Source organism: Wohlfahrtiimonas sp. G9077 (assembly GCF_002252155.1).
Taxonomy (GTDB): Bacteria; Pseudomonadota; Gammaproteobacteria; order Cardiobacteriales; family Wohlfahrtiimonadaceae; genus Wohlfahrtiimonas.
The window spans coordinates 1-57,671 of the sequence record NZ_NEFD01000009.1; the positions used below are offsets into that span (position 1 = coordinate 1).

57 protein-coding genes, 4 tRNA genes and 1 pseudogene (1 of these 62 running past the window's edge) are annotated in these 57,671 nt (G+C 43.4%); 52 read left to right on the plus strand and 10 right to left on the minus strand.

The features are described from left to right. The 4 genes and pseudogenes from B9T20_RS10090 to B9T20_RS09655 all read left to right on the plus strand — a co-directional run. Positions 1–88 (plus strand): integrase core domain-containing protein (locus B9T20_RS10090; RefSeq protein WP_148138449.1); only part of this gene is annotated, 88 nt, incomplete at its 5' end. Between the two features lie 40 nt (positions 89–128). Further along, positions 129–248: pseudogene (locus B9T20_RS10330) on the plus strand (hemolysin secretion D, plasmid domain protein); the annotation flags it as partial. Positions 249–279: 31 nt separating this feature from the next. Next, entirely contained in the window at positions 280–1,167 is an 888-nt protein-coding gene (locus B9T20_RS09650) for a hypothetical protein (RefSeq protein ID WP_094490852.1), read from the plus strand. Positions 1,168–1,281: 114 nt separating this feature from the next. Continuing rightward, positions 1,282–2,447, plus strand: a protein-coding gene (locus tag B9T20_RS09655) for an IS3 family transposase (RefSeq protein WP_094490853.1) whose coding sequence is annotated in 2 segments (ribosomal slippage) — positions 1,282–1,537 and positions 1,537–2,447 — 1,167 coding nt in all. Because the reading frame shifts where the segments join, the coding sequence is not laid out codon by codon here. 239 nt (positions 2,448–2,686) lie between these two features. Here the strand turns inward: B9T20_RS09655 and B9T20_RS09660 are convergent. Then, entirely contained in the window at positions 2,687–4,963 is a 2,277-nt protein-coding gene (locus B9T20_RS09660; RefSeq protein WP_094490854.1) for a TonB-dependent hemoglobin/transferrin/lactoferrin family receptor, read from the minus strand. A gap of 175 nt (positions 4,964–5,138) precedes the next feature. Here B9T20_RS09660 and B9T20_RS09665 point away from each other — a divergent pair, with 175 nt between their 5' ends. From B9T20_RS09665 to B9T20_RS09680, 4 genes are all read left to right on the plus strand, one after another. Next, entirely contained in the window at positions 5,139–6,179 is a 1,041-nt protein-coding gene (locus tag B9T20_RS09665) for a DUF481 domain-containing protein (RefSeq protein WP_094490855.1), read from the plus strand. A 24-nt stretch (positions 6,180–6,203) separates the two neighbouring features. Beyond that, a complete protein-coding gene (locus B9T20_RS09670; protein ID WP_094490856.1) occupies positions 6,204–6,707 on the plus strand; it encodes a hypothetical protein in 504 nt (167 codons plus the stop codon). 83 nt (positions 6,708–6,790) lie between these two features. After that, the gene (locus B9T20_RS09675) at positions 6,791–8,647 is read left to right on the plus strand and encodes an SLC13 family permease (RefSeq protein WP_094490857.1); all 1,857 of its coding nucleotides are present in this window, start codon (positions 6,791–6,793) and stop codon (positions 8,645–8,647) included. Positions 8,648–8,662: 15 nt separating this feature from the next. Next, positions 8,663–9,820 (plus strand): iron-containing alcohol dehydrogenase, encoded by a 1,158-nt coding sequence (locus B9T20_RS09680; RefSeq protein ID WP_094490858.1) that lies wholly within the window; start codon positions 8,663–8,665, stop codon positions 9,818–9,820. Between the two features lie 48 nt (positions 9,821–9,868). On the opposite strand, the gene B9T20_RS09685 is transcribed toward B9T20_RS09680, so the two are convergent. Continuing rightward, positions 9,869–10,981: a glycerol dehydrogenase gene (locus B9T20_RS09685; RefSeq protein ID WP_094490859.1), complete on the minus strand. Its 1,113-nt coding sequence runs from the start codon at positions 10,979–10,981 to the stop codon at positions 9,869–9,871. 201 nt (positions 10,982–11,182) lie between these two features. Here B9T20_RS09685 and B9T20_RS09690 point away from each other — a divergent pair, with 201 nt between their 5' ends. From B9T20_RS09690 to trmD, 17 genes are all read left to right on the plus strand, one after another. Further along, the gene (locus tag B9T20_RS09690; RefSeq protein WP_018123069.1) at positions 11,183–11,680 is read left to right on the plus strand and encodes an acyloxyacyl hydrolase; all 498 of its coding nucleotides are present in this window, start codon (positions 11,183–11,185) and stop codon (positions 11,678–11,680) included. Between the two features lie 21 nt (positions 11,681–11,701). After that, the gene (locus B9T20_RS09695; RefSeq protein WP_008316768.1) at positions 11,702–12,250 is read left to right on the plus strand and encodes an isochorismatase family protein; all 549 of its coding nucleotides are present in this window, start codon (positions 11,702–11,704) and stop codon (positions 12,248–12,250) included. 159 nt (positions 12,251–12,409) lie between these two features. Beyond that, positions 12,410–13,330, plus strand: coding sequence for a Dyp-type peroxidase (locus B9T20_RS09700; RefSeq protein ID WP_008316767.1), 921 nt, complete (start codon positions 12,410–12,412; stop codon positions 13,328–13,330). Positions 13,331–13,450: 120 nt separating this feature from the next. Continuing rightward, positions 13,451–13,792: a ribosome hibernation-promoting factor, HPF/YfiA family gene (gene hpf / locus B9T20_RS09705; RefSeq protein WP_094490860.1), complete on the plus strand. Its 342-nt coding sequence runs from the start codon at positions 13,451–13,453 to the stop codon at positions 13,790–13,792. A gap of 75 nt (positions 13,793–13,867) precedes the next feature. Then, positions 13,868–14,317 carry a hypothetical protein gene (locus B9T20_RS09710; protein ID WP_094490861.1) on the plus strand — a complete coding sequence of 150 codons (450 nt, stop codon included), beginning with the start codon at positions 13,868–13,870 and terminating at the stop codon, positions 14,315–14,317. Further along, positions 14,304–15,680 (plus strand): UDP-N-acetylmuramoyl-L-alanine--D-glutamate ligase, encoded by a 1,377-nt coding sequence (gene murD / locus B9T20_RS09715; protein ID WP_094490862.1) that lies wholly within the window; start codon positions 14,304–14,306, stop codon positions 15,678–15,680. Before B9T20_RS09710 ends, murD begins: the two co-directional genes overlap by 14 nt. Beyond that, a complete protein-coding gene (ftsW, locus tag B9T20_RS09720; protein ID WP_094490863.1) occupies positions 15,673–16,860 on the plus strand; it encodes a putative lipid II flippase FtsW in 1,188 nt (395 codons plus the stop codon). Before murD ends, ftsW begins: the two co-directional genes overlap by 8 nt. Further along, positions 16,835–17,908 carry an undecaprenyldiphospho-muramoylpentapeptide beta-N-acetylglucosaminyltransferase gene (gene murG, locus B9T20_RS09725; RefSeq protein ID WP_094490864.1) on the plus strand — a complete coding sequence of 358 codons (1,074 nt, stop codon included), beginning with the start codon at positions 16,835–16,837 and terminating at the stop codon, positions 17,906–17,908. Before ftsW ends, murG begins: the two co-directional genes overlap by 26 nt. 41 nt (positions 17,909–17,949) lie before the next feature. Beyond that, entirely contained in the window at positions 17,950–19,365 is a 1,416-nt protein-coding gene (gene murC, locus B9T20_RS09730; RefSeq protein ID WP_094490865.1) for a UDP-N-acetylmuramate--L-alanine ligase, read from the plus strand. Beyond that, on the plus strand, positions 19,365–20,288 hold the full coding sequence (locus B9T20_RS09735) for a D-alanine--D-alanine ligase (RefSeq protein WP_094490866.1): 924 nt from the start codon (positions 19,365–19,367) through the stop codon (positions 20,286–20,288). Before murC ends, B9T20_RS09735 begins: the two co-directional genes overlap by 1 nt. A gap of 3 nt (positions 20,289–20,291) precedes the next feature. After that, positions 20,292–21,119 (plus strand): cell division protein FtsQ/DivIB, encoded by an 828-nt coding sequence (locus tag B9T20_RS09740; RefSeq protein ID WP_094490867.1) that lies wholly within the window; start codon positions 20,292–20,294, stop codon positions 21,117–21,119. 4 nt (positions 21,120–21,123) lie between these two features. Continuing rightward, positions 21,124–22,383 (plus strand): cell division protein FtsA, encoded by a 1,260-nt coding sequence (ftsA, locus tag B9T20_RS09745; protein WP_094490868.1) that lies wholly within the window; start codon positions 21,124–21,126, stop codon positions 22,381–22,383. Positions 22,384–22,440: 57 nt separating this feature from the next. After that, a complete protein-coding gene (gene ftsZ / locus B9T20_RS09750; protein WP_094490869.1) occupies positions 22,441–23,565 on the plus strand; it encodes a cell division protein FtsZ in 1,125 nt (374 codons plus the stop codon). Further along, complete coding sequence (gene lpxC, locus B9T20_RS09755; RefSeq protein ID WP_094490870.1) at positions 23,565–24,491, plus strand: UDP-3-O-acyl-N-acetylglucosamine deacetylase; 927 nt, start codon at positions 23,565–23,567, stop codon at positions 24,489–24,491. Before ftsZ ends, lpxC begins: the two co-directional genes overlap by 1 nt. Before the next feature lie 129 nt (positions 24,492–24,620). Continuing rightward, positions 24,621–24,872 (plus strand): 30S ribosomal protein S16, encoded by a 252-nt coding sequence (gene rpsP, locus B9T20_RS09760; RefSeq protein WP_008316748.1) that lies wholly within the window; start codon positions 24,621–24,623, stop codon positions 24,870–24,872. Positions 24,873–24,936: 64 nt separating this feature from the next. Next, a complete protein-coding gene (gene rimM, locus B9T20_RS09765) occupies positions 24,937–25,449 on the plus strand; it encodes a ribosome maturation factor RimM (RefSeq protein ID WP_008316746.1) in 513 nt (170 codons plus the stop codon). Next, positions 25,439–26,137: a tRNA (guanosine(37)-N1)-methyltransferase TrmD gene (gene trmD, locus B9T20_RS09770; protein WP_199415244.1), complete on the plus strand. Its 699-nt coding sequence runs from the start codon at positions 25,439–25,441 to the stop codon at positions 26,135–26,137. The genes rimM and trmD overlap by 11 nt, the downstream gene beginning before the upstream one ends. On the opposite strand, the gene B9T20_RS09775 is transcribed toward trmD, so the two are convergent. Beyond that, on the minus strand, positions 26,117–26,956 hold the full coding sequence (locus tag B9T20_RS09775) for a ribonuclease Z (protein WP_094490872.1): 840 nt from the start codon (positions 26,954–26,956) through the stop codon (positions 26,117–26,119). The two genes, trmD and B9T20_RS09775, sit on opposite strands and share 21 nt — an antisense overlap. A 122-nt stretch (positions 26,957–27,078) precedes the next feature. Between B9T20_RS09775 and B9T20_RS09780 the strand changes: the two genes are divergently transcribed. Both B9T20_RS09780 and B9T20_RS09785 read left to right on the plus strand, forming a co-directional pair. After that, entirely contained in the window at positions 27,079–27,888 is an 810-nt protein-coding gene (locus B9T20_RS09780; protein ID WP_094490873.1) for an endonuclease, read from the plus strand. Between the two features lie 294 nt (positions 27,889–28,182). Beyond that, positions 28,183–31,518, plus strand: a complete 3,336-nt coding sequence (locus tag B9T20_RS09785; protein ID WP_094490874.1) for a PilC/PilY family type IV pilus protein — start codon at positions 28,183–28,185, stop codon at positions 31,516–31,518. A gap of 70 nt (positions 31,519–31,588) precedes the next feature. Here B9T20_RS09785 and pepQ read toward each other — a convergent pair whose 3' ends face one another. Next, the gene (pepQ, locus tag B9T20_RS09790; RefSeq protein ID WP_233491669.1) at positions 31,589–32,905 is read right to left on the minus strand and encodes a Xaa-Pro dipeptidase; all 1,317 of its coding nucleotides are present in this window, start codon (positions 32,903–32,905) and stop codon (positions 31,589–31,591) included. A 197-nt stretch (positions 32,906–33,102) separates the two neighbouring features. Between pepQ and B9T20_RS09795 the strand changes: the two genes are divergently transcribed. The 12 genes from B9T20_RS09795 (at position 33,103) to B9T20_RS09850 (ending at position 41,192) form a co-directional block, all read left to right on the plus strand. Next, entirely contained in the window at positions 33,103–33,849 is a 747-nt protein-coding gene (locus tag B9T20_RS09795; RefSeq protein WP_094490876.1) for a YebC/PmpR family DNA-binding transcriptional regulator, read from the plus strand. Continuing rightward, a complete protein-coding gene (ruvC, locus tag B9T20_RS09800; protein ID WP_233491672.1) occupies positions 33,849–34,334 on the plus strand; it encodes a crossover junction endodeoxyribonuclease RuvC in 486 nt (161 codons plus the stop codon). Before B9T20_RS09795 ends, ruvC begins: the two co-directional genes overlap by 1 nt. A gap of 3 nt (positions 34,335–34,337) precedes the next feature. Then, on the plus strand, positions 34,338–34,934 hold the full coding sequence (gene ruvA / locus B9T20_RS09805; protein WP_094490878.1) for a Holliday junction branch migration protein RuvA: 597 nt from the start codon (positions 34,338–34,340) through the stop codon (positions 34,932–34,934). Positions 34,935–34,957: 23 nt separating this feature from the next. Continuing rightward, positions 34,958–35,515 carry a RimK/LysX family protein gene (locus tag B9T20_RS09810; protein ID WP_008316735.1) on the plus strand — a complete coding sequence of 186 codons (558 nt, stop codon included), beginning with the start codon at positions 34,958–34,960 and terminating at the stop codon, positions 35,513–35,515. 11 nt (positions 35,516–35,526) lie between these two features. Further along, positions 35,527–37,101, plus strand: a complete 1,575-nt coding sequence (locus B9T20_RS09815) for a UUP1 family membrane protein (protein WP_094490879.1) — start codon at positions 35,527–35,529, stop codon at positions 37,099–37,101. A 1-nt stretch (position 37,102) separates the two neighbouring features. Then, positions 37,103–38,080: an alpha-L-glutamate ligase-like protein gene (locus tag B9T20_RS09820; protein ID WP_094490880.1), complete on the plus strand. Its 978-nt coding sequence runs from the start codon at positions 37,103–37,105 to the stop codon at positions 38,078–38,080. Between the two features lies 1 nt (position 38,081). Next, positions 38,082–39,221 carry a CCA tRNA nucleotidyltransferase gene (locus B9T20_RS09825; protein WP_094490881.1) on the plus strand — a complete coding sequence of 380 codons (1,140 nt, stop codon included), beginning with the start codon at positions 38,082–38,084 and terminating at the stop codon, positions 39,219–39,221. Between the two features lie 65 nt (positions 39,222–39,286). Beyond that, positions 39,287–39,363, plus strand: a tRNA-Pro gene (locus B9T20_RS09830). A 26-nt stretch (positions 39,364–39,389) separates the two neighbouring features. Beyond that, positions 39,390–39,466 (plus strand) — tRNA-Arg (locus B9T20_RS09835). Positions 39,467–39,494: 28 nt separating this feature from the next. Then, positions 39,495–39,570 (plus strand) — tRNA-His (locus B9T20_RS09840). 42 nt (positions 39,571–39,612) lie between these two features. After that, positions 39,613–39,689, plus strand: a tRNA-Pro gene (locus B9T20_RS09845). Positions 39,690–39,782: 93 nt separating this feature from the next. After that, complete coding sequence (locus B9T20_RS09850; protein WP_094490899.1) at positions 39,783–41,192, plus strand: MFS transporter; 1,410 nt, start codon at positions 39,783–39,785, stop codon at positions 41,190–41,192. A 55-nt stretch (positions 41,193–41,247) separates the two neighbouring features. Here B9T20_RS09850 and B9T20_RS09855 read toward each other — a convergent pair whose 3' ends face one another. Further along, positions 41,248–42,537: a Glu/Leu/Phe/Val dehydrogenase gene (locus B9T20_RS09855; RefSeq protein WP_094490882.1), complete on the minus strand. Its 1,290-nt coding sequence runs from the start codon at positions 42,535–42,537 to the stop codon at positions 41,248–41,250. A 184-nt stretch (positions 42,538–42,721) separates the two neighbouring features. On the opposite strand from B9T20_RS09855, the gene B9T20_RS09860 reads away from it, so the two are divergent. The 10 genes from B9T20_RS09860 to dnaQ all read left to right on the plus strand — a co-directional run bounded on the left by B9T20_RS09860 (position 42,722) and on the right by dnaQ (position 51,377). After that, positions 42,722–43,483, plus strand: a complete 762-nt coding sequence (locus tag B9T20_RS09860) for a hypothetical protein (RefSeq protein WP_233491670.1) — start codon at positions 42,722–42,724, stop codon at positions 43,481–43,483. Positions 43,484–43,584: 101 nt separating this feature from the next. Continuing rightward, the gene (gene thrC / locus B9T20_RS09865) at positions 43,585–44,985 is read left to right on the plus strand and encodes a threonine synthase (RefSeq protein ID WP_094490884.1); all 1,401 of its coding nucleotides are present in this window, start codon (positions 43,585–43,587) and stop codon (positions 44,983–44,985) included. A 15-nt stretch (positions 44,986–45,000) separates the two neighbouring features. Next, positions 45,001–46,227, plus strand: coding sequence for a phosphoglycerate dehydrogenase (serA, locus tag B9T20_RS09870; RefSeq protein ID WP_008316721.1), 1,227 nt, complete (start codon positions 45,001–45,003; stop codon positions 46,225–46,227). A 28-nt stretch (positions 46,228–46,255) separates the two neighbouring features. Beyond that, positions 46,256–46,840 carry a DUF2058 family protein gene (locus B9T20_RS09875; protein ID WP_094490885.1) on the plus strand — a complete coding sequence of 195 codons (585 nt, stop codon included), beginning with the start codon at positions 46,256–46,258 and terminating at the stop codon, positions 46,838–46,840. A 130-nt stretch (positions 46,841–46,970) separates the two neighbouring features. Beyond that, on the plus strand, positions 46,971–47,858 hold the full coding sequence (locus tag B9T20_RS09880) for a cytochrome c (protein WP_094490886.1): 888 nt from the start codon (positions 46,971–46,973) through the stop codon (positions 47,856–47,858). Between the two features lie 46 nt (positions 47,859–47,904). Beyond that, complete coding sequence (locus B9T20_RS09885; protein ID WP_233491671.1) at positions 47,905–48,564, plus strand: thiol:disulfide interchange protein DsbA/DsbL; 660 nt, start codon at positions 47,905–47,907, stop codon at positions 48,562–48,564. Positions 48,565–48,635: 71 nt separating this feature from the next. Beyond that, positions 48,636–49,454: a prolipoprotein diacylglyceryl transferase gene (gene lgt, locus B9T20_RS09890; protein WP_094490888.1), complete on the plus strand. Its 819-nt coding sequence runs from the start codon at positions 48,636–48,638 to the stop codon at positions 49,452–49,454. Next, positions 49,455–50,249, plus strand: coding sequence for a thymidylate synthase (locus B9T20_RS09895; RefSeq protein WP_094490889.1), 795 nt, complete (start codon positions 49,455–49,457; stop codon positions 50,247–50,249). After that, positions 50,249–50,704, plus strand: a complete 456-nt coding sequence (rnhA, locus tag B9T20_RS09900) for a ribonuclease HI (protein ID WP_094490900.1) — start codon at positions 50,249–50,251, stop codon at positions 50,702–50,704. Before B9T20_RS09895 ends, rnhA begins: the two co-directional genes overlap by 1 nt. Then, positions 50,697–51,377, plus strand: a complete 681-nt coding sequence (dnaQ, locus tag B9T20_RS09905) for a DNA polymerase III subunit epsilon (RefSeq protein ID WP_094490890.1) — start codon at positions 50,697–50,699, stop codon at positions 51,375–51,377. Before rnhA ends, dnaQ begins: the two co-directional genes overlap by 8 nt. Positions 51,378–51,421: 44 nt before the next feature. Here the strand turns inward: dnaQ and murA are convergent, their stop codons facing one another. The 5 genes from murA to B9T20_RS09930 are packed head-to-tail and all read right to left on the minus strand — an operon-like array spanning position 51,422 to position 55,123. Further along, positions 51,422–52,681, minus strand: coding sequence for a UDP-N-acetylglucosamine 1-carboxyvinyltransferase (gene murA / locus B9T20_RS09910; protein ID WP_199415245.1), 1,260 nt, complete (start codon positions 52,679–52,681; stop codon positions 51,422–51,424). Between the two features lie 7 nt (positions 52,682–52,688). Continuing rightward, the gene (locus B9T20_RS09915; RefSeq protein ID WP_008316709.1) at positions 52,689–52,940 is read right to left on the minus strand and encodes a BolA family protein; all 252 of its coding nucleotides are present in this window, start codon (positions 52,938–52,940) and stop codon (positions 52,689–52,691) included. 18 nt (positions 52,941–52,958) lie between these two features. Then, positions 52,959–53,657, minus strand: coding sequence for an orotidine-5'-phosphate decarboxylase (pyrF, locus tag B9T20_RS09920; RefSeq protein ID WP_094490892.1), 699 nt, complete (start codon positions 53,655–53,657; stop codon positions 52,959–52,961). A gap of 14 nt (positions 53,658–53,671) precedes the next feature. Continuing rightward, positions 53,672–54,823, minus strand: a complete 1,152-nt coding sequence (locus B9T20_RS09925; protein ID WP_094490893.1) for a tetratricopeptide repeat protein — start codon at positions 54,821–54,823, stop codon at positions 53,672–53,674. A 3-nt stretch (positions 54,824–54,826) separates the two neighbouring features. After that, a complete protein-coding gene (locus tag B9T20_RS09930; RefSeq protein WP_008316703.1) occupies positions 54,827–55,123 on the minus strand; it encodes a lipopolysaccharide assembly protein LapA domain-containing protein in 297 nt (98 codons plus the stop codon). A gap of 270 nt (positions 55,124–55,393) precedes the next feature. Between B9T20_RS09930 and B9T20_RS09935 the strand changes: the two genes are divergently transcribed. From B9T20_RS09935 to grpE, 3 genes are all read left to right on the plus strand, one after another. After that, positions 55,394–56,983 carry a helicase-related protein gene (locus B9T20_RS09935; RefSeq protein ID WP_094490894.1) on the plus strand — a complete coding sequence of 530 codons (1,590 nt, stop codon included), beginning with the start codon at positions 55,394–55,396 and terminating at the stop codon, positions 56,981–56,983. A 173-nt stretch (positions 56,984–57,156) separates the two neighbouring features. Continuing rightward, the gene (locus tag B9T20_RS09940; RefSeq protein ID WP_008316699.1) at positions 57,157–57,348 is read left to right on the plus strand and encodes a PA3496 family putative envelope integrity protein; all 192 of its coding nucleotides are present in this window, start codon (positions 57,157–57,159) and stop codon (positions 57,346–57,348) included. 69 nt (positions 57,349–57,417) lie between these two features. Next, a protein-coding gene (gene grpE, locus B9T20_RS09945) for a nucleotide exchange factor GrpE (protein ID WP_094490895.1) crosses the window boundary here: on the plus strand, positions 57,418–57,671 show its start. Its footprint extends 316 nt past the window's final position; only the first 254 of its 570 coding nucleotides appear in the window; it begins with the start codon at positions 57,418–57,420; its stop codon lies off the right edge, out of view.

Sequence of the window (57,671 nt, forward strand, 5' to 3'; positions counted from 1 at the left end):
AGATTATGCAACTCAATGGCTTTGGCATTATAATCATGAAAGGCCACACCAAGCTAATCAAGGACGACCACCTTTAATGGCTGCTTAACCTCTACTTTTAACTTCGGTTATTTATGGGAGGATTACCAATACCGCTGACGGCGGGCATGAATGTAACGGCTGAGATTAAGATCAGAGAACGCCGAGTGATAGATTACTTCTTGAGCCCACTTCAAACGAAGGTGGATGAGAGTATGCGTGAATTATAGAAATAGATTTGAAGCCTAAGGAGAAAAATATATGTTGAAGAAAAGTTTAATAGGACTGGTCATTATTGTAGTTATTGGAGGAGGTTACTTTGGTTATATAAAATATATGACATATAAAGAGGTGGAAAGACAAGAAACCATTGCTGCCTTGGAGCGATTAGATAAAGAGTATCGAGAAAAAAAACTGATAGAACTCAGAGCAGAACGTGCTGAGCAGGAGAAAAAAAGAATATTTGAAGCAGACCATTTTTCTAAAGTTCTAAGTGGTACAGGAAATATTGAAAAAAAAGTTGTAATAGATGAAAAAGGGATTAAGCGAGCAGAATACCAATTGATAGATGGCCATATTGGTGGTCCATATCGTTTATGGAGAGAAGATGGTACAAAAAAAGAAGAAGGCTCTTTACTAACAGCAGAAAAATATAGTAATGGCCAATTCAAAAAAACACGATATTTTAGTGAAAAGCATGAATATGATGAAAAAAATACTTTGAGAACTATCATTGCTTATAGCAACGATGGGAGTCGGTTATGGGATCAGACGTTTTATTCAAATGGTTCAAAAAAAAGCATGTTCATTCATGATTACCCTGGTAGCCAATCAGGAGAAGATTTTGCTTGGTACGAAAATGGGCAGGCTATGTTTAAAAAACATAAACAGACTAGTTCAGCTAATCATGGATGGGCTGAGTATTGGCATAGTAATGGTGAGAAAAGATGTGAAGGAATGTACGATTCAGATGGATTGTGGGCAAATGATAGGGTGGGGATTTGGAAAGTTTGGGATGAAGTTGGGGGTTTGATTGCAGAAGGTTATTTCTCCGATAATAAAATAGATATAAACAAACCTCATTTAGGAACAGAAGAAATGATTAAAGAGTGTTCCAATTTAAATATATTAATAAAACAGGATAATTAAGGATAAATTATGAGTATTTATAAACAAATGGAAGATGTGATTGGAGCTGAGCTATGCTGAAGAACTTAGACACTAAAACTTGGTAATATTATCTCATAACCAAGGAATTATTTTATGACTAAACGTGAAAAGTACACAGCAGAATTTAGAGCGCAAGCTGTTAAAAAAGTAGAAGAACATAATGGCAATATCAGCCTAATCTCTCGTGAGTTGGGACTGCCGATGCAAACTCTATTTAATTGGTGTAACAAAGCCAATAAAGGCCAACTGATTGGTACTGAACAATATGACCCAGATATCATGGCTATTCTAGAAGAAAATAAACAACTAAAACGTGCTTTGCGCATAGCTGAAGAAGAGCGTGAAATCCTAAAAAAGGCCACAGCATACTTCGCAAAAAACAGTTAGAGAAGTATGCTTTTGTACAAAATAACTCTAAAAGGTTCAGTATTAATCGAATGTGCAAGGTATTTGATGTACACGTTTCTGGTTATTACCAATGGATTAATAAAAAAATAAGTATCCAATCGACTCATCGTAATCGTTGTGAATTGATAGTTAAAGCGGCACATCAAGCCAAAAATGGTTTGTATGGTCATGAACGCTTACATCAATATTTATTGATTCAGGGTTACAGTATTAGCCTGTACATGGTGCGTACTATTCGAGAAAAGCTAGGCATTCGGTGCACTAAGCATCGTAGATATAAGCAAACAACTCAATCAAAACATAATAAACCTATTTACACTAATTTATTAGGCCAATATTTTGAATATAGTCAGCCGAATCAGGCTTGGTGCAGTGATATTACTTATATCTGGACTGCTGAAGGTTGGTTGTATGTTGCAGGTATTAAAGATCTTTTTACTCATGAAATTGTCGGTTATGCAATTGATAAACATATGATTTCCCAATTAGTGTGTGATGCACTGAATATGGCAATTCGCAATCAAAAGCCATCCAAAGAATTAATTGTGCACTCGGATCGTGGTAGCCAATATTGCAGTAAAGCTTATCGATCTATTATTCAGAGACATAAGTTTTTAGGTTCAATGAGCCGTAAAGGCAATTGCTATGACAATGCACCAATTGAAAGTTTTTGGGGAACTTTAAAGAATGAATTGGTGTATCACAAAGATTACAAAACGAGAGGTGAAGCTAAAGCTGATATTACTCAGTATATTGAACTTGAATACAATCAAACTAGGATTCAAAAAGGATTAGGGTGGATGTCGCCAAGACAACTGGCAAATTTATATTATGAACGTCATGCTGCATAATGAAAATCTCCCAAGTTAAAGTGTCTACATTTGACAGCATAGGTCAATTTTGTCATTGAATAAAATATTATAAAATCAATGTGTTGTATTGATTTCAGGATGAATCTTTATTACTCGGTAACAACCCTGACCATTCTCACAATGGTCAGGGTTTTTTATTGATGCTGTGATGAAAGCGCAATAAAAAAACCGATGACACATGAGCATCATCGGTAGTATTGGTTGATTAAAAATTGTTGTTAGAATCGAGCTTCAAACGAAATCATAAAGTTACGTTTAGGCGCTGTGAAACGATTTAAGCCTTTACCTTTTGGATCCACGCGATTTGTTGTACCATAAGTAGGAATGTCTCGTAAACTGTCCCATGTGGTGTAACTGCGATTAAAGAGATTGAACACACCAAAGTTGATGGTCATGTCTTTATCAATGTTCACTTGTCCTGTTAAATCCACTACAAAATAAGATGGGCTTAACCAAGGCCACTCTTTTTCCTCAACACCGCGCCATGAATATTGTGTTTCTTTGGTGTCTTTACCTTTTTTTGCGGCACTGTAACGCCCTGTTAAGGATAGGTTCCAGCGCTCAGAAGGTGCTTGATATTCAATGCCTACTAATGCGCTCCAAGGTTGAATGGATTTGAGTGGATCACCATCTTGATTTTTACCGCGACTGTATTGTGCTTTAGCGTTAAAAGTCCAGCTGTCCGATAATCCCAATAATTCACCATTGATTGAGCCATTGACTTCAATGCCTTTGATTTTTGCGCGGGCAATGTTTACAAACTGGATTTGATTCACGAAAAGGTATTGACGTCCGCCGTGTGAAGCATAATATGGATTAAGCATTTGCCCCTCTGAAACACGCTCATCAATAAAGTTACGGTAGCGGCTTTCAAAAATGCCAATGCCAAATTGACTGTAATCATTTTGGAATTGGTAGGTGATCTCTTGATTGAGGGCTGTTTCAGGTTTCAGTTGTGGATTTGGCATAAAGTGATTGGCGCCGCCTTTACCAAATTCAAAAAAGAGTTCTTCAATTTTAGGGGCTCTAAAGCCTGTGCTGATTTTATAGCCGATTTGATGCTCTGGCGTAAAGTTATAGGTTGCGCCGATTGACCAAGATGGGCGCGAGAAATGTTTTTTACTATCGTCAAAACTGATGGGGAATTTGTTGCTGCCATCTAATTTTGGGCTGTATGTGTATTGATCATAACGGGCACCTAGGGACAAATGTAATTCAGGGGTGACTTGAATCTCATCTTGCAAAGAGAGTGCGAGCACTTTTGAGCTGACGGGCGTCATGATGCTGTATTTTGACGGATGTACGCTGTCTGTTAAATATAAAACATCATAGTTTTGATTTTTAAGGTGCCCTTTACGGAACTCTAATTTGCCTTGGAAGGTATGCTCGATGCCACCAAGATTGATGGCTTGTGTAAAGAGTTGTGCTTTGAGTAATTTTTGTCGCTGTTCAAACTCACGAAAATAGCGTTGATCCACTTTAAAATCGCGTTGATTCACATTATAAGTGTGCGCTTGCATTTTGATTTTCTGATCAGCGGCGATGATGTTAATGGTGTCTAACCATGTGGAATCGGTGGCAAAGTAGTCATACTCTAAGCCATAGCGGCGATAAGGTGCAGTATCTGAAGCAAAGCGGTGCGTATTCCAGCCATCAAATGTTTTTTCCTCAGTAAATTGACGGTGTGCACGATCCTCATAAAAAGCGGTGATGCGGTTTGACTCATTGAGCTCATAGCCAAGTTTTGTCAGCCATGATGTGGTGCGGAATTTTGAAGGATCCGGGCGGCCACGTGTCCAGCCATACACATCATCCCCTCGACCATTATTTTTCGTTTCATGGCCGCGGCGTTGCGTCAATTGTGCAAAACCAAAAAAGCGATTGACTTTAAAGCCTGCCCCTAACACATAGCGCCACTCTTTATTTTTAGAGGAATACGCCCCTTTGGTGTAGAGCCCGAGTTTTTCACCGGGTTTGACAAAATCATCCACAGTTTTGGTTTTAAAGTAAACAGAGCCACCGACAGCGCCACTGCCATCACTGACGGAGTTTGCACCTTTATTCACGGTCACAGAGCTGATGTTTTCAAATTCTGTGTTATTGATGCTGCCATTGAAATAGCCATAACCTTTATAGATGGAAGGCATAAAGGTTTCAGCTTGGGGTAAACCATCGACAATGACGGCCACGCGCTCTTTATCCACACCGCGAATGGCATAACCATTGCTGCCGGCGCGGCCACTTTCAGTGACGCCCACACTTAATTCATTGCGAAAGAGATCGCGCTCATCTTGCACCATATTTTTGGTGATGTCTGCCGCAGTTTGCGTGGATTTAAAGACAGCTTGTGGTTTGACCTCACCAATGACCACAACCTTATCAAGGTTAATGGCTTTGTTGTCCTCATCATCTGAGGAGGGTTCAGCAAATGTAAAGTGGGGGAGCAGCAATGAGGACATCGCTAAAACAGTGGTCACAGAATATTTAGGGTGCATGTAAATTAGGTCCAAATGTTAATGGGAATCATTATCGCATGCAAATGTATCATGATAGTATTTGATTATCAATCTCATTAATGATTCAAATTGTCATAATTTTTATACAGTTATCAATCGGTTCTTATGAAAAGGGCGCTATAATGATGCTCCATTTGTGCAAAACACAGGAAGAATGTTAGTGAAAAAAATCGGATGGGGCGTTGGACTCTTGCTCTTATCTTCGGTCTTTGCCGATGAAGTGGCTCTGAAAAATGGCGATCGTTTATCAGGGCAAGTCACATATTTAGAAGGGCCATATCTCTTTTTAAAAACAGATTACGCAGGCACCGTGAAGATTGATCAATCACAAGTGGTCAATTTTACAATCACGCATGCCGTTAATGTGAAGCGGGATCTTTTTTCTTCTGAAATTGTGGGGCATGGCGCTGAGTTTAAGATTGTCAAAAAAGAAGGCAAGCGGGTGCAACGATTGCTGTTGGTGGATACTGATGATGGAGTTGTGCAAATGCCGATGAATGAGCAAATTTCATTGGCGAAGGTCAATGAAAAGATGCCTAAGCGCGAAGATTTTAAAGTCACGGGCAATGTCACTTTTGGTGCTTATATTGATCGAGACAGTACAAAAACAGCGCGTTACAATTGGGCCAATACCATTAAAATTGAGCATGGATTGTGGCGGCATACATTGAACGGCGCGTTTTATCGAAAAACAGAGAGTGATCGCACTAAGAGCTATTATTATAATTTAGGTTATTCAGTGGATCGCTTTTTCTCATCTCATTTTTTCTGGCAAAGCGCGATGAGTTATCAGCATGATTGGATAGAAGAGATTCGTGAAAATACCATGGTGGGTACAGGTCCCGGTTGGCAGCTTTGGAACAATGAGCGCTCAGCCTTTTCAGTGGCAACGCTCTTAAATTATCAGGTGCTTGAATATCGCAATGGGGATCATCGTGAAAACCCACAAGCCTCATTAAAGTGGGATTATCGCCAAGCCTTGATGAATCAATCCATTAAATTCAGCACAACTGGTGAGGTGGGTCGAAGCTTTAATCAAGCGGTGACGCTCGATTTAAATTTAGGGGCGACGCTTTCCTATCAATTGACGGATGCCATTTCCGTCAATACAGGTGTCAGTTATGAAAAGATTCGCTCAAAAGATGGTGAATCGAGAAATCGCAGTGTCCATTTTGGATTGGGGTATCATTGGTGATTTTTATGGATAAGGAGTGTTTCGATGCGATGGTTTCATGAGGATCAGCTGCACACAGAACTCACACAAGCCGGTTTATCAATTGAGCTGTATGAGCCATTGCTCACCATTCAATCATTGACGGTGGGGTTAGAGGCTTTAAAGGATGACTTTAGCGTCAATGTGCTCTTTTTAGGGGATAAAGGAGATGCCTTTAGCCGGCAAGTGGCATTGCGATTGTCTGGCATAGATGTCATTTGGGCAGAAAGCGAGTGTGATCAACAGGCGCACTTTTGGTGTGATTATTTAAACTGCGGCACGCAATCATTGGGACGTAAGCTCTTCAGTGGCGAGAATGTGATTGAGCGCTCAGCATTTTGTTATCAAATCTTTGAGCACTCTGCCTTACCAAGTGCTTTGCGTGCGTATTGTCAAAAACCGTTGACCACAGTCGTGGCTCGCTGCTCTACGTTTTATATCAATCAAGAAAGTTTGACATTAACGGAGTATTATCTGCCCACATTGCAGCAGTTTGCCCCAAAATCTTAAGAGATGTGAATAGGGGATGAAACCTTTGTGTAAATCACTATAATGGCGAGATCTCCCTAAAAAGTCTTCGAAGAATAAAGATTATGACTCACGAATTAATGATTGTGTTAGGGCTGCTCCTTGCGGCCGTGATTGCATTTATGATCAACAAACCGCGCATGGATGTGGTTGCTGTGTGTGCGCTGCTTGCCTTGCCTGTAACAGGCAGCGTCACCCTTGATCAAGCGTTGGCCGGCTTTAGTGACACAAGTGTCATCATTGTGGCGGTGTTTTTCATCATTGGTGATGGCCTTGTGCGCACAGGCGTTGCTTTTCGCGTGGGTGACTGGCTGATTCGCCAATCTAAAAACAGTGAAACACGACTCATTGTATTGTTGATGTTGTCGGTGGCGATTTTAGGCTCCGTGATGAGCTCAACAGGGATTGTGGCAATTTTCATTCCGATTGTGCTGAGCATTGCGGCAAAAATGAAGGCAGATGTCCGTCGATTGATGATGCCGCTCAGTTTTGCAGGGCTCATCAGTGGCATGATGACGTTGGTGGCAACGCCGCCAAACTTAGTTGTATCTGGGCAATTGCAGTTGTCAGGTCACGCGGGCTTTGAGTTTTTCTCATTCACACCGATTGGCTTAATGGTGCTCATCGTTGGTGTTGTGTACATGTTGTTTGCCCGCCGTTTGCTTGGGAAAAAAGCCGATGAAGCGACTAAAAAATCTCGTAAATCCCGCGTGGACATTGACTATTTAGTGAGTGAATATCAACTCAAAGGGCGCAATCACCGCGCGAGCGTTGGGAAAGATTCACCTTTAGTGGGGCGAAGATTGTCAGACATGCACCTACGGGAAAAGCATGGGGCGAATATCATTGCCGTAGAGCGCCGTTTGAGCCGCTTTAAAAATGTGGTGCTCGATGCTGTGCCGGATCGGATCATTCAAGAAAATGACATTTTGCTCTTTGACTTTTTCTATCCTGAAAAGATCAATCAATTTTGTTTAGAGTTTCATTTGATGTCGTTGCCGCTATTGAGCAGCTACTTCAATGAGCATGCGCGCGAAATTGGCATGGTGGAAGTGACGATTCATCCGGACTCACAACTCATTGATAAAACCATTTTAGAAAATGCCTTTCGCACCAATTACAATCTCAACGTGATCGGGTTGCGACGTCAAGGCAAAATTGTGGAAAATGAGCTGTTAGATGAGCGCTTAAAGCAGGGCGATACATTGTTGGTCATCGGGATGTGGAAGGCGATTCGTCAATTACAATCCTTAAAAGATGATTTTGTGGTGCTCACCATTCCGGCAGAAGTGGATGAAGTGGCGCCGGCCATGGAAAAAGCACCTTATGCTGTGGTGGCGCTGTTGATCACGGTGGGATTGATGATTTCCGGAATTTTTCCAACAGTGCTTGTGGCGATTTTTGGAGCGCTGTTAATGGGCGTATTTGGCTGCATTACGATGGACAGTGCTTATAAATCCATCCATTGGCAAAGCATTATCCTGATTGTAGGGATGTTTCCTTTTGCCATTGCCCTACAAAACACAGGCGGTGTGGATTTAGCGGTTAAATTTTTATTAGAGATCAGCGGGGATGCGAGTCCACGGATTTTATTGATGATTCTCTTTGGTGTCACGGCGCTCACCGGGCTCTTTATTTCCAATACCGCCACAGCGGTTTTATTGGCACCGATCGCCATTCAAACAGCATCAGTGCTTGGTTTATCCCCGTATCCATTTGCCATGATTGTGGCCATTGCCTCATCGGCCGCTTTCATTACGCCAGTGTCATCACCTGTTAATACTTTGGTAATCGCGCCGGGTAATTACAGCTTTGGGGACTTTGTGAAGGTCGGTTTACCTTTTGCGATGATTGTGATGTTGATTGCTGTGCTTTTCGTTCCGCTCCTCTTTCCGTTATCATTGAGTCCTGTCTCACCTTAAATTGAGGAAACATTGATGAACAATTTTATGTATGCCAATCCCACTGAGATCATTTTTGGTCAAGGGATGATTGAAAAACTCAAAGATGTGGTGCCAAAATCGGCACGCGTGTTGATGATTTATGGCGGCGGGAGCATTTTGCGTAATGGCGTGTATGATCAAGTGAAGGCCGCTTTGAGTGCGCATGAAGTGGTTGAGTTTGCAGGCATTGAGCCAAATCCACATTATGAAACGTGCTTAAAGGCTGTGGCATGCATTCATGCACAAAACATTGACTTTTTGCTCGCGGTGGGCGGTGGTTCTGTGCTTGATGCCACCAAATTCATTGCAGCAGCTGCCTGTTATCAGGGGGATGATCCTTGGCAAATTTTGGTGGATCGCGGTAGCAGCATTGATCAAGCGTTACCGTTTGGTGCGGTGATGACATTGCCCGCGACAGGTTCGGAGATGAATGATGGTGGCGTCATCACGCGTGCCGCAACACAAGAGAAATTATCGTTTTCCAGTGCGCACACTTTTCCAAAATTCTCTGTGCTGGATCCATTGACCACATATACACTGCCAAAACGCCAATTGGCCAATGGATTGGTGGATGCATTCATTCATGTGATGGAGCAATATTTAACCGATCAACATCAAGCCTTGGTACAAGATTATATGGCAGAAGCGGTGGTGAAGGTATTGATTGAAACCTCAGATGCCATCATTCATCAAGCACCGGAATACAATTCGCGCGCCAATTTTATGTGGGCGGCCACCTGGGCGCTCAATGGTTGGATTGGAGTGGGCGTGCCCAATGACTGGGCAACGCATGCCATTGGGCATGAATTGACGGCATTGTATGGATTGGATCATGCACAAACGTTAGCCATTGTGTTACCGGGCGTGATGGTGATGGAAAAAGACCACAAAGCCCGTAAGATCATGCAACTTGGGCGCAATGTGTTTGGCATTCATGAAACAAATGATGATGGGCAAATCACGCAAACCATTGCGGCGGTTGAAGCATGGTTTGACAGCGTTGGTATGAAAACGCGCTTGAGTGATTATGGGCTAGATGCCACAGCCATCGATATCATTTGTGCCCGCTTTGCTGAGCGAGGCTGGCAGCTCGGGGAGCATCAATCGATTGATGCTGAGCGCGTGCGTGAGATTTTAACGTTGCGTCTATAATGAAAAAAAGCCCTGTATTGACAGGGCTTTTGACATCAAAGGATGATTTTAAATGTCTTCATTGCGCCATGCGCGCCCGAGTCGATCGGCTGTTAACAGTGCGGCATAGACATCTTCCACTTTAACTTCAAATGGCATGTTGTGGATGGTTTCACCCTTTGCACAGCTTAACTCAGCGGCTGCATGCAATAATTCATGATAATTTGGCGCATCCATTGTTAAGCCAAGCTCCGCTAAGGTCACCGGCAAGCCCACTTGTGTACAAAAATCGAGCACTTCCTCGATCTCTTCCATCGGGCTGTTTTCAAGCACCAATTGCACCAATGTACCAAAGGCCACTTTTTCACCATGATAACGATCATGGCACGCTTCAATCACCGTTAAACCATTGTGAATGGCATGTGCTGCCGCTAAGCCTGCGCTTTCAAAGCCTAACCCACTGAGGAGCGTATTGGCCTCGACAATGTTTTCCACGGCTTTGGTGCTCACTTTATTTTCCACCGCCAATTTGGCCTTCAATCCTTCTTCAAGCAGGGTTTCATAGCATAAAGTGGCCAGTGACATTGCCGCTAATGAAGTGAGCCCGCCTGCCATGGTGGTTTTTTGTGCCTCTGAGCAGCTTCTGGCTTCAAAATAAGTGGCAAGCGCATCGCCCATGCCTGCCACAAATAGACGCACGGGTGCATTGGCAATGATGCGCGTATCCATCAATACAACATCAGGATTTTTAGGGTAGAGCAGATAGCTCTCAAACTCGCCATTATCTGTATAGATGACAGAGAGCGCGCTTGTTGGCGCATCGGTTGAGGCAATGGTGGGTGCAATGATGATGGGTGCATGACCATAATGGGCCACAGCCTTGGCGGCATCTAAGGTTTTACCGCCACCAATGCCAACCACAATGTCCGCGCCGCTCTGTTGAAAGGCAGCACTTAAGCGATCGATCTCTTTTGCTGAGCATTCGCCCTGAAAGATCGCTTCACTGTAAGGAATGTTTTGGGATTGACAACTTTTTTCCACAATCTCTTTGACAAGGCCAAAGACAAATTCATCGGCAATCACGAAGGCTTTTTTGCCAAGCGGTGCAATGTAATCTGCGATGGCGGCAAGGGCATCAGGACCTTGAACATATTTACCGGGGGATTGTAATACTTTTAGCATACGAAGCTCCTTATGTTTATGTTGTTGTATCGATGTGAATCGTGTTGCAACTTTGTTGTGACTTCAATTTCAGTATAACAGATCTGTGTGACAAATTTGAGTTCGAGGAATGATGGTTTAATTTTGGTAGCCGATCGGTTATATTGAGATCATTTTGTTCAATCTGGAGTGAATCACGTGAATCTACTAACAAAAAGAGTGATGCTTGCAACGATGGTTGCCGCCTCTGTGAATTTAGCGAATGCTTGGCAATTAGAGGTGTCCGCAGGGCACACCGGGCAAAGTGAAAATACATTTCGCATTGGCGCAAGATCGCCTTGGGAAGGGAAATATTTTGACACATCTGTGGGTTATTTATCAGGTTATTGGGATGTGGCGTACACTTATTGGGAAAAAGGCAAATATGGTAAAGATGTGAGCTCGATCTCTTTAAGTCCCGTGTTAACCTATAACTTTTATACGGGGAGCGGTATGGAGCCCTTTATTGAATTGGGGGTTGGGATCGCGGCGTTTTCGAAAACCAAAGTGGGGGATCAAAATCTAGGCAGCAGTGTGAATTTTGAGGATCGCATTGGAATAGGGGCAACCATTGGCGCACACACTTTTGGTGCACGCGCCATCCACTATTCAAATGCGGGCTTGAAAAGGCCCAATGAAGGCATTGAGAGCTATGCGCTCTATTATGCTTATGAGTTTTAACCATCCGTGGAGGATTGAGAGATGAAATACGCAAACCCAATCATTGTATTTGTCGATGTACAAGAGAAACTCACACAAGTGATGCACAATCAAGATGAACTTGTGCCACAACTTGAAAAATTACTCAAAGGCGCACAAATCTTGGATGTGCCTGTTTTATGGTTAGAGCAATATCCTCAAGGCTTAGGGGAAACGGTGGGCTCTTTAAAAGAGATTTTAGTGGCAGGTGGGTATTCCCCCATCATTAAAAATTGTTTCAGTGCGATGGGTTCAGCTGAGTTTCGCCGTGCATTGGCAGAATCAGGGGCAGATCATGTGTTGCTTGCAGGCATTGAATCCCATGTGTGCGTCTTTCAAACCGCGCGTGATTTATTGTTAGAAGAGAATGATGTGACGGTAGATGTGGTGGTCGATTGTGTCTCTTCACGCACAAAAGAGAACAAAGAGATTGGCATTGATCGCATGGTCGGTTATGGCGCCGGCGTGACATCATTAGAATCTTTGCTGTTTGAATTGTTAGAAACGGCAGAACATCCGAAGTTTAAAGAGATCAGCCGTTTAATTAAATAATAAAGCGCATGAACGATCGCCGCATAAGGGCTGCCTGATGCGGCGATTTTATGAAAAATTGTTTTAAATCATTTTTATTGAAGTTGTGCTTTTAAATGGTAGGATCATCCCCATAATATGAGTTATCACATAGCAATAATGATCTTTTGGAGTGAATGAATGAGCGAATTGAATTATCAAGATGGCATGGTTGTGGAAAATCGAGATCATGCCATTTTTATTGAAGCAAATTTTAAAACAGAGGATATGGATGCCATCAAAGATGCCATCGCTGAGTTTATGGCGCGCATTCGCTCATACAAAACCCGTTATGGTCACATGGGCATTGCCTCTGTGATGGCATTTGGCCAACAAGCATGGAAAAAATTATCCGGCAATGATGACAGTGCCCCTGAATTATTTGATCTCACAGATAAAGCCCATGGCATGGTCGCCGGTACGCAGCGCGATCTCTTTGTGCATTTAGTGTCAAACGAACATAAAATGAATTTCACACTTGCCCAAGAATTTGTCCGTATCTTTAAAGATGTGGTGACGATTGAAGAAGAAGTGCATGGTTTTCGTTGGTTAGATGCGCGTGATTTAGGCGGTTTTGTCGATGGCACAGAAAATCCTAAAGGCATACAGGATCGCGTGGATGTTGCGGTCATCAATGATGGCATCGATGCGGGCGGCAGCTACGTGATTGCCCAACGTTGGGAACATCATTTAGAGCAGTTTCACCACTTAGATTTAGCCACACAAGAGGGCACCTTTGGGCGCACAAAACAAGATGACATCGAAATGGGTGATGATGAAAAACCTGTCGGTGCACACACAGAGCGAGTGGTGATTGAAGAAGATGGCGAGGAGCTTGAAATCGTACGTCAAAGCTTGCCCTATGGTCAAGCAAGCGGCAAACATGGTTTATATTTTGTGGGTTATTGCGCGCATTTGACGGCGATTGATGCGATGCTCACCAATATGTGTGGTGAAAAAGATGAGCATTTTGATCGTATGTTCTGTTACACCCATGCGGTGACCGGCAGTTATCTGTATGCACCCTCGGTGGATCAATTAGATGCCTTAGGGGATGATTAAACATTGTACGAATCGGATTTATCCCTTCTCATTTCTCAGAATCTGTATTAATGTGAAGGGTAAGTAACAGCTACACAGTCACAACAAAACGTTTCAACGTCGATTATAAAAGGAGTAGTTATGAACATTAACATTACTGGTGATGGTTTAGAATTAACCGCTGCAATCCAAGAACATGTCAAAGAACGTTTAAGCAAAATCGAGCGCCATCGTGATCAAATCACTCAAGTGGACGTGGTGCTATCTGTGGAAAACAAACGCCAAAAAGCTGAAATCAGCATGAATGTTCCCCATGCGGCAGACATTAATGCAGAAGCTACAACCGATGATCTCTATGTATCGATTGATGAAGCCGTCAATAAGCTTGAAAAGCAATATCTGAAAATGAAAGATAAAGCGATGACGCTTCAACGTCAACGTCAAGAACACGAGAAAGAAGCACTTGAGACTGACGAAGAATAATTGCACATTCTCTTAAAACCTTAAAAATGGTACTCTGTTTTTAAGGTTTTTTTATGCGCGTTAATTTTAGGAATCATGAATAAAATCATCATCGGCTGTGGACTCTTGCTGTGCACAGCTTTGGGCATTTTTTGGCAAAGTCAGCACATTGCTTCTGTGCATGACCCTATGGCGCCGCGCCTTTGGCTAAAATCTCATCAGCGTCTTGATGGGGCAAAGCGCACGTTAATCAGTGAGGATGCGCTATGCTTTAGTCAGGATGAATTTGCCAAAATTTTCTCAGTGGATAAAGATTCAGCGCAGTTGGCGCAATTTTGTGACAATTTGATTGAAAATCACCGAGATGGGTATAAAATTTCCGGCACTTGTCAAAATGTCTCGGCGCGCTTTTTTGTGAAGGTTTTACTGAAGCATCAGCCCCATCAAAAAGTGTGGCAACGGACGATTTTTGACAAAGATCATGCTGTATTGCAGCAAGAAACAATTACATTTAAAGAGCGAGGCGCTTGTCATGTTTCCGATTGAGGAATCAGCTAAACATTTAGTGGTGGGTTTTGGGATCACGGGCTTATCTTTGGTCAAAGCCTTAAAAGAGCTTGGGGCAGCCCATATCTATGCGATGGATTCAAGAGATGCACCGCCGAATCATTCAGAGATTGCAGCATTGGGTGCAGATTGTCATGTCGGTGGCTTTTGTGCAGCTTGGCTCGATGAGTGTGATTATTTATGGTTAAGTCCAGGTGTGCCGCTAGCAACGCCTGAATTGCAAAGTTGTTTAGCTCGTTTGCCACAAGATCACATCGGCGGAGACATTGAGCTTTTTGCGCATCTGACACAAGGTCAAACGATTGTGGGCATTACAGGGACAAATGGTAAAAGTACCGTGACAACATTGGTGGCGGACATTTTAGCGAAAGATGATCGCGCTGTATTTGTGGGCGGCAATCTGGGTGAACCTGCGCTCAATTTATGGTTAAACGCTAAGGCGCAAGGTGCCATTCAGCCTGTGTATGTGTTAGAGCTTTCAAGCTTTCAATTAGAAACCACAGAGCATTTAGATGTGACAGTGGCGGCGATTTTGAATTTAGCGCCGGATCATTTAGATCGCTATCGTGATTTTGACCATTATGCACATTCTAAATTTAAATTATTGCACATGGCCAAACAATCGGTGGTGAATGTAGATGATGCCTATTTAATGGATTATGTGTCTCATCAATCCTTGAGCACAACAACATTTAGCCTTAAAAATGATGCCGCCACTTGGCACATGCAATGGCAAAACGGATTGCCCATTGCCATTACCGATGGTGACATCGCCATTGACCTTGCCAACATTAGCCTTGGCGGATTGCACAACTACGCAAATGTGATGGCCGCATGCGCCATTACCCGTGCCTTGGGTGTTAAAGAAGCGGCGCTTCGTGATGCCATTGCCCATTATCAAGCGTTGCCGCACCGCTGCGCATTGGTGGCTGTGATCGATGGCGTGCGTTATCACAATGACTCAAAGGCCACCAATTTACCCTCAACGGTTGCAGCCATTGAAGGATTTTTAGAGCCTAAATGGCTCATTTTAGGCGGCGTGACCAAAGATCAGGACTTTTCCGAATTAAAAACATTATTAGATGATGACAATATGCTTGGCGTGTATTTGATCGGTGAGGACATTTCCTCCATCACGCCGCACATTCCTGTCACGTGCGAGTCTGTTTATAGTCGTGATTTACAAAGTGCTGTCACAGCCATTGCAAAACGTGCCAAAGCAGGCGAAGTGGTGTTGTTTTCACCAGCCTGTGCAAGTTTTGATCAATTCAAAAGTTTTAATGACCGTGGTGAGCATTTTGAGCGCTACGTTCGTGCATTAGTGAAGGAGCCTTATGTTTAACGAAGCCCTGCGCGTGCCAAAACGTGTGTATGTGGATCCATGGTTGATTAGCGCCGTAACGGTGTTATTGGTGATCGGTATTTTAATGGTGACCTCGGCCTCATCCTACACCACAGAACGCTATGAAGTGATCTGGTATCACTATACGCGTCAACAGGCCATCTTCATTGTGGGCGGCATTTTTTTGGGCTGGGTGGCGTTTTGTATGCGTTTGACGTTTTGGCGCAACATGCACTTTGTGGCCGGTTTTGCAGCGGCAATTTTATTGGCATTGGTATTGATTCCGGGGATTGGGCGCGAGATCAACGGTTCGATGCGTTGGATTCCGATAGGTCCCATTAACTTTCAGCCCTCAGAGATGGCTAAGCTTTTGATCTTTATCTATGTGGCAGCTTTTTTAGATGCCCATTATCAAAAATTACGTAAAGAATGGGTGCATTTAGGCTCTATTTTGCTGGTGTTGGGATTTTATGGCGTGCTATTGCTCCTTGAGCCGGACTTTGGTTCAACGGTGGTGATGCTTGGCGTGGGTTTAAGCATGGTGTTCATTGCAGGGGTTTCGATGCGAAACTTTTTAGTGGTGATCATTGCAACGGTCAGCGGTATGTTATTTGTACTGTTTAGCGCATCCTATCGCGTGGCACGTTTAAAGACCTTCTTAAATCCGTGGGATGATCAATATGGCGAAGGCTTTCAGCTCATCAACTCCTTAATGGCCATTGGCCGCGGTGAATGGATGGGCGTGGGCATTGGTGAAGGGGTTCAAAAATTGGGCTATCTACCCGAATCCCATACAGACTTTATTTTTGCAGTCTATGCAGAAGAGACAGGATTGCTTGGCGTGGTGATTTTGATCGCCATCTTTACCATTTTATTGTCTCGCGCATTCATCATCGGTAAACGTGCTGAGTTTTGCAATATGCGCTTTGGTGCCTATTTAAGTTATGGCATTGGCATGTGGATTGTGGGACAAGCCTTTATTAATTTAGCAGTGGCGATGGGGCGTTTACCCACGAAGGGATTGACCTTGCCTTTATTGAGTTATGGTGGCTCTAGCATTGTGACTTTATTGATTGCCATTGGCATTTTATGTCGCATTGATGTGGAGTCGCAGCACGAGTTGATTAAACGAACACAAGTAAAGGTGGAGAAAGATGAAGCAAACAGCGAAGCAGGTTGATGTGGTCATCATGGCAGGCGGCACGGGCGGACACATCTTCCCAGGGCTTGCGGTGGCAGAAAAATTACGCGCACAAGGTTACAGCGTGGCTTGGCTTGGCGCGCATGGTTTAGAGACAACATTGGTGCCTAAACATAACATTGAGCTCTATTCATTGAGCATTAAGGGTTTACGCGGCAATGGTTTAAAAGGTTGGTTGATGTTGCCCTTTAAAATGCTCAAAGCAGTGCGGGAAGCAAAAGCCATTTTAAGAGCATTGTCTCCAAAATGTGTGATTGGCTTTGGCGGCTTTGCATCAGGGCCCGGGGGATTGGCCGCCAATACTTTAAAAATTCCACTCATGATTCATGAGCAAAATGCAGTGCCGGGCATGACCAATCGTTATTTGGCGAAAATGAGCCAACATGTGATGACGGGCTTTCCGTTGCCAGAATGGGCCAACAGTCAATATGTTGGCAATCCTGTGCGTGAGGCACTGTTTAAATTGCCGGAAATTTCAGCACGTTTTGCAGATCGTGATGCAAAAACGTTGCGTGTCTTGGTGGTGGGCGGCTCGCAAGGCTCACGCTTTTTAAACACCATCGTGCCCACTGTGATTGCAGGTTCAAAACGTAACATTGCAGTGTGGCATCAAACGGGACAAAAGCTCTTTGACGAAGCGAATGCAAGTTGGCAGAAAACAGGCATAACGCCATTACGCATGGCTCCTTTCATTGAGGATATGGATCAAGCATACGCGTGGGCGGACATCATCATTTGTCGAGCAGGCGCGTTGACTTTAGCGGAATTGACAGCAGTGGGGCTTGGCAGCATTTTGATTCCATTGCCAACGGCGGTAGATGATCATCAGCGTAAAAATGCCGCGTTCTTGGTTCAAAGCGATGCAGCGTATTGCATTGATGAAAAAACTTTTGATGCACAACAGATGATTACGATTTTGGATGGCATAACACTTGAACGCGCCCAAGAAATGGCGGAAAATGCACACAAAAATGCGAAACCCAAGGCAGTGGATGAAATTGCTGAGGCAATTGAGCGTACTTTCTAGTCCTCAATTTATTTAAAAAGGATGTTATTTTGACACAGACAATGCACTACAAACGCGCAGGTAACATGCGCCGAATCAATCGTATTCATTTCATCGGTATTGGTGGCACAGGGATGTGTGGGATTGCCGAGGTGTGTTTGAATCTTGGTTATGAGGTGACAGGTTCAGACATTAATTTATCCACCACCGTTGAGCACTTGATTGCTTTAGGTGCCTTGGTGAAGATTGGCCATGATGCCAGTCATGTGGTGGGCGCTGATGTTGTTGTGGTTTCAACGGCTGTGCACAATGACAATCCTGAAGTGGTGGCGGCAAAAGAGTTTGGCATTCCGATCATTGCACGTGCGCAAATGCTTGGCGAATTGATGCGCTTTCATTATGGCATTGCAGTGGCGGGTACACATGGTAAAACCACCACAACAAGTTTATTGGCATCGATTTTAGAAGAAGCGGGGCTTGATCCCACGTTTGTGGTGGGCGGTCGTTTTAATAAGTCCAATAATTTATCGAGCTCACAATTGGGCTTAGGTGAATACTTTGTGGCAGAAGCCGATGAATCTGACGCCTCCTTCCTTTATTTGCGTCCCATGGCAGCGATTGTCACCAACATCGATAAAGATCATATGTCCACTTATGATGGCGACTTTAATACGCTTAAACAGACATTTGTGAACTTTTTGCATCATTTACCTTTTTATGGTTTAGTGGTGATGTGTGTGGATAATGCGGGTGTGCGTGAGATCATTCCTGCTTTGCAGCGCCCGGTGATCACATATGGTGAATCAGAAGATGCTGATTTCCAATTGTTGGAATATCGCTCGAATAAAATGAGCACGGAGTTTTTGGTGAAAACGCCCTTTGGTGTGAGCGAATTTACGGTGGCATTGCCTGGTAAACACAGTGCCTTAAACAGCATTGCAGCCATTGCCATTGCCACAGATTTAGGGGTGAGTGCCCCTGCGATTCGTCGTGGTTTGATGAAATTTAAAGGCGTGGGTCGCCGTTTTCAATTCCATCCGGATGTGCCCTTAAAAACCGGTGGCAATGTCTCTGTGATGGAAGATTATGGCCATCATCCAACTGAAATTCAGAGCGTGATGAATGCCTTGACAGAAGCGTATCCTAAAAAACGTGTGGTATTGGCATTTCAACCCCACCGTTATTCACGCACAGAAGAGTTGTTTGATGAGTTTGTGGCGGTGTTGAAAAACTATCCGGACATGATTTTAACGGACATTTATCCGGCCGGTGAGCAGCCTAAAGATGGCGTGAGCATTGATAAATTGATTGCGGCGATTGAAGCAGCAGCTGGGCATAAAGTGAATTTTGCACCAACATTACAAGATATTCGAACGGTCTATCAAGGCATGGCAAAAGAAGATGATCTCATCGTGATGATGGGCGCAGGCAGCATTGGCGGCATTGCCGCAAACTTTTATAAGGGAGGCGCACTCTAATGACAATCGATGTCAATCAATTTGGTAAAGTGGCGGTATTGTTGGGCGGAGAATCCTCTGAGCGTCAAGTCTCTTTGTGGTCCGGTGAGGCGGTATTGGCCGCATTAAAACGTCAAGGTGTGGATGCATATGGCATCGATCCAAGTGAAGTGAACATTGCCGCGTATCTGCCTGAACATGGTTTTGATCGCGTGATGAACAGCTTACATGGCGGTGCGGGTGAAGATGGCACCATTCAAGCGGTGCTGGATTATTTGAAGATTCCGTACACAGGCAGCGGCACATTGGGTTGTGCGGTGGGCATGGATAAAGTCTTCACCAAAGCGATTTGGCAAGCGAAAGGTTTGCCAGTGTTGCAAACCTATGAGATGCACAATGAGGCCGATGTGGCGCATGTCGCGAGCTTAGGGATTTTTCCATTGGCAGTGAAGCCAAGCGCAGATGGTTCTAGCGTTGGTGTCAGCAAAGTTGAGCGCGCAGAAGATCTTTTGGCCGCTTGGCACAATGCAAAAGGGAAAAGTGGCTTGGTGTTTGCAGAGCCTTGGATCATTGGGAAAGGTGAATACACATGTGGTATTTTAAATGACCAAGCATTGCCATTGATCCGCATGGAAACCGATTTAACGTTTTATGATTTTGACGCCAAATATTTGCGTGATGATACGCGTTATTTTTGTCCGTGCGGTTTAGATGAAGCCAAAGAGCAAGAGATTCGCACTTTGTGTGAACAGGCTTTTCACGCTGTGGGCGGAAAAAGCTGGGGGCGCGTGGATCTTGTGTTAGATGCACAAGGTTTGCCTTGGTTGTTAGAGGTGAACATGTCGCCTGGCATGACGGGACACTCATTGGTGCCGATGGCGGCCAATGCTGTGGGAATGAATTATGATGCCCTTTGCATCGAAATATTAAAGACAACTTTATAATTGATGAAGCATGCCAAATCTGTTGGTGCCGAGCGCATCAATACGCCCAATGACACTTGGACATGGGCTCGTAAAAAGCGCGGGGCACATTATAAAAAGCCATTTCAATGGGGCGAAATGTTTCGCGCCATTTTGCGTCACATTCGTTTTGCCATTGTGGTTTTAACGGTGATTGTGGTGTGCACATCGCCCATATGGGGCTGGATGTATTTGTCTGTCAATAATCTATTTCCTGTGAAAAATGTGATGTTTCATACCATTAATGGCCCTGAGCATTATGTGGTGGGGAATCATAAACAGCGCATCATCAATGAGTTGATGGGGCAAAACTTGGTCAGCTATGATTTAATGCAACAGCGCGATCAATTACTGGCTCATCCTTGGGTGAAAACAGCTCATGTGGTGCGCCATTGGCCTGAATCCATTGAGTTGTTGATTGAAGAGCGCCGTCCGGTTGCCATGTGGAATGATCTATATTTGATTGAAGCCGATGGTGAGATTTTTGAGCCCGATCTGATTCCAAATGTCAATTGGATCAACCTAGTTGGGCCAGAGGCTCAGCGCATGAAAATGCTCGATGGCATGAAGCAGATCACACAAGAGATGCGCACCATTGGTCTTAAAGTGGATAAAATTATTCTCGATTATCGAGGTGCTTGGACCATCATTCTAGAAAATAATGTAGAATTGTATTTAGGTTCAAGTTTATTTGAAGAAAGGTTAAGAAGATTTGTTTTGCACTATCCTTCTTCGATTCGAGCAAAAATGGATAGCATCATGGCGATCGATTTTCGATATGATCATGGATATGCATTGAAATGGAAACAGTAAAGTTATGGCAGATAATAAACAAGTCGTGAATGAAGAAAAGCCAAGCTTAGTGGTTGGTTTAGACATCGGGACCAGCAAAGTGTTGGCAGTGGTGGCAGAAGTGAATGATCAGCATGTGATCATTCGTGGATTGAGCCGCCAAAAAACATATGGCGTTAATGCCGGTGAAATCTCGGACATTGAACAGGTGGCTGCGGCGGTTAAAAATGCAATCACCGATTTAGAGCAGCAAAGTGAATGCAAAATTTATTCGCTCTCAGCATCGTTGTCTGGTAAGCACATTGAGTGCTATGAAACCGGCGGTATGGTGCCGATTAATCGCAAGGAAGTGACGTATAAAGATAAGCAAGATGTGTTAACCGCAGCTTATGATATGGCGCTGCCTCAGGGCTCTGAAATCATCAATATGATTCCTCAAGAGTATGAGATTGATAAGCAAAAAGGCATCACCAATCCCATTGGCATGGCGGGCATTCGCTTAGCGGTCAAAGCATTAGCAATCGCTGCAGCGAGCAATGCGTTAGACAATACACGTAAATGTATCCGTCGCTGTAATTTTGATGTGGATCACTTCGTGTTTCAAGGGTTGGCCTCAGCCATTGCTGTTTTAACAGAAGATGAAAAACGCTTAGGCGTCTGTTTAGTGGACATTGGCAGTGGCACTTTAGATTTAGCCATTTACATCAATGGTCAATTAAAAGATGTGGTGAGCATTCCATTTGGTGGTGACTTTGTCACCATGGACATTGCCCGCGTGATGCATATGAGTACGGACCTTGCAGAAAGCTTTAAAGTCAAATATGGTTCAGCGAGCGTTGATCGCGTGCCTCATGGTGAGATGGTGAGCATGCCAGTGCATCAAGGTGTAAAAACCGTCTCGCGTGCTGATTTAGCTGCCATCATCGAGCCACGCTATGATGATTTCTTTGGGCTCATTCGTCAAACCCTCAAAAGCAACTATTATGATCACATGTTAGGGGCAGGGCTTGTCTTTACAGGGGGCGCTGCTAATATTGATGGTTTCGTGGATGCTGCGATCAGCTATTTTGACCAACCGGTGCGTGTTGGGTATGTGAAAAATGTGCAGCTTGATCCAAAACTGCGTGAAAAAAATATCAATATTAGTGATCCAGAGTATGCAAATGTGATAGGATTGCTAAGAACGCAGCAAGAATATTTGATACATCATCGTGGGCTGATTGAAGAGGCACCGAAGTTGACCTTCCTTCAAAAAGTCAAAAAGGGGCTAAAGCAATATTTTTAATATTTAAGAATATTTTGCTATAATGGCGTGAATTTTATTTTTTATGGGGTTTTATAGATGCCAGTTTTTGAATTACACCAAGACTTTGAAGACCAAAAACCAATTATAAAAATTATTGGCGTTGGTGGCGCTGGTGGCAACGCTGTAACTCATATGGTTGATTCAGGTTTAAAAGGTGTTCACTTTTTATCCGCTAATACTGACTCGCAAGCACTTAAAAAAACCAAAGCAGAAATCATGATCCAATTGGGATCATCATTGACCAAAGGTTTAGGTGCTGGTGCAAACCCTGAGATCGGTCGTCAAGCCGCTCTAGAAGATAAAGAGCGCATCAAAGAAGCATTAGATGGTGCGAACATGGTTTTTGTGGCAGCCGGCATGGGCGGTGGTACCGGAACAGGTGCTGCACCAGTGATTGCTGAAATTGCCCGCGAGATGGGTATTTTGACCGTTGCTGTGGTTTCAAGACCATTTAGCTTTGAAGGTAAAAAACGCGAAAAAGCCGCCAATGATGGTTTAAAAGTATTGGCAGATCATGTGGATTCTTTGATCACCATTCCAAACGAACGTTTATTAACAGTGTTGGGTAAAACAGCCAGTTTAGTTGAAGCATTTGCGGCGGCTAACAATGTGTTGTACAACGCTGTGCAAGGCATCTCTGAGAGCATCATTAAGCCAGGTTTAATCAACCTTGACTTTAATGACGTGAAAACAGTGATGAGCCAGCAAGGCATGGCGATGATGGGCGTTGGCTCAGCATCCGGTGACAATCGTGCGCGTGAAGCGACACAAGAAGCCATTGCTTCGCCATTGTTAGACAACATTAACTTAGCGGGCGCTAAGGGTATTTTAGTGAACATTACAGGTGGCATGGGCCTCTCCATTGGTGAATACAATGAAGTGGGTCAAATGATCAGTGAATATGCATCGGATGATGCCACTGTGATCATTGGTACAGCCATTGAAGAAGAGTTGGGTGATGAATTACGTGTCACCATTATTGCGACTGGTTTAGATGCACCAAAAGACACCACAACGGCACCAACCACACGTCGCCGTGTTGCGGCAACTGTGGAGGAGCAGGAGGAAGAGCATCCTGTCGAGCGTCGCGGTTCTCAGCAAGACAAATTGTTTGGTGAAATCTTAGATATTCCCGCCTTTTTGAGAAAGCAATCAAATTAATGATTAAGCAAAGAACGTTAAAACAGACCATTTCAACCGTTGGCATCGGTTTACATTCAGGGAAGAAAGTCTCCTTGACATTGCATCCTATGCCGGTTGATTTTGGGATTCAATTCAAACGCAGTGACATGCCTAACAGTACGCCATTTAAAGTGTCTGCTGAAGGTGTGATCGAGACCATGCTTGCCACGAAAATTGCAAGTGGTCCGGACTCAAAAGAAACTGTGTCCACCGTTGAACACTTGATGGCAGCCCTTGCTGCTTTCGGGATTGACAACGTGTTGATTGAAGTGAGTGCTGCAGAAGTGCCCATTATGGATGGCAGTTCCGCACCATTTGTTTACTTATTGCAATCAGCGGGCACCGTTGATCAAGAGGCGCCAAAGCGTTTCATTAAAATTAAGAAAACAGTGAGCGTTAAAGAAGATGATAAAGTGGCAAAATTAGAGCCATACAATGGCTTTGCCTTAGACTTTACCATCAACTTTAATCATCCTGTTTTAAATCGTACCGGCGATCATGTTGCGTGTGATTTTTCTGCAAAAGTTTTCATCGAAGAGTTTTCACGCGCGCGAACTTTTGGTTTCATGCGTGACTTTGAAAAGATGCGCGAATATAACTTAGGTTTAGGTGGCAGTTTAGACAATGCCATTGTGGTAGATGATTACCGCATTTTAAACGAAGGTGGTTTGCGTTATCCAGATGAATTTGTGCGTCATAAATTGTTGGATGCGGTCGGTGACTTATATCAATTGGGTTATCCGATTTTAGGTAAATTTGTGGGCTATAAGGCAGGGCATCGATTGAACAATCTTTTGATTCGTGAATTGATGAGCCAGCCAGATGCATATGAATGGGTGACATGCGAAGAAGAAGAGTTCTCTATTTTTGCACAATTTACATTGCCAACATTTGTACACGCTTAAATATTTTCTTTTTCTAACTTTTGTAGTAGAATGAGATGTTATTTTTGTGCTTCTCTATGTATCGTGTCTCTATATTTTAAAAGAAGTACTGTGTTATTTAATTATTGATATTTTTAGGATTTTTATTTTATGGTTACAATTCGTTTAGCACGTGGTGGATCTAAGAAGCGCCCTTTCTATCAAGTCGTTGCTGCAGACAGCAGAAATGTTGCAACAGGTCGTTATATTGAACGTTTAGGTTTCTTTAACCCAATCGCTTCAGGTCAAGAAGAACGTGTACGCATTGATATGGATCGTTTAAACTATTGGAAAGGTGTGGGTGCACAACCAACTGATCGTGTTAAACAATTAATTAACGAGTTAAACAAAAAAGCTCAATAATTAATTTTGAATAATAGAAATACCTCATTCGCTCGAGTGAGGTTTTTTTTTGAAGGCGATTTATATGGACAATCACGATAAAATTGTTGTGGGTAAAATTAACGGTTTTTACGGCCTAAAAGGTTTTGTGAAAGTATTTTCTGAAACGCGCCCAAGAGATGCCATCTTTGACTATGATCATCTATATGTCTTCAGAAATAATGAGTGGCAAACATTGGTGGTGGAAAAGGCACAATATGCGGGTAAAAGCTTGGTGATCAAGTTTGAAGGCTTCATTGATCGCACTGCCATTGAACCTTATTATGGCCTACAGCTGTTCATTGAGCGCGATCAATTAGAAGATCTCAAAGAAGGCGAATTTTACTGGGCAGATTTATTGGGCATTACAGTTAAAAATACTGAAGGTCATATCTTTGGTGAAGTGTCTGAGTTTTTAGAAACGGGCGCAAATGATGTGATGATCGTGAAAAAAGGTGGTGCAACCACATTGATTCCTTTCACGCGTGGTCATGCCATTTTAGATGTGGACTTGGAAAATCGTGTCATTTTAGTGGATTGGGATGAAGATGATCTTTGATGTCATCACGCTTTTTCCTGAATTGATTGAGGGTTACTGTGAGCTTGGTGTTGTCGGGCGTGCCCATCAAAAGGGCAGCATTGAAACCCGTTGCTGGAATCCTCGTCAATACACCACAGACATTCATCATACGGTGGATGATCGCCCATATGGTGGTGGTCCTGGCATGGTGATGAAGTATCAGCCTTTAAAAGATGCTTTTGATGAGATTACCAAAACCCGTCAAGCACGCGGTTATCGCATTTATCTCTCGCCGCGCGGTCGATTATTGGATCAACAACTGGTGCAAAAATTGTCTGAGCAGTCTCACATTGTATTGTTGTGCGGTCGGTATGAAGGTGTGGATGAGCGGATCATTGACAGCGAAATCGATTTAGAATTATCCATTGGTGATTATGTATTGTCCGGCGGTGAGTTGGCGGCAAATGTAGTGATCGATTCAGTGGCGCGCTTGTTACCGGATGTATTATCCAATCATGAATCCTTTGAGCAGGATTCTTTTAGCAATGGTTTATTGGATTGCCCGCATTATACGCGCCCAGAAGAGATTAACGGCATGCGTGTGCCGGATGTTTTATTGTCCGGCAATCATAAAAACATTGCCAAATGGCGAGCAGAGCGCTCTTTAGCGGATACTCAAGAACGTCGTCCGGATTTATGGGAAAAATTAAATCTCCACACGAAGTAAATCGTGGGCTAAGTGGCTGTTTGGAAAGATGGATCTGCATTCATCAATCAATTGCTGCTGTAATGTTTGATTGTAATAACGTGAGCTGATGTGGGTCATATAAAGTTTACCCACATTGGCTTTGTGTGCAGTTGTCGCTGTTTGTACAGTTGTTGAGTGAGCACGCTGTAACGCGAGCTCTTCAAACTCTGCTGCGTATGTGGTTTCATGCACCATAAAATCAGCATCTTTGGCAATGGTGATGGCATTATCGCAAGGATAAGTGTCCCCAAAGATGACCACCGTTTTTCCTTCGCGATGCGGATGATGTTCCTCAATGCGATAGGCAAACGATTGTACTCGGTGCTGTAATTCAATGGCAGTGACGCGAATGGTGTCATCTTCAAACACAGTAAACGGCTGACTTGGATCGCTGCTGGGTGTCAATTCCACAATTTCAAAGGGAAAGAGCATAAAGGATTCAGAAATCTCGATTACGGTTTCTAAAATTTTACGGATGCCTTTAGGTCCATACAGCGTCAATGGCTTTTGGCAGCCGGACATTGAACGGCTTGTTAAAAACCCAAAGAGCCCAAAGATATGGTCACCATGCAAATGAGTGATGAAAATTTTAGAAATTTTGGGCAATGTGATGCCCGTTAATTGACTATTATTTTTAGATTCTTGCTGTTGTAACCGTTGAATTTGATGGCCTGTTGCCTCGCCGCAATCAAATAGCCACATCTCATGACGTTCTTTGGTTAAATCTAAAACCATACTGGTGACGTTGCGTTGTAAAGATGGACGGCCAGCGCCGGTGCCTAAGAATGTGAGATTCATGCGAGTGCCCTGAGTTGACGGATTTGGGCATTATAACAGAATTTAAAATCTCAGGTTTGATTGAGGTGCTGCCCATAGATTGCTATAGTATGCGACTTTTAATGATACAAATGGCATAAAAGATGGCGAAAAAACCACAAAAACCTGTGACCCCACAAGATTTATCCCGCTTGTGGACGCAATTTCAACGACGTCCCTTACAAACGGTCGCGATGATCGTCTTTGCATTAATTGCCTCATTTTTTGGTGGCAAAACCATCATCGAGCAGAGTGACAAAGGTGACTCGCGTGACGTGCAAACCTTTGCAAAAGCCAAAACCAAATTGATCAAACTCTATAAAGAAAATCCCAACATCAAAGAGTTTTATTGTGGATGTGATTTCACTTATGAAGAGCGTAAATCGAGCTTGGATTTTAAAAAGTGTGGCTATCAAGTGCGTAATCAAAGCAACATTGCCCGGGCTAATCGCATTGAGTGGGAACATGTGATGCCGGCCCATAACTTTGGTAAAAACTTACAGTGTTGGCAAGAGGGCGGCCGTAAAAATTGCCAAGATTATGCCAAATTTAATGTGATGGAAGGCGATATGCACAATTTGCAGCCTGCCATCGGCGAGGTCAATGGTGATCGCTCTAATTTCCGTTACAGTGAGTTTACAAAGCGCTTTGGTCAGTATGGCAAATGCCATTTTGCTGTGGATCCTAAAAAGCGCCAAGTGCAGCCACGCAATGAGATCAAAGGCGTGATTGCCCGCACTTATTTATACATGGAAGCGCGTTATGGCATCAAAGTGGCTGAGCAAGAGAAAAAACTCATGAATGAGTGGAATCGCGCGTATCCTGTAGATGCTTGGGAATGCCGTCGCAATGAGATCATCGCTAAAATGCAAGGCAATGATAATCCATTTATCACTTCGCAATGTAAAAAGTAAAGCAATGTCAGTTTTTTTAAGCTTCAACAAAGGCGCTGTATGGCGCTTTTTGTTGATTTGTCGATGTATTTTGTCAAACTTAGATAGAGATGTTCTATAATATAAAAGTTAAATTGCGTAAAGTGCGAGGTTGTCTGAATGTGGGCACTTTGATTTAAAGCAATTTTTTATAAATTATATGATGGTTGAGCACTATATTATGAGATTTTTCAGTACCATAACGGAACGATCACTTTAGGTTCGATCATAGAATTGACAGTCATTTATAACAAATTAGGGTATCGAGAGTCATCCATGAAACAGCAAACATTATTGATAAAAATGTTACTCGCCTTAGCCCCCGTTGCCATCGGGTCGCTAGCCTTTTCTGAAGAAAAAAAAGAATTTGTGCCATCGACGGAGCCTGTGTTTAATACCGCCCAAGCGAAACCGAATATTCATATGGTGCTTGATGATTCAGGATCAATGAAATCACGAGATATTTTAGATCGCCCAGGTGGTCGGTATATATTGCGAACTAAAGCATTAGACGATGCTGTACAAAGTTTATTATATAAATATCGTGACAAAGCATATTTGGGCATTACTTTAATCTATCAATATCGTAATGAATCTGGATTGATTCAACTGCCTTTAGATGATTATTCAAAAATGAGTGAATATGATTTTAAATGGGATGTGATTGACAGAATTTCAAGATTATTAGAACGCTCTCCGGGCAATACACCCATTCGTCCTGCGGTTTACGATACATTGAAAATGTTTCGAGGCATGCCAGTGTCTGCGCGTGGTGGGATGAACGCGAATGGTACCATTCAATATGAGTCATATCGAGCTAGATATTATGAGGGCAGACAATTAGAAACACCATTAAGATATCGTTGTCAGCAAAATCATATGATTGTGATGACAGATGGACAACCCTATGGTGATACCTCTGTGGGCATTGCTGAGGTTGATAGGCATTTATTTGGTCGTTTTGTCAATTCTTTAAATACCAATACAGATGTGATCAGTAATGGTGTGATTTTAAGCAGCTCAGTTGAACTGGGTAGATTTGGTTCGACATTGGGTTATATTGCCGCCAATACAGATTTACGTGATGCATTTAAACCAAAACTATTGGGTTTAGATCAATGGCGTAGAGAAGTTTGGGGCATTAAAGATAAGGATGATGCAGGTAAAGATTGGCATGATGAATTTTCAACCAAAATGCCCATTACAGTGCACAGTGTGAGTTTGTACATTAAGCCCACAGCAGATGTTTATACGGAATTAACCAGTGCCAGTAAAGGGATGAATTTAGGGTTTGAAAAAAATAAGGGAACGGCTCAAGATCTTTTATTGGCCTTTGATACGATTTTCTCTGCTATTATCAAAAGTACCAGTAGTACGAAAGCCATGAATGATAAGGCGAATGCTGATATTTTATTTGGTGCGCCTAAGAGAGGTGATTTGTCATCCATGGGTGCCATTCGATATGATACAACATATAACTTTAGACAACGATTCGGCACCATTCGTGCCATGGTGCCTTATATCAGTGACTGGACTGAAGATGCTTCAGGCAAAAAAATCCCGCAAGTAGATGCGGCAGGTAAGCCAAAACAGGCAACTTTAGAGTTATGGAATACAGATCAAACGGTTAAAAGTAATCAGGGCCGATACGTTACATTAGGCGGACTTTTGAGCGATGATCGATCCATTCGTGCCATGAATGAAATTTATAAAAAGGCATATCCTGATTCAGGTAACAATTATGACAGAACATATGTGACATGGTTGACAGATCATGAGGTGACAACACATGCACACAATTTACGTGGGCGTTTAACACCCATTGGCAGTGTGACAAACTCAGACATTAAATTGGCGAATAAAGATGAATTGTATATTGATATTACGCCTAAAAAAATGGGTAATGAGTTAAGAGAAAATTTGGTTCAATGGTTGTTGTTTAAAGCGAAAAATCAACCGGTAAATCATTTGGTTGTGGGTGATAATAATGGCTTTATTAACTTTATTAATGCAGAAAGAGGACTAGCCAGAGGTTATCGAGCAGGTGAACGCAATACAGCCTATTTCCCAAAAATGTTGGCCAGCAGAATTGATGATATTGCTAAAGTGAATCGTTCAGCAACGTTGGTGATGGAAGGACGAACCAATTTTGTGGATGCCAAAGTGGGTGCAAATCAATATGCAACCATTGGTTTAACATCTATGGGCAGTGGTGGTAAAGGGCTGGTGGGTTACAGCATCTTTGAGGGCACAACCAATAATGGTAAATTGTTTACCGCTACATCCACTCAAATTAAACCATTGTTTGAAATCATTAACGAAGGACCTACAGAGTTTAGAACCAAAGGTTTTGAAAATTTAGGCTATACGTATTCAGGTTTTGAGTTTTTTAACAAAACCTCGCCATTAAATGGTGTCAGAGTGGGTCAAGCCGTTGCTGTATTTGGCAATGGCTTTGGTGCAAAAAAATCTAGCCTCTATTTCATTGATGCCCATACGGGTGAAAAAATTCGTGAAATTGTTCTCAATCCACAAGGTGGTGGTGCATCAACGCCTTCGATGTTGGTGCGCGCTGAAGGTGCAGGTCAAATGGTGGATCGCATTTATGTGGGCGATTACTCAGGTACACTTTATCGAGTTGATTTTAATGGTAAAGGATTGAAAGATAGTGATGTCACAGTCACCGCTTTATTTAAAGCACCGGAAAAAGGTTTTGGACAATCCGCCATTTCCATTAAACCTTTATTATTGAAAAATGACATCACGGGCAAAGTGACGGTTTATTTCGGTACAGGGATGGCTGCGAGTAAAGAGCTTGATCGTGGTGAAAAATCTTTGGTTGAACACAGTATTTATGCAGTGGTTGACTCTAATCAAACCAGTGCTGCTTCAACAGCAAAAGCAAGCGCAATGAGCTCTAATGCAGCCTCAGTGTTATTGCCTGTCTTAACTCAAAAAGATCTGAGTCCAGGTAATGTTGAATATGCTAATAAGGCTAATGTTAACTATACGGATACAGGAACACATCAATTAGAGATTAAAGCACCTGCTAATGTCGCTAATAAAGATGGATGGTATTTACGTTTGATAGCTGATGGTGAAAAAAGTGGTGAACGCGTCATTCAAGAGCCAAAATATGATGCACGTCATAAAGCGATTACGTTTTCAACATGGGGTGTCCATGAGCGTGAAGGTGGTAAACCCATTGAAGGTCTAGATGATCCCTGTTTATCAGATGCGGCATTTGGTAAATCTTTGGCCATTGATGTGAAAACAGGTGGGGCATCCAATAAAATTGGTTTAAGTAATAAAGGTAAAACCAATAATGCTCCTGGTGGTTTAACAGGTGATGAATTATATGCAGCACCAGAAGGTAACAGCAGCACAAAAATTGATGATATTAAGAAAATTGATTCAAAAGTGGCGGAGGATTTAATCGTCGCAGTGGGTGAAGAGAACAGTACACATGCCACGGACCCTGAAGGTTATGCCGCTTATTGTGAAGGTGATTTAACAGGTGGTTTAGAGTGCGATTTATATGATCGTAGTTTGTTAAATCAGAAAGTCTTAGATCCTAAACGCATCGGCATTCAGAAAATCTTTAGCTTCTAATGATTGACGGCTGAATACAAAAATCCCTTGCCATGGCAAGGGATTTTTTTATGTGTTCATGAAGAGAGAATTAAAAATTGGGTGCGCCAATTTCAGCAAATGCTTCAGCGGTGAGGTTGCGCGGTTGATCATCACAAATGACGATGTTGTCCTCATCACGAATGCCGCCATAGCTCATCATCGGGTTGATGCGCTCAAGATTTAGATGTGGTGCGATCTCAGGATTTTCTAACGCTTGAGTGATCAAGGTGTCATTGAAATAGATGCCGGGCTCAATGGTGAGCACCATATTGTTTTGGAGTGATTGCGTTAGGCGCAGGGTTTTAAAGGTTTCATTACTCTCTTTTAAGGATTTGGCAATGCTTGGCGTATCGTGTGTATTTAAGCCCAATAAATGGCCGATGCCATGTGGGAAGAATACACGCACAATGCCTTTATCCACCGCTTCAGATAAGTCAATGTTTACGATGAATTGATGCTCAATGAGCAATTCACCAATGAGTTTTAACGCATAACGGTGAATGTCCATGTAAGAAACGCCCGCTTTACACTCATCAATCAACGCAAGTTTGATGGTACGCATTTGTTTTAAAAGCGTGATGAAAAATGGATCAGCATCTTCGCCCGGATGGGTGCGCGTAATGTCAGAAATGTAACCATCATACACAGCGCCAGCATCAATTAAGAAACTGTTTAACACAGCCGGCGGCGTTTGATCTAAATCTTGATAGTGCAAAATACTGCCATGATCGTTATAAGCGATGATGTTGCCATATGGTAATTCAGATTCACGCAGCCCTGTGACATCTAAATAATCTAAATTCATCTGAAATTCGCTGATGTATTCACTGAGTGATTCACGCACGGCAACATGGGCAGAGGCCGCACGAATGGAGGCCAATTTCATGCATTCAATTTCAAACTCAGTTTTAATGAGGCGCCAACTGTCGATGGCCATTTTTTGTGTTTGTGTGGCCAGATTGTGGGCAAATTCAGCGGGTACATCAGGTCCTAACCAAACGGTTTTTTGTGTTTGTGTGGCATTGTTTAACGCCGCGAATAAACTGTCTAATGAATCGTGGGGTTCAAGTGTAAACGCTTCTGACCATGGACCAAAGTGCTCTTTAACCTTGAGCCAAAAATCTTTCGGGCGATGGCTATAGAGTGTGCGAGTATCTTTCGTAATCACTAAATATTGATGTGTGCCAATGTCTTCAGGGATCCAATGGCGTAAACTTGCGGGCATTTTGTGGGGAATCTCAATGTCATCATCGTAATAAAAATGAGGCATGCCCGCGGTGAGGATCAAAGCATCTAATTGTTCTGTGGCTAAAAAATCCGCCGCTTTGGCATGAAGTGTGTTTAAGTGATCAAGATAAAGGGACATAAATGGTTTCCTTGAGATGATTGAATGAATCAAAGTGTCATTTAAATGATAATGCACAGGGGCAAAATAACCAACCATCAAAGCGATCACAATGGGAATCTTTGTCGGTGGTTGCAAACCCTGGGGGGCTTTGTGATAAAATGCATTGATTTTGAGTGTACATGCAGTTAATTGTTAAAGTTTAAGGAGCTTTCTTCATGGCAGGTCATAGTAAATGGGCAAATATCCAACATCGTAAAGGCGCACAGGATGCGAAACGCGGTAAAATTTTTACGCGTTTGATCCGCGAAATCACCATCGCGACGCGCATGGCAGGCAATGGTGATCCTGCGAGCAATCCGCGTTTGCGTTTAGCGATGGATAAAGCGTTGTCTAACAACATGTCCAAGGATACGATGGAGCGTGCCATCAAGCGTGGTTTAGGCGGTGATTCTGACAGCGCGCAAGAAGAGATTCGTTATGAAGGTTATGGCCCAGGCGGTGTGGCTGTGATGGTGGATTGTGTGACAGATAACCGTAATCGCACCGCAGGTGAAGTGCGTCATGCCTTTACAAAATGTGGCGGTAATTTAGGCGTGTCTGGCTCTGTTGCTTTCCAATTTACAGAAACAGGCGTATTGTCTTATCCTGAAGGTGCCGATGAAGATGCCATCACAGATGCAGCGATTGAGGCAGGTGCTGATGACATCGTTGTCAATGATGATACTTCCATTGATGTGTTAACCACACCACAAAATTATGCAACGGTTTATAATTTTATGATGGAAAAAGGGTTAGAGCCTGAAGAGTCAGAAGTGACAATGCGTGCGGCCAACAACGTTGCTTTATCATTAGATGATGCTAAGCAAATGATCAAAATGTTAGACATGTTAGAAAATTTAGATGATACGCAAAACGTCTATTCAAATGCTGACATCTCTAGCGAGATTTTGAGTCAACTTTAATTGTGATTATCTTAGGCATTGACCCAGGCAGTCGCATCACTGGTTACGGCGTGATTGAATGGGCCAATCACAAAGCTAAATATATTGACAGTGGTTGCATTCGCATGGATGTGAACGCAACCACCGGCAATCGTTTAAAAACGATTTTTGAAGGGCTTGATCAATTGATCGGGCTCTATCAGCCGGATGTCTTATCCATTGAACAAGTCTTTGTTCATAAAAACCCTCAATCTGCCATTAAGTTAGGGCAAGCACGCGGTGTTGTGATGTGTGCGGCGGCTTTAGCGAATATTGAGATTCATGAATACACACCAACGCGCATTAAACAAACGGTTGTGGGCAATGGCCACGCCACAAAAGAGCAGGTGCAGCATATGGTGGAACATCTATTAAAATTAAGTCGAAAACCGCAAGCAGATGCCGCCGATGCATTGGCCATCGCCTTGACGCATGGTTTTCATGGGCCAATTTTGGGAGTGAAATAAAAAATGATTGCACGCTTAAAGGGATTGATTTGGGAAAAAATGCCACCGAACATTGTGATTTTAGATGTCGGTGGTGTTGGGTATGAGATTGAAGTGCCTGTGTCCACATTTTCCATGTTGCCGAAAGCTGGCGAGAGCACCACATTAGAAATTCAAAACATTGTGCGTGAAGATGCCAGTTTGCTTTATGGTTTTTATACGCAGGCAGAAAAAGAGGCATTTCGCTTATTGATTAAAGTCTCTGGCATTGGGCCAAAGAGTGCGATTGTGATTCTCTCTGGCTTATCAGTCAGTGAATTGTATGAAGTGATATCAAGTGAAGATGTGGCGCGCTTAACGCGTGTGCCAGGCATTGGCAAAAAGACAGCAGAGCGCCTCATTGTAGAATTAAAAGATAAGAGTAAAGGATTGTCTGTTGGGGTTGATCTCTTTAATGGACAAACACCCATGGCTGATCCGACCACAGATGCCGTATTGGCGTTGGCCACATTGGGCTATAAACAGAGCGATGCTGAGAAGATGATTAAAAAGATCGCGCAACCTGCAATGGCGGTGGATGAGCTCATCAAGCTTGCCTTGCAATCCTCTATGAAAAAATAAATGTGCTACTGATAAGGACCCTTATGAAAACAATTTCAAAATTTTTGCTATTGTTCCCTTTGTTTTTTGCGCCGGTGTTGGCAGAAGAGAAAAGTGATCAACCCACTGAATCGACCCCTGTGCAAAAACCTGAGGTGGTCAAACATGTTTATGGACACGATGAACAGGTGGTTTTGCCGCAGCTCAACAATATTCAATTGCACGCGAAATTAGACACGGGTGCAAAAACGGCCTCTTTGAGTGCAAAAGAGATCAAGATTTTCACTAAAAATAAAGAAAAGTGGGTGCGTTTTCAGCTAGAAAAAAACAATAAAACTTATGAATTTCCCATTAAGCGCATGAGCCGCATTAAGAATCGTGAAGGTGAGCGCATGCATGAGGGGGTGCCAACATCATCAGAGCGTCCTGTGATTGAGTTAGAGATCTGTCTTGGCAATCAGCGCAAGAAGATGGAAGTCAATTTACAAGATCGCTCACGCTTTCAATACCCGATATTGATTGGTAAAGTAGGACTGATCAAATTAAAAGCAGTGGTGGATCCCGCGTTGTCTGAAACCACACAACCGAATTGTCAACAATAGAAAGAGCAGATATGAAATCACTAACGTTGCATCTTAAAATATTAATTACTTTGTTATTGGTGATTGGCTTTGGCTCCATTGCCTATCAAGCATTGGTGCTTAAAATCCCATTGACGGAAGATTCTCGTGGATCTGTTTGGACGATTGATACCAAAATCAATTTTAATGTCCGTGGATCAAAACCGGTTAAAGTGAAATTGTTCATCCCATCGAAAGAAAATGGTTTAAGCACTGTGATTCTAGAAGATGACAATATCCTTGCCCGTAACTATGGCGTTGCCCGTGAGATTGACCCACTTGGCAATCAGCAATTGATTCTCTCATCACGCAGAGCCACCGGCGATCAAACGTTGTATTACCGCCTATTGGTCTCTGAAGAGGCCGGCAATGTGGAGCGTTACATTGGTCCTAAGGGCTTAGTGTACCGTGAACCCATTCCACTTGATGGCGCACAAAAAGTTGCGGCAGACTCCTTGATTGCCAGCATTCGTGAGCTCTCATCGGATACAGCAACCTTTGTCTCTGAAGCCATTCAAACGTTGAATGATCGTCGCAATGATTATGCCAAAACATTGTTAGAAGGTGATTACTCCATTGAGAATCGCGGTAAAGTTTTGGAGATTTTACTCTCCCAAGCGCGCATTCCGATTCAATTTGTGCACACTTTAAAACTTAGCATTGGTTCGAATCAAAAGCCACAAATGTTTGTGCGAAGCTACATTGAAAAATCTCAAGATGAGAAAAAATTGGGCGAATGGGTCTATTTTGACCTCAATTCTGGGCAACGTGGCCTGACGAATGATCGCCTCATTTGGTGGGTGGGCAATGATCCTTTATTGACCGTATCCAATGACATCAAAGCAAGCATTAATTTTAGCTTAGATGACCGCGAATTGACCTCAAAGGGCATCATTTCCAATAAAGTGAACAATGCAGAAGCCAGCAGTTTTTTAACTTATTCTCTTTATAGCTTACCGATTCAAATCCAAGAAACCTATTTGACCATGATTGTGATTCCATTCGGTGTTTTGGCCATTTTGATCTTCCGTAATATTGTGGGCGTACAAACACTTGGAACCTTTACGCCGGTATTGATCGCATTGGCATTTCGCGAAACAGGGCTTGTGTTCGGGATCTTCTTATTTAGCATCATTGTGGCCATTGGCCTTGCCATACGATCCTATCTTGAGCACTTAAAGCTGCAAATGTTGCCAAGGCTTTCGATTGTTTTAACATGCGTGGTGATTTTAATTGCCATCTTAAGCTTAGTGAGTCATAAGCTTGGTTTAGATCAAGGTTTATCTGTCACTTTATTCCCAATGGTGATTTTAACCATGACCATTGAACGTCTATCTGTGACATGGGAAGAGCGTGGCGGCGCCTTTGCCTTTAAAGTGGCATTAGGTACATTCTTCACCGGCTCGATCGCCTTTTATGTGATGAACTTAAATGAGCTCAGCTATTTTGCCTTTACGTTCCCTGGCATTTTATTGATCCTCATTGCCTTTATGTTGGCGATGGGTCGTTATCGTGGTTACCGTTTAACGGAATTGGTGCGCTTTAAAGCACTGGTGAAGGAAGGTTAATATGTTTGGCTATATTCAAACATGGAAGGATTTGAAAAAGCGCGGCATCATGGGGATCAATCAGCGCAATGGTGATTACATCCTCAAATACAATGACCGCCGCTATTATCCCTTAGTGGATGATAAAATCTTGACCAAAGCACGCGCGATGGAAGAAGGCATCAGCGTGCCTGAGCTCTATGGCATCATTGAGACGGAAAGCGAGATCACGCGCAATTTGCGTCACATTTTAAAAGATCGTCAAGATTTCGTCATCAAACCTGCCCAAGGCGCAGGCGGTGATGGCATTTTGGTGGTGGCTGATCGCTTTGATGACAATCGTTTTAAAACGATTTCCGGTAAGCTCATCACCATGAACGAAATTGAGTACCAAATCTCTAATATTTTGACGGGATTGTATTCACTGGGCGGCATGCGTGATCGCGCCATGATTGAGTACCGCGTGACGCCAGATCCTGTGTTTAAATCCATCAGTTTTGAAGGTGTGCCGGACATTCGCATCATTGTGCTCAAAGGTTATCCTGTGATGGCCATGTTGCGTTTGCCCACGCGTCAATCAAGCGGTAAAGCGAACCTTCACCAAGGCGCCATCGGGGCAGGAATCAACCTGCGCACCGGTAAAACGCTGCGTGGTACATGGCTCAATGACAAAATTGAACGCCATCCGGACACCAATAACAGCATTTTTGATCTGCAAATTCCCCATTGGGAGGATTTCATTTCGTTGGCAAGTCGCTGTTATGAGCTCTCTAACCTTGGCTACATTGGGGTGGATATGGTGCTTGACCAAGAAAAAGGGCCCATGATTCTTGAGCTCAATGCGCGTCCGGGTTTAAACATTCAGATCGCCAATGACTCAGGTTTAGCCGCACGTAATCAGAAGGTGGAGGCACGCTTAGCGATGCTCAAAGCCAAAGATTTACCCGAAGAAGATTTCGCAACGCGCATTCAATTTTCCCAAGAACAATTTGGATTTTAAAATGAATCAACAAATTTATCAGGTGGGTGGTGCGGTGCGCGACGAACTGCTTGGCAAGTCCGTCAAGGATCGTGATTGGGTTGTGGTGGGCGCAACGGCTGAAGATTTAGTGGCACAAGGCTATCAGCAAGTGGGCAAGGATTTCCCGGTCTTTTTGCATCCGAAAACGAAAGAAGAGTATGCACTTGCCCGCACAGAGCGTAAGCAAGGCCACGGTTATGGTGGCTTTGCTGTATTTGCAACGCCAGATGTCACGCTTGAAGAGGATTTATTACGCCGTGACTTGACCATCAATGCGATGGCAAAAGATGAGGACGGCAATTTATATGATCCTTATGGCGGGTACGATGATCTCAATGCGCGGATTTTACGCCATGTGAGTCCTGCTTTTGAAGAAGATCCATTGCGCGTGTTGCGCTTGGCGCGTTTTTATGCCCGTTTTTATGATGATGGCTTTACGATTGCTCAAGATACCGCACAATTGGTGCATAACATGATCAAAAGCGGCGAGCTTGATCACTTGGTGGCCGAGCGCATTTGGCTTGAGACGCACAAAGCTTTAAGCGAAGTGAATGCCAAACATTATTTTAAAGCGCTTTATGATTTAGGGGCATTAAATGTGGTATTTCCTGCATTGCAATCCTATTTTGACGCAAACATGAGCGCAGTGGATAGCATGTTTACAGCGCTTCGCATCAGCATAAAAACAGGGCAGGGCATGCACATTCGTGTGGCGCTGTTATTGTCACTGTTTGAAACGATGGATGAAGTGCGGGCATTTGCAGCTCGTTATCGTTTACCTGTACATGAAAAAGCCGCGGCAGAGAAATTACATGCATGGAAAGATTGGCCAACGCGAGATTTAACAGCCGCACAAACATGGTTGGATCTCTTATTGGGTTTAGATGCCTTTCGTAAGCCGGATCAATTGCATGATTATTTAGCAAGCATGGCAATTTTAGCTGAATTAAAAGGTGAGCAATTGGCATTCAATGCGTGGTCAACGCAATTATTATCCATTTATCAAGTGTTGAGCAAGGTGGATGTTAAGCCATTGATTGAAAATGTATTACCGAAAGAAATCCCGCAGAAAATTGCCGCGCATCGTTTGGTAATCATCAATAAAATGATTAAATTTTAAACACATGTTTGACAGGGTTTAAAATTCGCTATATAGTAGCGTCCTCTTTTAGAGAACATGATTAACGGGGCATAGCGCAGTCTGGTAGCGCAACTGGTTTGGGACCAGTGGGTCGGGGGTTCGAATCCCTCTGCCCCGACCAATTTTTAAGAGTAAGCTTGGACCTGAGCGCTCGTAGCTCATCCGGATAGAGCATCGGCCTTCTAAGCCGAGGGTAGCAGGTTCGAGTCCTGCCGAGCGCGCCATTCTCGATTACTCTGGCAACAAACAATGGTGGACGTAGCTCAGTTGGTAGAGCCCTGGATTGTGATTCCAGTTGTCGCGGGTTCGATCCCCGTCGTTCACCCCACTATTCATAACCCTTCGAGATCTCGAAGGGTTATATCGATTTCGGGGCATAGCGCAGTCTGGTAGCGCAACTGGTTTGGGACCAGTGGGTCGGGGGTTCGAATCCCTCTGCCCCGACCATCTTTTAAATCCTTAATGTATCTTTTCACCACTTAAACTTTATGGTTTTGAGTGGTATTCTGTTATCCATTATTTGTGACAGAGACAGACATTATGGCCAATTCGATTGTATCCGAGCGATCTAAAGCAGTATTGCCGTGGATTTTAGGGGTTACCATCTTTATGCAGATGTTAGAGACCACCATTTTAAATACCGCGTTGCCCACGATGGCCAAAGATCTTGGCGAATCGCCGCTACAGATGCAATCTACCATCATCAGTTATGCACTCACATTGGCGATTTGTACGCCATTAAGTGGCATCATCTCCGATAAATTTGGCACAAAGTATACCTTCATCATTTCCTTATTTGTGTTTACATTAGGCTCGCTCTTTTGTGCATTGTCCATGAACTTAACGCAATTGAATCTTTCCCGCGTATTACAAGGCGTCGGCGGGGCATTGTCGATTCCTGTGGCGCGCTTATCGATTTTTAAAACCTATCCTAAGTCAGACATTTTACGCATCATGAATTATGCGATTACCCCTGCATTGATTGGGCCGATGCTAGGGCCCATTTTAGGCGGTTATTTGGTGCAATATCTCTCTTGGCATTGGGTGTTTTTGATCAATTTGCCGATTGGTTTGATCTGTTTGAGCCTTGCAATTTTCTTTATGCCGGACTATAAAGCGGACAATGTGAAGATGGACTATGTGGGTTATGTGCTCTTTGCCGCTTCCATCTCGTTATTGATTTTGGGATTGCAGTTCATCAGCCGTCAGAATAACGAAGTGTTTTCCATGATGCTCCTCTGTTTAGGCTTGTTGTTATTGGTGAGTTATTGGATTTATGCCTATTACAGCACGTCACCTTTGTATTCTGTGGAGTTATTTAAGATTCGCACCTTTGTAGTGGGGATTTTTGGTGGCATTTTAGCGCGTCTTGGCATTGCCTCCATTCCGTTTGTGGTGCCTTTATTGCTGCAAGTCGGGATGGGCTATACACCTGAACTTTCCGGTTGGATGCTTGTGCCATTGGCTTTGGCCAATCTCATCAATAAACCCATGGTGACCACGATTATGCGTTGGTATGGCTATAAAAAAGTTCTGATCATCAATACGCTGTTGATCAGCATTTTGATCATGGTGATGGGCTTTGTGGCGCCACATGTTCATGCCGCTGTGTTGATTGCATTATTGTTTGCTTTAGGGTTTTGTAACTCCATTCAATTTAGCGCCATGAATACCTTAACCATCGCGGATCTAACGGATGACAATGTGAGCAGCGGTAACAGTTTAATGTTGGTGGTGCAACAAGCGTCATTGACATTGGCAATTGCTTTTGCGGCCATTTTTATGAACATTTTTGCCCATGTGCCAATGGCTTATTTTGATCACAAAACCGAGCCCTTTCAAGCCACGATGATCATCATGGGGCTCTTTACATTGTTTTCCACGTTAGTGTTTGTGATTTTAAAAGGCACTGATGGGGATAATATGGCCAATCGCACCATTAAGCGCTGATGAATGGCAATAAAAAAGCACCCTTTAGGGTGCTTTTTTAATTTAAGGGGTCAAATTAGGATGCCCAGCCACGTGCTTGTACGGCTTCTTTAACGCGTGTGATCGCGATGGTGTATGCCGCATCACGCAGATTGATGTCTTTTTCTTTCGCAACGTTATAAACATTCTCAAAGGCATTGTTCATGAAGGTTTGCAATTTAGAGAGCACTTCTTCTTTATCCCAATAGAAATTGGTGTTGCCTTGAACTTGTTCAAAGTAGCTACAAGTGACGCCGCCAGCATTGCATAAAAAGTCAGGAATGATGGTCACTCCGCGCTCAAATAACGCTGCATCGGCTTCATATGCCGTTGGACCATTGGCACCTTCACAAATGATTTGTACATTTTTGGACATTTTGGCCATGGATTCTAAGGTGATTTGGTTTTCAAGGGCTGCAGGAATGAGGATGTCTACATCTTGTTCAATCCAAGCTTCACCCGGTAGAATTTCAATGCCAAGGGCTTTGGCTTTATCAATGTCTAAGCTGCCAAAGGCATCTTTAATTTCAAAAAGTTTAGCTACATCTAGGCCATTTAAGTCGCGGAAAGTATAGCTTTTTTGATCTTTTTGATTCCAACAAGAAACCGCAACCACTTTACCACCTAATTGGCTGTATAGCTCTGCGGCGTATTGTGCCACATTCCCAAAACCTTGGATGCTGGCGCGTGTGTTTTCAATTTTCAGATCTTTTTTTGCCAGTAGTGCAAGCAGGTGATACACAACGCCATAACCTGTGGCTTCTGTACGGCCTTGTGAACCGCCTAAATTGACAGGTTTGCCTGTAATCATGCCAGGAAAATGGCCTTGATTGATGGTTTCAAATTCATCGAGCATCCACACCATGTGTTGGCCATTGGTCATCACATCTGGGGCAGGGACATCGGTATTGGGTCCAAAAAGTGTGTGAATTTGACGGACATATCCGCGACAAATGCGCTCTTGCTCTGCTAAAGATAATGTTTGTGGATCACAAATGACGCCGCCTTTACCGCCGCCTAATGGCAAGCCAACAACTGCACATTTCCATGTCATCCACATGGACAATGCACGCACTGTGTCGACGCTTTCATGAGGATGGAAACGAATGCCGCCTTTAGCTGGGCCTAAAGCTTCATTGTGCTTCATACGGAAACCTTTGAACACGCGCGTTGAACCATCGTCCATTTTAATCGGGATGGAAAAGTGAATCTCTTTCATCGGTGAGCGAAGAAGGTCCTTCATGCCTTCTTCAAGATGTAACGAGGTTGCCACATGATCAAATTGTTTTTGAGCATGCGTGAAAGGATTATAAGCGTCGTGTTCCATTGAGTGTTCCCCTACTGTGGTTATAATTTTGTCTACCTTTCGATTCTATTATCAATTTATTTTTAATTGCAAGCCATAAGGTAAAATTTTTTCATGTCCAGTTTATTGTATAATTCCGGATCATTCACTAGAACTCAGTAAAATTATGATGTCATTATCGAAAGTATTTAATCTCAAGGCTTTTTTGTATCATTTTTTATTCAGCATTGCATTGATCGGTGGGCTTGCGTTGTTCATTGTGCACCTTTGGTATCCTGGCATTTGGGCCACAGAGATCGGTGGTTATCAATTGGTTTGGATGATTGTGATGGTGGATCTGTGTGTGGGGCCATTGTGCGTCGGTTTTGCTTATAAAGCCCATAAGTCTCGTAAAGAGAAGGTGCTAGATATCTCTGTCATCACGCTGTGTCAGCTGGCATTTTTTGCATGGGGGGCTTGGACCATCTCCATCTCGCGTCCTGTATTCATTGCCTTTGATGTTGACCGCTTTGAATTGGTGGTGGATCAAGAAGTGAGTGCTGAAAATCTCTCAGCACATGCGCCATTTGATCGAATTCCACTGTTTGAAGGCTTAAAAATGGCGGTGGTGGATGTAGATCAAACAGTGCCGGATCCAGAGGCGCGCATTCAAATCAATAATGATGCACTCTTTGGGTTAGACATCACAAAGCAGCCAAAATATTATGTGCCGTATGAAGCGAACATCGATCGCGTGCTAACAATGGCCAAAGGCTATGATGTGTTTGCCAAAAGTGATGCCGCGACACAAGCGGCGAATGATTTGATGGCCAAACATGGCCTAGAAAAATCCGAGTTTTTGTGGTTGCCCATCCGTTATTTTTCACCAAAAGAGCAGGCACCGCTCTTCATGACGGCAGTGATTGATCCAAAAACAGCACAAATCATCGACTATATTGTGATGGATCCCTACGAGATTGGCGAGTAAAGCCATGGATTTTATTTTAGCGCGCACCTTGATGATCCGCTTTGTTGTGTGCTTTAATCAATCCCGTTCTTTCAATTGATCAGTTTGGAATGGAAAATATCATGCAATTTATTAGTACCCGAGGAAAAAGCGAGCCGCAGGCGTTTTCGGATGTTGTTTTAGAAGGATTGGCCAAAGATGGCGGTTTAGCCATGCCAGAGATGGTGCCAACCGTAGATACCAACACTTTACAAGCATGGCAATCCCTCAGCTATCCTGAGCTTGCCTTTAACGTGATGTCCCGCTTTATTACGGACATTCCAGCTGATGACTTAAAAGGCATTTTAGAGCGCGCATACACCGCTGAAAAATTTGGGATGGATGAGATTGTCAGTCTCTCTAAACTCAATGAAGATTATGTGGTGGGTCTGTCAAATGGCCCAACGTTTGCTTTTAAAGATATGGCAATGCAGTTTTTGGGTGAATTGTTCCCTTATTTACTTGAAAAACGTGATCAACAATTGAACATTGTCGGGGCAACGTCTGGTGACACCGGTTCAAGTGCCATTCATGCCATGCGTGGCAAACCACGCATCAATGTATTCATGCTCAGCCCATTTGGCCGCATGAGTGATTTCCAAACGGCGCAAATGTACTCTGTGCAAGATGACAACGTTTTTAACATTGCCGTTGAAGGCGTGTTTGATGATTGCCAAGATTTGGTCAAAGCCCTCAATAACGATGCGGAATTTAAAGCAGCGAACCATTTAGGTGCCGTGAACTCCATTAACTGGGCACGCATTTTAGCGCAAATCGTTTATTACTTTAAAGCCTATTTAGCGGCGGCAAAAGAGATCGGCGAGCCGATGGATTTTGTCATTCCATCGGGTAACTTTGGCAATATTTTTGCGGGCATTTATGCACGTGCAATGGGTTTACCGATTCGTAAACTCATCTTGGCCACCAATGAAAATAATGTGCTCGATGAATTCTTTAAAACAGGCATTTATCGCCCGCGTGCTTCTAAAGATGTGCATTTGACCTCAAGCCCATCAATGGACATTGCTAAGGCAAGTAACTTTGAACGCTTCATCTATTTATTGCTTGGGGCAGAGCGCACGCATCAATTATGGCAACAAATTGAAACACAAGGTTATTTTGATTTAACCAATGATCCAGTTTGGGCAGAACGTGCCAATTGGAACATTGAGTCTGGTCAGAGTTTGCATGACAATCGTGTGGAAACCATTCGTAAGGTGTATGATGACTTCAATGTGGTGGTGGATCCCCACACCGCAGATGGTATTTTTGTGGCCGCACAATACAAGGATGCAGGCATTCCACAAATGTATTTAGAGACTGCTCAGCCGATTAAATTTGCACAAACTGTTGAGCAAGCCTTAGGTTTTGTGCCAGAGCGTCCTGCTGACTATGCAGAGATTGAAGCATTGCCGCAGCGCTTTGAGAAGTTGCCGGTCGATGCACAGTTATTGAAACAATATGTTGTTACGCAATTAAGCTAAAAAGGATTGGACCAAATGTACTCATTAGCTAAAGAAAAGATTAAGATCGTTTTATTTGAAGGCATTCACCCTTCTGCCGTGGAATGTTTGCATAAATCTGGTTACACCAATGTTGTAACGTATGCAAAAGCCCTTGAAGGTGCAGAATTAATCGAAGCCTTAAAAGATGCTCACATCATCGGGATTCGTTCGCGCACGCGCATCACCAAAGAAGTGCTCGACCAAGCGCCTAAATTGATGGCCATTGGTTGCTTCTGTATTGGTACGAATCAAGTGGATCTAGAAGAGACCTTAGCACGCGCCATTCCTGTGTTTAATGCGCCATATTCAAACACGCGCTCTGTGGCTGAATTGGTGATTGCAGAGATGATCATGCTCATGCGTGGCATTCCTGAGAAAAACTATGTGTGTCATGAAGGTGGTTGGTTGAAATCTGCCAATGGCTCACATGAAGTGCGCGGTAAAACATTGGGCATCATCGGTTATGGTCACATCGGGACACAAGTGAGCATTCTGGCAGAAAGCTTTGGTATGAATGTTGTGTATTATGATACAGAGACAAAATTGGCACTTGGTAACTCTGAACCATTGGATTTGCACCGTTTGTTAGAAGTGTCTGACATTGTGACATTGCATGTGCCAGAAGATGCATCCACGAAGAACTTAATGAGCCGTGAAAACCTCAATCGCATGAAAAAAGGCGCGGTGTTATTAAACGCTTCTCGCGGGACAGTGGTGGATTTACAAGCATTGGCAGATTTGATTGAGTCTAAACATTTAGCGGGCGCGGCAATTGACGTTTTCCCTGTTGAACCAAAATCAAACCAAGATGAGTTCATCACGCCACTTCGTAACTTCCGCAACGTGATTTTAACGCCACATATTGGCGGTTCAACCATGGAAGCGCAAGAAAATATTGCCGTAGAAGTTGCTGTTAAATTGGTGAAATACTCAGACAATGGTTCAACCATTACAGCGGTGAACTTCCCTGAAGTTTCCTTGCCTGTGAACCCTGACAGCCACCGTATTTTACACATTCACCACAATGTCCCAGGCATTTTACGCACCATGAACAACTTAGTGTCTAACTATGACATGAACATTGATGCGCAGTACCTGCAAACAAGCGGCGATATTGGTTATGTGGTGTTAGATGTCAAATCCACAGAGCAAGATGCCGAAGCATTGTATAAAGAGATGCAGCATGTTGATGGCACGATTCGTTGCCGTTTGTTGTTCTAATTTGATTGAAAAGTAAGAGGGAAGAATCGTGTCATTGCGTGATCAACTTTTAAAAGTCGGCGTTGTCAGTGAAGAACGCGCTAAGAAAGTCGACCAAGAGAGAAAAAAAGCGAAGCATCAAGCGCATCGCAACAAGGATGTAAAAGCTCAGCTTGAGGCAGAGCAAAAGGCTCAAAAGGATGCGGTTCTTGCCCGCGAGGCTCAAGAGAAAGCAAAGTCAGCACAAGCGAATCAAGCGGTGCAAGCAAAACAGCAACGCAAAGCATTGCGTGTTGAGGCGCGCCGCATCATTGATGAAAAACGTGTCAATGTTGACAGTGCAACCGATCGCTTTAACTTTAGCCCCGATGGAAAAAAGATCCGTTACGTGAATGTGACCGCCGAGCAGCGCAAACAGCTTGGTAATGGTACATTGGCCATTTGTCGCAATGATCGTGACGGATTTGACATTCCTTTGATTCCAAAGGAAAACGCTGAGCGTTTATTGGAAATTGAAAAATTGATGGAAGAGCGTTGGGTATATTTATTGGTGGATCCAACAGAAGAAGTGGATAACGCTGATGAGTGGGCTGCATGGGATGCTTATGAGGCGGAACTGGCCAAAGAAAAATAAATAAGCCATTGGATTACGGTGGGGAATAATGGAACTTGCCACATTTATTTGTGACATTATTTTCCCATTTGTATTAGAATAATCGATATTTTGAATATCAATGACAGAAAAAAAGTGTAGGAGAATTATTGTGCTGTCTTATAATCGTCTATTATTAGCACTCGGTACCTTAGGACTCACCATGGCATTATCAAATGCACAAAACTTGGTGGGCAATGCAGATGATGCGAAAAAAATCGTAGAAACACAGTGTGCCGCGTGTCATGGGGTTTATGGTGAAGGTGTTGCCTCATTACCACATCAAGCTAAATTAGCAGGTCAGCACGAAAATTATCTTCGTGTTCAATTGCATGCATTAAAAGAATCAAAAGATGCCACGGGTTCTCGTTTTGAAATGACCATGAGCCCGCAAGCGAGCATGTTGTCTGATCAAGACATTGCCAACATCTCTGCTTACTACAGCAAACAACCCATGTTGTTTTATCATTTAGATGAAGATTTCAGCGCCAAACGCACACAAGCGGCGACGGATTTGGAAAAAGCTAAAAATGATTTAGCAGCGTTAGAGGCAAAAGAAGCTGAATTAAAAGCATTGGTGAAAGCCGATGCAAACAATGCAGATGCTGCTAAAGAATTAAAAGCCATGTCCCGTGATTTACGTGGTGCGAAAAGTGCGGTGCGTAAAGCAGAAGGTGCCAATGATGAAATCGCAGCAGCCGAAGCAAAAGCTAAAGCTTTGATGGTGCGCGGTGAGCAAATCTATTTTGGTGGTGACATGAACAAACGCATCCCTGCATGTGCAGCATGTCATAGCCCATCTGGTACAGGTAATGGCCCTGCGGCATATCCTGCATTGATCGGCCAAAACTATGAGTACTTAACCAATCAATTGTACAACTTTAAAACTTATAAACGCAGCAACGATCCTGCGGGCATGATGCGTGACATTGCAGAACGCATGAGTGATGCTGAGATCGAAGCGGTGGCAACGTACATCAAGTACATGCAGCCAAAATAAGTCAATCCTTTAATCAAGAGAGAGTGAAGCTATGTCTTTAAGATCAATGTCACAAAAACTCTTAGGTACCACATTATTGGTGGGCTCTATGTTGTTTGCCGGTGCACAATCGGTTAAATTGCCAGAAAAAGCACAGTTGGTGAAAACTTCTAATCCTGAACAAGTGGAAGTGGTGGAAGTCTTTTCTTACACTTGTGGTCACTGTTATCAGTTAGAAGCGCCGGTGGCAAACTGGTTAAAAACAAAGCCTGACGATGTGAACTTTGTGCGCATTCATATGCCAGGGGAAGGCGTCTGGGGTCAACTGTCCCGCACGTTTTTCACGTTAGAGGCGATGGGTGAATTGGAAAAAGCCCACCCTGTGATGTATCAAGCATTGATGGTGGATCGCATGCGTGATTTTGATCCTCAAAACATTGCGGCATATTTACAGAAAAATGCAGGCATTGATGAAGCGACCTTCTTAAAGACATGGAATTCATTTCCTGTCACAGCGAGTTATAACCGCGCGTTAGACTTAGTACAAAATCAATATCAGCAAGATTACACGCCATTTTTCATCATTGATGGTGAATATTTAGTGAACGGTGAAACCTCTAAAGCAACTTCTTATGAAGGCATTGTGGAAGCGGTGGATCAAGTGTCTAAATCTTTACTCAAAGAAAAACAAGCCAAAGCGCCTGAACAGGCTGCAACAGCACAGTAATCCATGCTGCCTCATTGACCAGCAAAGGGCTTTCGTTGAATAGCCCTTTTTTATTGAAATTGGAAATTGATATGATATTTACGCCGCAGATTGATCCTGTGATTTTTGCCATCGGCCCAGTAGCGGTGCGTTGGTACTCTTTGATGTACATTGTGGCATTGCTCATTGCCATTGGCCTTGGCAATTATCGTGCGAAAAAGCCGGGCTCGACTTGGACAAAAGAGAATGTGGGCGATGCTGCCTTTTATCTCTTCATTGGTGCTGTGTTAGGCGGGCGAATTGGCTATGCCATTTTTTATGGTTGGGAACAAGTGCTGCAAAATCCGCTCTTTATTCTTGGTTGGAACGGACACACCATCGAGTGGAGTGGCATGAGTTTTCACGGTGGCTTATTGGGTACGTTGGTGGCAGCACTGTTGGTGCGTAGAAAAATCCAAAAGAGCTTTTGGCAAATCACCGATTTCTTCGCGCCGCTCTTACCATTAGGACTCTTTTTTGGACGCATTGGTAATTTCATCAATGGTGAACTTTGGGGAAAATATACCGATCAAACATGGGGTGTGCTTTTTGAACACGCACCTGTTGTCAATGGCTTGGTGTATCGGCATCCTTCTCAATTGTATGAAGCGATCACAGAAGGCTTATTGCTCTTTATTGTCCTTTGGTGGTACACAAACAAGCCACGACCACGCTGCGCCGCATCGGGAATGTTCTTAGCAGGTTACGGCATTGCACGTTTTGTTGTAGAATTCTTCCGCGAGCCGGATGCACATTTAGGTTATCGACTCGGAACCGATTGGCTCACCACGGGCATGATTCTCTGTATTCCGATGATCATTGCCGGCTTAGGATTAATGATTTACGCACATCGCAACAACAAAGGGCAATAGATGCAAACATATTTAGATTTACTGGCAAAGGTTAAAAATGAAGGCGCCTTCAAAGAGGACAGAACAGGCACAGGCACCTACTCCATCTTTGGGCATCAAATGCGTTTTGATTTGCAACAAGGCTTTCCTTTATTGACCACGAAAAAGTTGCACTTAAAATCCATCATTCATGAATTGTTATGGTTTTTAAAGGGCGATACGAACATTCAATATTTAACCGACAATGGCGTGCGCATTTGGAATGAATGGGCCGATGAAAACGGTGATTTAGGGCCGGTGTATGGTCATCAATGGCGCAGTTGGCCAACGCAAGATGGTCAAACCATCGATCAGATCACAGAAGTGGTTGAGCAGATTAAAACCAATCCCGATTCCCGTCGCCTCATTGTGAGCGCTTGGAATGTGGGTGAAGTGCCAAACATGGCGTTGCCACCTTGTCATTTATTGTTCCAATTTTATGTGGCCAATGGCAAATTATCCTGCCAATTGTATCAGCGCTCAGCGGATCTATTTTTAGGCGTGCCATTTAACATTGCCAGTTATGCGATTTTAACTCACATGATGGCGCAAGTGTGTGACTTAGAAGTGGGTGATTTTGTCTGGACAGGCGGGGATTGCCATTTATATGCCAATCACATTGAGCAAGCAGAATTGCAATTAACGCGCGAACCATTGCCATTGCCGCAGCTAAAGATCAATCCATTGAAAAAAGACATTTTTAGTTTTGAATTTGAGGATTTTGAGTTGGTCAATTATGAGTCTCATCCTCACATTAAAGCCACAGTTGCTGTGTGATGATGGATAAAGTCTATATTTATACCGATGGCGCATGCAGTGGCAATCCCGGCAAAGGCGGTTGGGGTTGCATTTTAAAGTATCACGGGCATGAAAAAGAGCTGTCAGGTTATTGTGCGGACACCACGAATAATCGCATGGAGCTGACGGCGGCCATTAAAGGTCTGCAAGCGCTGAAAAAACCTTGTCATGTGGCATTGATCACCGATTCTCGTTATGTGCAGCAGGGCATCAATGAATGGGTCAATGGCTGGATTGCACGCGGTTGGAAAACTGCAAGTAAGCAGCCTGTGAAAAATGTGGATCTATGGCAGCAGTTGGTGATCGAACGTGATCGTCATCTCTCCATTGATTGGCAATGGGTGAAAGGACATGCGGGACATCCTGAAAATGAGCGCGCCGATACATTGGCCACCGATGCTGTCAAAAATGAACGAGGGTTAAGCGATGAGTAGACAAATTGTACTCGATACAGAAACCACAGGCATGGATCCGTCAACGGGCGATCGCATTGTGGAGATCGGTTGTGTGGAAATGGTCGATCGCATGCTGACGGGCAATCACTTTCATGTGTACATCAATCCTGAGCGCGACATGCCAGTGGAAGCATTTAATGTGCATGGTTTAAGTGAAGAGTTTTTGAGTGATAAACCGGTTTTTGCGAGCATTGCACAAGATTTTGTGGATTATATTGATGGTGCTGAGCTCATTATCCACAATGCCGCATTTGACATGAAGTTCTTAGATCATGAATTGAAATTGCTGAAGATGCAAACCTTGAGCGCGCAATGCAGCGTGATCGACAGCTTAAAAATGGCGCGGGATATGTATCCTGGGCAGCGCAACAGCTTAGATGCTTTGTGCCGCCGTTTAGGGATTGATAACTCTAAGCGTACATTGCATGGCGCGTTACTTGACTCTGAGATCCTGGCACAAGTCTTTTTAGCCATGACAGGCGGACAAGACTCGCTCTTTGGTGGCGATGAAGATGAGGAGCGTACAGTAGTGTCGCTCGATTCATCTTTATTCGATGCCGCAGCTGTTTTACCTGAAGCTACGCGCGTGATTTATGCCACGGCTGAAGAGATCGCGGCCCACGATGCCTTTTGGGAAAAAATCAAAAAATAGATAGAAAAAAAGCCAGTACATACTGGCTTTTTTAACATTAGGCATTAAATGCGACGGATTTTCGCACCTAAGCTTGTCAATTTACACTCAATGCCATCATAACCACGATCTAAGTGATAAATTTGATCCATGGTTGTGGTACCATCGGCCACCAATCCCGCTAAGATGAGGGCGGCAGAGGCTCGTAAATCGGTGGCGGAGACTTCAGCGCCGGATAAATGATCAACACCTGTCACAATCGCCATGTGATCTTCAATGCGAATGTTTGCACCCATGCGGCTGAGCTCATTGGCATGCATGAAACGATTTTCAAAAATGGTTTCAATGATGGTGGATTTGCCTTCCGCAATCGTGGCCAATGCCATGAATTGGGCTTGCATATCGGTTGCAAACTTTGGATAAGGTTGCGTTTTGATATCAATGGCTTTGAGTTTTGTGGCTTTTGGGAAGACGCGAATGGCATGATTCATCACTTCAACGCCGCAGCCCGTTTGCAAGAGCGCTTCAATGGTGGCTTCTTGATGGATGGGCATACAATCATTGACGATGATGTCACCGTATGTCATGGCTCCTGCCACTAAGTAAGTCCCCACTTCAATGCGATCAGGCATGATGGTGTGTTCACCGCCGGTCAATTGCATGACGCCATCGATCACAAGGCGACTTGTACCAACGCCTTCAATTTGTGCGCCCAATGTGATGAGCATTTCACATAAATCCACCACTTCGGGCTCTTGTGCACAGTTATCTAACACCGTGCGACCATCGGCTAAAACTGCCGCCATGATGATGTTTTCAGCGCCTGTTACTGTAATCATATCAAAGGTGAAATGGTTGCCCGTCAGCTTTGTTTGATTGGGCGTTGATGCAAACACATAACCATTTTTAAGCTCAATGTTCGCGCCTAAAGCTTCTAACCCTTTTAAGTGCTGATCCACAGGTCGGCTGCCAATGGCACATCCGCCAGGTAAAGAGACTTCAGCTTCACCAAATTTACTGACCAATGGACCCAGCACCAAGATGGAAGCACGCATCAATTTCACCAAATTGTGGCTTGCACGAATTTTGGTGATGCTGCGAGGGTCAATCACAACGGTATTGCCATTGATCTCAACTTTTGCGCCCAAATCTTTTAAAAGATCGGTGAGCACAATCACATCTTGCAATTTAGGCACATTGTGTAAGGTGACAGGTTCTGAGGCTAAAATGGTGGCTGCTAAAATGGGCAAAACGGCGTTTTTTGCACCGCTTGCCACCACTTCACCAGACAATGGACCATTGCCCTCAATGATGAGTTTAGGAATGTTGCCATTAGAGTGCATGAACGCGCTCCCAATCTGTTGGCGTATAAGTGTGCACAGAGAGTGCATGGATCTCATCGGTTTGCATCGCATCACCTAAAGTTTCATACACCAATTTGTGTTGCTTTAATTTGCCAAGGCCTTCAAATGCCGCGCTCACAACGATGGCATCAAAATGACGGCCATCATCACCAGAGACGAGAATATAATCACATTTTAAACCGGCTTCGATTCTTTTTTGCACTTCTTCTTTAGTCATCATAATTACGGTCTCCTCAAATTAAATGGAAAGGGTAGAGAGAATGTTGTGCAATGCTTCGCGAGGATCTGCTGCACGGGTGATCGGTCGGCCGATCACTAAATAATTTGCACCAGCTGCCACCGCTTTTTGTGGCGTCATGATGCGCACTTGATCATCTGTTTTGACTGTATCATCTAAACGAATGCCAGGGCAAACAGTGAGTAAATTCGGTTGCAAGGATTTGATCATGCTCGCTTCATTAGCGGAAGAGACGACGCCATCTAATTCGCATTCGGCCACTAAATTGGCCAAGCGTGTCACGATCTCATCTTTATTGCCAAGTAAACCAATTTCATTGGCCATCTCATCACTCATGCTAGTGAGCAATGTCACAGCAATCAATAAAGGTGGATTTGAGTAGCCGCTTAACACCTCTTTGGCATCACACATCATTTTGCGGCCACCAAGGGCATGAACATCCACCATCCAAACGCCCAATTCAGCTGCCACTTTAACGGCGCTGGCCACAGTGTTTGGAATGTCATGGAATTTTAAATCTAAAAATACATCAAAGCCACGTTTTTGCATGGCTTCCACAATGCTCGGGCCCGCCATGGTAAAGAGCTCTTTGCCAACTTTTAAACGGCATAAAGCAGGATCAAGTGCATCCATTAAGTTCAATGCAGCTTGCGTATGATCAACATCGATGGCAACGATGATGGGTGATGTTGTTTGCATAGAGTCCTCTGTAACTATTTTTGAAGCGCTATAATATCAGAAACCGGCGCAGCTGTATTCCATGATTGGCAGCTTGGGCAGTGCCATTGTAGTGTTTTGCTGATGAAGCCACATTTCTCACAACGAAATTGTGCGTAGTAGTCAATTACATGATGAAAGGTTTCGTGATACAAGGTAAAAGTGGTTTGATGATCATCGTCATTAAGTGCATTGAGCTGATTGAGCAGCGTGATGCCTTTGAGATTTTTTGTTTCCATCAAGGCTTGATGTAAATAATCAATCGCAGCGGTCAGTGAATCATTCATCACAAGATGATGGGTTTTCCACAATTTCAAATAAAAGAAATGAGGGTGAGCATCAATCATGTTCTCTAGCCAAGGTGTAAAATGCTGTTGATCCACATTCATCATGGCGCGATACATAATGGGAACAATGAGGGCAATGAGCGATGGTTGTTGCTCCGATAATAGGGTTAAGGTTTCAATCACCTTATGGAAATCTTGATGCGTCAACGCAATGTAGGCGTTGATTAAACTTGCTCGCGCTAAGTTCTCATCCACTGCTAAGGCGCGTGCTGACCAAAAAATGGCTTGTTCTAAATCGTGATCCGTTAGCGCTTGCTCTGCAATCTCACAATAAAGATGGGCCACTTCTGTGGTGTAACGCGCCTTATAGTCATTGATGCGCTCATACATGCTGGCCGCTTGTAGCCAATCATTTTGCTGTTTATACAGCGCCGCCAATTTTAATGCAGCTTCATCATGATAAGCACTTGAGAGCAGTTCACGCAGAGTGCGTTCACTGCGATCAAAAATGCCCGCATGCACATAATCCTCAGCGAGCGAGATCAGCACTTCTGGGCGTTTTGCATCATCAATGTCTAATGAATTCAATAAATGTTCATGCATCTCGATCGCTTTATCCACTTCGCCGCGGCGACGATATGCATCGCCAAGGGTTAAAGTGAAATGAATCCCCTCATCTTCCACATTTAATGGAATGGCGGCGTCCGGTGTTGAGATCGGCGTTTTGACCTTCTCTTTATCTAGGTAATAACGCAGGTTTAAATATTGGTGGAGTTTGCGTTTACGAGAACTGTCAAGTTTTGCAGCATACCAACCAATGATCAAGCCAAGCGGTAAAAGGATCCAGATGTATTCAAACATAAATTAGAGGGCTTTCTCTTCTTGTAGTTTTTTGAGGGATTTTTTTGCAGCTTTCAATTCACGACGCTGACGGAAAGATTCACCAAAACTGCCAAGGCTTAAGAGCAATGACACGATGATGCCGCACACAGCGCCTGATAAAAAGATGATGCTGATGACAGCAGGCAAGGTTAACACGGCATCTCCAATTAAATAATCAAAGTGCACTTCAATGCCGCGGTTTAAATAAAGAACGAAGAAAATTAAGGTCAGAAAGACCAAAAAGACAACAAAGTTGATCCATTTAATAATCTTTTTCATTTATGATTCCTATGTTTGGTATGAAAATATCGATGGTTAGGATTATACCGAAGTTATACAACTTTTGTGCGCTGTGCGTGTGAAAAAAATGACAGCTGTGATATTATTCAGTATAGTAGTTGACGAATGAACTTCATAATGTTGGAGATGGCTTGATGGTTGATCAGCCCATAAGTTCTCCGTAATTGGTATAAGTTTTTACATATTGCATCCGACGATCAGGCTTTTCAGCTGCGGATGTCCTCAAGGAATTGTTATATAAAGTTTACGATGAGTAAAAAAGTTAATATTAGCTTGTGTGACGCATTAAGCGATCATATTCAGCAGGCCGTGGATCTTTATCCTGAGTTAGAACCGTTACATTTTACCTCTTTGCTCAATAAAGATGTCTTACAGTTGTTGCGAAATGATCACAAAGCATTGGCAGATCATCGCCGAATGATCGTGGTGACAAATTCTGTGTCTGAGTGTTTTGATGTGGCCATTTTATTGGCACGCATTTTAGGACAAGAGAGTGTAGCGGCCGTTTATCCGCATACTGTGGCAGAACATGTGTTTGCAACTTCTGTGATTGTCGCGCCGATGATGGCATTTCAAATTGGCGAGCGTCTCACGGAAGAAGTGTTGCAAGCTTCCCATTTTGTGATGACCATTACGCCTGAAAGCATGGATGACATGGCGGCGATTGTAGAGCCTTGTGTGACGCAATTATTGGCAGATTGTAAAATCGTACCATTGATGAGTGTTGCGCTCTCTGATTCTTTCAAAACATCAGAAAAAGCGGCACCGATTGTGCTAGAAATTGAGCCGATGATGGAAGACGCACCTGAAATTGTGGTCAAAGCACAAAGCGATGATAAGGCAATGCCGGAGATTAAAGTCTTTGTTGAGCCAGAGCCTGAAGTTGTGAGCCATGAAGTGGATGCAAGCGTTGCAGAAGCGGGGCATCACATTGTCTTGGTGGATCGCAATTATAAACGCGCTTATTTACGCAACGTGTTAAAGGGCAGTGAGGAAAAAACCTTAGTGATCACGCGTACACGTCACAATGCGCATCGCTTAGAAGAGTATTTGTATCAAGGTAAAGTGCGTTCACGCATTTTGCATGCAAATTTATCAGAAGAAGCGAAAGAGAAGGTCATTGAACAATTGCAATCTGGCGAGTTAAAAGTATTGTTATTGCCAGAATCTGTGGCACAAACCACAGATTTAAGCGACATTGGCAAAGTGATTTTCTTTGATCTACCGGATGTTGGCATTGAGTTTAAGGCGCGTGTTGAAACTTTTGGTGAAAAATTCAATGTGCCGAACACCATTTCCATTGTCACCAATGATGAAACGCCTTGGATTGATGCGATGGAAAGTGAGCTTAAATGGACACTGCCCATTGTGCAAGCAGCACCGCCGCAGCGTTCTCATAATATTTTGCGCCTAAAAGATCGCAATAATAAAGAGAAACCTGAGAAAACAGAAAAACGCGGCCGCGGCCTTCGTAAGTTGGGCGGCAAAAATACGCAGAAAAAGCGCAATACGCCATTTGGGCAACGCGCTGCTAAACCTGTGGAACATGAAGCACCTTATGAAGCGCAGCCACAAGACATTTCTCATCACAATGAAGATCCGTTTAACAGCAATCACGGCAATTCCATTGTGAATGAAAATCGTAATCCTTTTGCATTCGATTCGTTTGAGGCGAGCGTTGCTCGTCAAAATAAAAAACGAGTGAAGCAGCTTTTCAGTCGTCGTGAAGCGCCCGCGCGTGATGTGCAAGATGATTTTAATGCGCCTAAACCTGTGAAAAAGAGTGTAAAAGTGGTGCATCGTAAAAAACGCATGTTTGACATCGATGGGAATCAATAAATCAGAAATTAATCATCTCGATTGATTAAATAAATGATCGATAAAACAAGGGGCTAGCGCGATAAACAGCGGTGGCCCTTTTTATTGTTTAAAAAATGCCCGTCATTAATATTGCTTTTTTCTCAGTTTAATATATAAGGCTTTTATAAATTTATGAAAGGGAGGTTTTACATATGAAAACTGATTTTGAAGATGACAACGATTTAATGGATGAAGATTCTGTTGAAGAGGAAGAGATTCCTGAGGTTAAGGTTTCTCAGTCGCAAGCTTGGCGTGACATCGAAGCAAAGCGTGAAGAGCGTGCGCTCTTAAGACAACTTGAAAAAGAGTATGATTTAGATGGTTTAGAAGATTGGGATGATTAATCTCTTGAAAATCACAGATCAAACCTCATTATGAACAGACTATTCACTAAGTTTAGAAGGAAAAAACAGATGAGTAATGCTGAAAAAGAGAAAGAGATGGCACAAGCAGAAGATGCAGCGGTGGAAACATCGATGGATGAAGCGTGCGTAGAAGAACTTGCTGAGGACACAGATTTAGCAGACGAAGTGGTGAAATTAACGCAAGAGAAAGATGCTCTTTTTCAACGCTTATTGGCCTCAGAAGCGGATATGCAAAACTTGCGTCGTCGCACAGAGATCGATTTAGCCAATGCCCATAAGTTCGCCTTAGAAAAATTCGTTAA

Bases quoted from the DNA above. Each gene is read 5' to 3' on its own strand.
- B9T20_RS09850 (WP_094490899.1), top strand. From the start codon at position 39,783: ATGGCCAATTCGATTGTATCCGAGCGATCTAAAGCAGTATTGCCGTGG.
- murG (WP_094490864.1), top strand. From the start codon at position 16,835: ATGAAGCAAACAGCGAAGCAGGTTGATGTGGTCATCATGGCAGGCGGC.
- murD (WP_094490862.1), top strand. From the start codon at position 14,304: ATGTTTCCGATTGAGGAATCAGCTAAACATTTAGTGGTGGGTTTTGGG.
- B9T20_RS09940 (WP_008316699.1), top strand. From the start codon at position 57,157: ATGAAAACTGATTTTGAAGATGACAACGATTTAATGGATGAAGATTCT.
- murC (WP_094490865.1), top strand. From the start codon at position 17,950: ATGCACTACAAACGCGCAGGTAACATGCGCCGAATCAATCGTATTCAT.
- B9T20_RS09785 (WP_094490874.1), top strand. From the start codon at position 28,183: ATGAAACAGCAAACATTATTGATAAAAATGTTACTCGCCTTAGCCCCC.
- B9T20_RS09925 (WP_094490893.1), bottom strand. From the start codon at position 54,823: ATGTTTGAATACATCTGGATCCTTTTACCGCTTGGCTTGATCATTGGT.
- B9T20_RS09735 (WP_094490866.1), top strand. From the start codon at position 19,365: ATGACAATCGATGTCAATCAATTTGGTAAAGTGGCGGTATTGTTGGGC.
- pepQ (WP_233491669.1), bottom strand. From the start codon at position 32,905: ATGTCCCTTTATCTTGATCACTTAAACACACTTCATGCCAAAGCGGCG.
- B9T20_RS09935 (WP_094490894.1), top strand. From the start codon at position 55,394: ATGAGTAAAAAAGTTAATATTAGCTTGTGTGACGCATTAAGCGATCAT.
- B9T20_RS09690 (WP_018123069.1), top strand. From the start codon at position 11,183: ATGCTTGCAACGATGGTTGCCGCCTCTGTGAATTTAGCGAATGCTTGG.
- B9T20_RS09660 (WP_094490854.1), bottom strand. From the start codon at position 4,963: ATGCACCCTAAATATTCTGTGACCACTGTTTTAGCGATGTCCTCATTG.
- B9T20_RS09685 (WP_094490859.1), bottom strand. From the start codon at position 10,981: ATGCTAAAAGTATTACAATCCCCCGGTAAATATGTTCAAGGTCCTGAT.
- pyrF (WP_094490892.1), bottom strand. From the start codon at position 53,657: ATGCAAACAACATCACCCATCATCGTTGCCATCGATGTTGATCATACG.
- B9T20_RS09695 (WP_008316768.1), top strand. From the start codon at position 11,702: ATGAAATACGCAAACCCAATCATTGTATTTGTCGATGTACAAGAGAAA.
- B9T20_RS09710 (WP_094490861.1), top strand. From the start codon at position 13,868: ATGAATAAAATCATCATCGGCTGTGGACTCTTGCTGTGCACAGCTTTG.
- B9T20_RS09675 (WP_094490857.1), top strand. From the start codon at position 6,791: ATGACTCACGAATTAATGATTGTGTTAGGGCTGCTCCTTGCGGCCGTG.
- lgt (WP_094490888.1), top strand. From the start codon at position 48,636: ATGATATTTACGCCGCAGATTGATCCTGTGATTTTTGCCATCGGCCCA.
- B9T20_RS09885 (WP_233491671.1), top strand. From the start codon at position 47,905: ATGTCACAAAAACTCTTAGGTACCACATTATTGGTGGGCTCTATGTTG.
- B9T20_RS09915 (WP_008316709.1), bottom strand. From the start codon at position 52,940: ATGATGACTAAAGAAGAAGTGCAAAAAAGAATCGAAGCCGGTTTAAAA.
- lpxC (WP_094490870.1), top strand. From the start codon at position 23,565: ATGATTAAGCAAAGAACGTTAAAACAGACCATTTCAACCGTTGGCATC.
- ruvA (WP_094490878.1), top strand. From the start codon at position 34,338: ATGATTGCACGCTTAAAGGGATTGATTTGGGAAAAAATGCCACCGAAC.
- B9T20_RS09740 (WP_094490867.1), top strand. From the start codon at position 20,292: ATGAAGCATGCCAAATCTGTTGGTGCCGAGCGCATCAATACGCCCAAT.
- B9T20_RS09680 (WP_094490858.1), top strand. From the start codon at position 8,663: ATGAACAATTTTATGTATGCCAATCCCACTGAGATCATTTTTGGTCAA.
- B9T20_RS09930 (WP_008316703.1), bottom strand. From the start codon at position 55,123: ATGAAAAAGATTATTAAATGGATCAACTTTGTTGTCTTTTTGGTCTTT.
- rimM (WP_008316746.1), top strand. From the start codon at position 24,937: ATGGACAATCACGATAAAATTGTTGTGGGTAAAATTAACGGTTTTTAC.
- B9T20_RS09825 (WP_094490881.1), top strand. From the start codon at position 38,082: ATGAATCAACAAATTTATCAGGTGGGTGGTGCGGTGCGCGACGAACTG.
- B9T20_RS09895 (WP_094490889.1), top strand. From the start codon at position 49,455: ATGCAAACATATTTAGATTTACTGGCAAAGGTTAAAAATGAAGGCGCC.
- B9T20_RS09775 (WP_094490872.1), bottom strand. From the start codon at position 26,956: ATGAATCTCACATTCTTAGGCACCGGCGCTGGCCGTCCATCTTTACAA.
- B9T20_RS09855 (WP_094490882.1), bottom strand. From the start codon at position 42,537: ATGGAACACGACGCTTATAATCCTTTCACGCATGCTCAAAAACAATTT.
- B9T20_RS09795 (WP_094490876.1), top strand. From the start codon at position 33,103: ATGGCAGGTCATAGTAAATGGGCAAATATCCAACATCGTAAAGGCGCA.
- hpf (WP_094490860.1), top strand. From the start codon at position 13,451: ATGAACATTAACATTACTGGTGATGGTTTAGAATTAACCGCTGCAATC.
- trmD (WP_199415244.1), top strand. From the start codon at position 25,439: ATGATCTTTGATGTCATCACGCTTTTTCCTGAATTGATTGAGGGTTAC.
- B9T20_RS09700 (WP_008316767.1), top strand. From the start codon at position 12,410: ATGAGCGAATTGAATTATCAAGATGGCATGGTTGTGGAAAATCGAGAT.
- ftsA (WP_094490868.1), top strand. From the start codon at position 21,124: ATGGCAGATAATAAACAAGTCGTGAATGAAGAAAAGCCAAGCTTAGTG.
- rnhA (WP_094490900.1), top strand. From the start codon at position 50,249: ATGATGGATAAAGTCTATATTTATACCGATGGCGCATGCAGTGGCAAT.
- dnaQ (WP_094490890.1), top strand. From the start codon at position 50,697: ATGAGTAGACAAATTGTACTCGATACAGAAACCACAGGCATGGATCCG.
- ftsW (WP_094490863.1), top strand. From the start codon at position 15,673: ATGTTTAACGAAGCCCTGCGCGTGCCAAAACGTGTGTATGTGGATCCA.
- B9T20_RS09815 (WP_094490879.1), top strand. From the start codon at position 35,527: ATGAAATCACTAACGTTGCATCTTAAAATATTAATTACTTTGTTATTG.
- serA (WP_008316721.1), top strand. From the start codon at position 45,001: ATGTACTCATTAGCTAAAGAAAAGATTAAGATCGTTTTATTTGAAGGC.
- rpsP (WP_008316748.1), top strand. From the start codon at position 24,621: ATGGTTACAATTCGTTTAGCACGTGGTGGATCTAAGAAGCGCCCTTTC.
- B9T20_RS09650 (WP_094490852.1), top strand. From the start codon at position 280: ATGTTGAAGAAAAGTTTAATAGGACTGGTCATTATTGTAGTTATTGGA.
- thrC (WP_094490884.1), top strand. From the start codon at position 43,585: ATGCAATTTATTAGTACCCGAGGAAAAAGCGAGCCGCAGGCGTTTTCG.
- B9T20_RS09670 (WP_094490856.1), top strand. From the start codon at position 6,204: ATGCGATGGTTTCATGAGGATCAGCTGCACACAGAACTCACACAAGCC.
- B9T20_RS09780 (WP_094490873.1), top strand. From the start codon at position 27,079: ATGGCGAAAAAACCACAAAAACCTGTGACCCCACAAGATTTATCCCGC.
- B9T20_RS09665 (WP_094490855.1), top strand. From the start codon at position 5,139: ATGTTAGTGAAAAAAATCGGATGGGGCGTTGGACTCTTGCTCTTATCT.
- ftsZ (WP_094490869.1), top strand. From the start codon at position 22,441: ATGCCAGTTTTTGAATTACACCAAGACTTTGAAGACCAAAAACCAATT.
- B9T20_RS09810 (WP_008316735.1), top strand. From the start codon at position 34,958: ATGAAAACAATTTCAAAATTTTTGCTATTGTTCCCTTTGTTTTTTGCG.
- B9T20_RS09820 (WP_094490880.1), top strand. From the start codon at position 37,103: ATGTTTGGCTATATTCAAACATGGAAGGATTTGAAAAAGCGCGGCATC.